This window comes from Roseinatronobacter bogoriensis DSM 18756 (assembly GCF_004366635.1).
Taxonomy (GTDB): domain Bacteria; phylum Pseudomonadota; class Alphaproteobacteria; order Rhodobacterales; family Rhodobacteraceae; genus Roseinatronobacter; species Roseinatronobacter bogoriensis.
On the sequence record NZ_SORN01000014.1, the window covers coordinates 1 to 45,156 of the forward strand.

Annotated in this window: 44 protein-coding genes and 1 tRNA gene; 18 read left to right on the forward strand and 27 right to left on the reverse strand. The window is 61.7% G+C overall.

Annotation, left to right across the window (positions count from 1 at the left end; translation table 11 throughout):
* Window positions 1–18: 18 nt before the first annotated feature.
* From EV660_RS17410 to EV660_RS17420, 3 genes are all read left to right on the forward strand, one after another.
* Window positions 19–95, forward strand: a tRNA-Met gene (locus EV660_RS17410).
* 253 nt (window positions 96–348) lie between these two features.
* Window positions 349–1,071: a hypothetical protein gene (locus EV660_RS17415; protein ID WP_071479551.1), complete on the forward strand. Its 723-nt coding sequence runs from the start codon at window positions 349–351 to the stop codon at window positions 1,069–1,071.
* 159 nt (window positions 1,072–1,230) lie between these two features.
* Window positions 1,231–2,392, forward strand: a protein-coding gene (locus EV660_RS17420) for an IS3 family transposase (RefSeq protein WP_100319111.1) whose coding sequence is annotated in 2 segments (ribosomal slippage) — window positions 1,231–1,479 and window positions 1,481–2,392 — 1,161 coding nt in all. Because the reading frame shifts where the segments join, the coding sequence is not laid out codon by codon here.
* A gap of 316 nt (window positions 2,393–2,708) precedes the next feature.
* Here EV660_RS17420 and EV660_RS17425 read toward each other — a convergent pair.
* The 3 genes from EV660_RS17425 to EV660_RS17435 are packed head-to-tail and all read right to left on the reverse strand — an operon-like array spanning window position 2,709 to window position 5,505.
* Entirely contained in the window at window positions 2,709–4,418 is a 1,710-nt protein-coding gene (locus tag EV660_RS17425; RefSeq protein WP_071479554.1) for a DUF2326 domain-containing protein, read from the reverse strand.
* A 56-nt stretch (window positions 4,419–4,474) separates the two neighbouring features.
* Complete coding sequence (locus EV660_RS17430; RefSeq protein ID WP_071479555.1) at window positions 4,475–4,717, reverse strand: hypothetical protein; 243 nt, start codon at window positions 4,715–4,717, stop codon at window positions 4,475–4,477.
* A complete protein-coding gene (locus EV660_RS17435) occupies window positions 4,714–5,505 on the reverse strand; it encodes an ABC-three component system protein (RefSeq protein ID WP_071479556.1) in 792 nt (263 codons plus the stop codon). Before EV660_RS17435 ends, EV660_RS17430 begins: the two co-directional genes overlap by 4 nt.
* A 528-nt stretch (window positions 5,506–6,033) precedes the next feature.
* Here EV660_RS17435 and EV660_RS17440 point away from each other — a divergent pair.
* The 11 genes from EV660_RS17440 to EV660_RS17490 all read left to right on the forward strand — a co-directional run bounded on the left by EV660_RS17440 (window position 6,034) and on the right by EV660_RS17490 (window position 20,563).
* Complete coding sequence (locus EV660_RS17440) at window positions 6,034–7,404, forward strand: exonuclease domain-containing protein (protein WP_071479557.1); 1,371 nt, start codon at window positions 6,034–6,036, stop codon at window positions 7,402–7,404.
* A gap of 166 nt (window positions 7,405–7,570) precedes the next feature.
* Entirely contained in the window at window positions 7,571–7,825 is a 255-nt protein-coding gene (locus tag EV660_RS17445) for a FitA-like ribbon-helix-helix domain-containing protein (RefSeq protein ID WP_071481862.1), read from the forward strand.
* The gene (locus tag EV660_RS17450) at window positions 7,822–8,244 is read left to right on the forward strand and encodes a type II toxin-antitoxin system VapC family toxin (RefSeq protein ID WP_071479558.1); all 423 of its coding nucleotides are present in this window, start codon (window positions 7,822–7,824) and stop codon (window positions 8,242–8,244) included. The genes EV660_RS17445 and EV660_RS17450 overlap by 4 nt, the downstream gene beginning before the upstream one ends.
* Window positions 8,241–10,991, forward strand: coding sequence for a class I SAM-dependent DNA methyltransferase (locus tag EV660_RS17455; protein ID WP_071479559.1), 2,751 nt, complete (start codon window positions 8,241–8,243; stop codon window positions 10,989–10,991). The genes EV660_RS17450 and EV660_RS17455 overlap by 4 nt, the downstream gene beginning before the upstream one ends.
* Window positions 10,988–11,473: a hypothetical protein gene (locus tag EV660_RS17460; protein WP_071479560.1), complete on the forward strand. Its 486-nt coding sequence runs from the start codon at window positions 10,988–10,990 to the stop codon at window positions 11,471–11,473. Before EV660_RS17455 ends, EV660_RS17460 begins: the two co-directional genes overlap by 4 nt.
* Window positions 11,463–11,903, forward strand: a complete 441-nt coding sequence (locus EV660_RS17465; protein ID WP_071479561.1) for a hypothetical protein — start codon at window positions 11,463–11,465, stop codon at window positions 11,901–11,903. Before EV660_RS17460 ends, EV660_RS17465 begins: the two co-directional genes overlap by 11 nt.
* Window positions 11,903–13,951: a DEAD/DEAH box helicase gene (locus EV660_RS17470; protein ID WP_071479562.1), complete on the forward strand. Its 2,049-nt coding sequence runs from the start codon at window positions 11,903–11,905 to the stop codon at window positions 13,949–13,951. Before EV660_RS17465 ends, EV660_RS17470 begins: the two co-directional genes overlap by 1 nt.
* Window positions 13,944–15,146, forward strand: coding sequence for a GIY-YIG nuclease family protein (locus EV660_RS17475; protein ID WP_071479563.1), 1,203 nt, complete (start codon window positions 13,944–13,946; stop codon window positions 15,144–15,146). The genes EV660_RS17470 and EV660_RS17475 overlap by 8 nt, the downstream gene beginning before the upstream one ends.
* Window positions 15,146–16,171 carry a DUF4236 domain-containing protein gene (locus EV660_RS17480; protein WP_071479564.1) on the forward strand — a complete coding sequence of 342 codons (1,026 nt, stop codon included), beginning with the start codon at window positions 15,146–15,148 and terminating at the stop codon, window positions 16,169–16,171. The genes EV660_RS17475 and EV660_RS17480 overlap by 1 nt, the downstream gene beginning before the upstream one ends.
* A 226-nt stretch (window positions 16,172–16,397) precedes the next feature.
* A complete protein-coding gene (locus EV660_RS18870; RefSeq protein ID WP_198510662.1) occupies window positions 16,398–19,262 on the forward strand; it encodes an AAA family ATPase in 2,865 nt (954 codons plus the stop codon).
* The gene (locus tag EV660_RS17490) at window positions 19,259–20,563 is read left to right on the forward strand and encodes an McrC family protein (protein WP_071479565.1); all 1,305 of its coding nucleotides are present in this window, start codon (window positions 19,259–19,261) and stop codon (window positions 20,561–20,563) included. Before EV660_RS18870 ends, EV660_RS17490 begins: the two co-directional genes overlap by 4 nt.
* Window positions 20,564–20,586: 23 nt before the next feature.
* Here EV660_RS17490 and EV660_RS17495 read toward each other — a convergent pair whose 3' ends face one another.
* The 10 genes from EV660_RS17495 to EV660_RS17540 all read right to left on the reverse strand — a co-directional run bounded on the left by EV660_RS17495 (window position 20,587) and on the right by EV660_RS17540 (window position 30,710).
* Window positions 20,587–20,988, reverse strand: a complete 402-nt coding sequence (locus tag EV660_RS17495; protein ID WP_071479566.1) for a hypothetical protein — start codon at window positions 20,986–20,988, stop codon at window positions 20,587–20,589.
* Window positions 20,989–21,048: 60 nt separating this feature from the next.
* Window positions 21,049–21,201, reverse strand: a complete 153-nt coding sequence (locus EV660_RS19075) for a hypothetical protein (protein WP_331250875.1) — start codon at window positions 21,199–21,201, stop codon at window positions 21,049–21,051.
* 4 nt (window positions 21,202–21,205) lie between these two features.
* Window positions 21,206–21,463 carry a hypothetical protein gene (locus EV660_RS17505; RefSeq protein ID WP_071479568.1) on the reverse strand — a complete coding sequence of 86 codons (258 nt, stop codon included), beginning with the start codon at window positions 21,461–21,463 and terminating at the stop codon, window positions 21,206–21,208.
* Window positions 21,463–22,143, reverse strand: a complete 681-nt coding sequence (locus EV660_RS17510) for a YcbK family protein (RefSeq protein ID WP_071479569.1) — start codon at window positions 22,141–22,143, stop codon at window positions 21,463–21,465. Before EV660_RS17510 ends, EV660_RS17505 begins: the two co-directional genes overlap by 1 nt.
* A 169-nt stretch (window positions 22,144–22,312) precedes the next feature.
* Entirely contained in the window at window positions 22,313–22,621 is a 309-nt protein-coding gene (locus tag EV660_RS17515; protein ID WP_071479570.1) for a hypothetical protein, read from the reverse strand.
* Between the two features lie 33 nt (window positions 22,622–22,654).
* Window positions 22,655–24,562, reverse strand: coding sequence for a DUF2793 domain-containing protein (locus tag EV660_RS17520; RefSeq protein WP_071479571.1), 1,908 nt, complete (start codon window positions 24,560–24,562; stop codon window positions 22,655–22,657).
* A gap of 31 nt (window positions 24,563–24,593) precedes the next feature.
* Entirely contained in the window at window positions 24,594–28,736 is a 4,143-nt protein-coding gene (locus tag EV660_RS17525; RefSeq protein ID WP_071479572.1) for a baseplate multidomain protein megatron, read from the reverse strand.
* Window positions 28,737–28,741: 5 nt separating this feature from the next.
* A complete protein-coding gene (locus EV660_RS17530; protein WP_071481863.1) occupies window positions 28,742–29,188 on the reverse strand; it encodes an NlpC/P60 family protein in 447 nt (148 codons plus the stop codon).
* Between the two features lie 14 nt (window positions 29,189–29,202).
* A complete protein-coding gene (locus EV660_RS17535) occupies window positions 29,203–30,087 on the reverse strand; it encodes a DUF2163 domain-containing protein (RefSeq protein WP_071479573.1) in 885 nt (294 codons plus the stop codon).
* Entirely contained in the window at window positions 30,084–30,710 is a 627-nt protein-coding gene (locus EV660_RS17540) for a DUF2460 domain-containing protein (protein WP_071479574.1), read from the reverse strand. Before EV660_RS17540 ends, EV660_RS17535 begins: the two co-directional genes overlap by 4 nt.
* Window positions 30,711–30,989: 279 nt before the next feature.
* On the opposite strand from EV660_RS17540, the gene EV660_RS17545 reads away from it, so the two are divergent.
* The gene (locus EV660_RS17545; RefSeq protein ID WP_134014116.1) at window positions 30,990–31,496 is read left to right on the forward strand and encodes a hypothetical protein; all 507 of its coding nucleotides are present in this window, start codon (window positions 30,990–30,992) and stop codon (window positions 31,494–31,496) included.
* A gap of 98 nt (window positions 31,497–31,594) precedes the next feature.
* Here EV660_RS17545 and EV660_RS17550 read toward each other — a convergent pair whose 3' ends face one another.
* Genes EV660_RS17550 through EV660_RS17570 form a run of 5 tightly spaced genes read right to left on the reverse strand, consistent with a single transcriptional unit; the run spans window position 31,595 to window position 35,825 of the window.
* Entirely contained in the window at window positions 31,595–33,775 is a 2,181-nt protein-coding gene (locus EV660_RS17550; RefSeq protein ID WP_071479576.1) for a phage tail tape measure C-terminal domain-containing protein, read from the reverse strand.
* Window positions 33,756–33,953: a DUF7697 family protein gene (locus EV660_RS17555; RefSeq protein ID WP_071479577.1), complete on the reverse strand. Its 198-nt coding sequence runs from the start codon at window positions 33,951–33,953 to the stop codon at window positions 33,756–33,758. Before EV660_RS17555 ends, EV660_RS17550 begins: the two co-directional genes overlap by 20 nt.
* A gap of 41 nt (window positions 33,954–33,994) precedes the next feature.
* Window positions 33,995–34,432 carry a hypothetical protein gene (locus EV660_RS17560; protein ID WP_071479578.1) on the reverse strand — a complete coding sequence of 146 codons (438 nt, stop codon included), beginning with the start codon at window positions 34,430–34,432 and terminating at the stop codon, window positions 33,995–33,997.
* Window positions 34,433–35,374 (reverse strand): phage tail tube protein, encoded by a 942-nt coding sequence (locus EV660_RS17565; protein ID WP_071479579.1) that lies wholly within the window; start codon window positions 35,372–35,374, stop codon window positions 34,433–34,435.
* 28 nt (window positions 35,375–35,402) lie between these two features.
* Window positions 35,403–35,825: an acyl-CoA transferase gene (locus EV660_RS17570; RefSeq protein ID WP_071479580.1), complete on the reverse strand. Its 423-nt coding sequence runs from the start codon at window positions 35,823–35,825 to the stop codon at window positions 35,403–35,405.
* A 111-nt stretch (window positions 35,826–35,936) separates the two neighbouring features.
* On the opposite strand from EV660_RS17570, the gene EV660_RS17575 reads away from it, so the two are divergent.
* Window positions 35,937–36,353 (forward strand): hypothetical protein, encoded by a 417-nt coding sequence (locus EV660_RS17575; RefSeq protein ID WP_071479581.1) that lies wholly within the window; start codon window positions 35,937–35,939, stop codon window positions 36,351–36,353.
* A gap of 30 nt (window positions 36,354–36,383) precedes the next feature.
* Here the strand turns inward: EV660_RS17575 and EV660_RS17580 are convergent, their stop codons facing one another.
* The 9 genes from EV660_RS17580 to EV660_RS17620 all read right to left on the reverse strand — a co-directional run bounded on the left by EV660_RS17580 (window position 36,384) and on the right by EV660_RS17620 (window position 44,624).
* Complete coding sequence (locus EV660_RS17580; protein WP_071479582.1) at window positions 36,384–37,016, reverse strand: DUF6441 family protein; 633 nt, start codon at window positions 37,014–37,016, stop codon at window positions 36,384–36,386.
* Complete coding sequence (locus EV660_RS17585) at window positions 37,013–37,324, reverse strand: head-tail joining protein (RefSeq protein ID WP_071479583.1); 312 nt, start codon at window positions 37,322–37,324, stop codon at window positions 37,013–37,015. Before EV660_RS17585 ends, EV660_RS17580 begins: the two co-directional genes overlap by 4 nt.
* Before the next feature lie 11 nt (window positions 37,325–37,335).
* The gene (locus EV660_RS17590; RefSeq protein WP_071479584.1) at window positions 37,336–38,358 is read right to left on the reverse strand and encodes a major capsid protein; all 1,023 of its coding nucleotides are present in this window, start codon (window positions 38,356–38,358) and stop codon (window positions 37,336–37,338) included.
* 62 nt (window positions 38,359–38,420) lie between these two features.
* Complete coding sequence (locus tag EV660_RS17595; RefSeq protein WP_071479585.1) at window positions 38,421–38,801, reverse strand: head decoration protein; 381 nt, start codon at window positions 38,799–38,801, stop codon at window positions 38,421–38,423.
* A gap of 110 nt (window positions 38,802–38,911) precedes the next feature.
* Window positions 38,912–40,342 (reverse strand): S49 family peptidase, encoded by a 1,431-nt coding sequence (locus EV660_RS17600; protein ID WP_071479586.1) that lies wholly within the window; start codon window positions 40,340–40,342, stop codon window positions 38,912–38,914.
* Window positions 40,342–41,838 (reverse strand): phage portal protein, encoded by a 1,497-nt coding sequence (locus EV660_RS17605; protein WP_071481865.1) that lies wholly within the window; start codon window positions 41,836–41,838, stop codon window positions 40,342–40,344. The genes EV660_RS17600 and EV660_RS17605 overlap by 1 nt, the downstream gene beginning before the upstream one ends.
* Window positions 41,839–41,849: 11 nt before the next feature.
* Window positions 41,850–42,059, reverse strand: a complete 210-nt coding sequence (locus EV660_RS17610) for a phage head-tail joining protein (RefSeq protein ID WP_071481864.1) — start codon at window positions 42,057–42,059, stop codon at window positions 41,850–41,852.
* Between the two features lie 11 nt (window positions 42,060–42,070).
* Window positions 42,071–44,101 carry a phage terminase large subunit family protein gene (locus tag EV660_RS17615; RefSeq protein ID WP_071479587.1) on the reverse strand — a complete coding sequence of 677 codons (2,031 nt, stop codon included), beginning with the start codon at window positions 44,099–44,101 and terminating at the stop codon, window positions 42,071–42,073.
* Entirely contained in the window at window positions 44,049–44,624 is a 576-nt protein-coding gene (locus EV660_RS17620) for a hypothetical protein (protein ID WP_071479588.1), read from the reverse strand. Before EV660_RS17620 ends, EV660_RS17615 begins: the two co-directional genes overlap by 53 nt.
* A 133-nt stretch (window positions 44,625–44,757) precedes the next feature.
* Between EV660_RS17620 and EV660_RS17625 the strand changes: the two genes are divergently transcribed.
* Window positions 44,758–44,970 (forward strand): hypothetical protein, encoded by a 213-nt coding sequence (locus EV660_RS17625; RefSeq protein WP_071479589.1) that lies wholly within the window; start codon window positions 44,758–44,760, stop codon window positions 44,968–44,970.
* Window positions 44,971–45,004: 34 nt separating this feature from the next.
* Window positions 45,005–45,156 (forward strand): DUF6900 domain-containing protein (locus EV660_RS19140; protein WP_168800679.1); only part of this gene is annotated, 152 nt, incomplete at its 3' end.

A 45,156-nucleotide genomic window follows, 5' to 3' on the forward strand; every position in this document is an offset into this window, starting at 1 on the left:
TATAAAACAAACAACCAACGCGGGGTGGAGCAGCCAGGTAGCTCGTCAGGCTCATAACCTGAAGGTCACAGGTTCAAATCCTGTCCCCGCAACCAAATCTGCAAAACATATCAATGGCTTAGAACCCGACGCAAACCGTCGGGTTTTGTGCGTTGCAATCCATGTCAACGCCATGTCAACGTTTTGAGAGTCGACCCCGACCCAAGGGCCGTAATCACCGACAATCACCCAAGCCCGGCAACACCCGATGACATGCGCAGGTATGGAGCCGGATTCTTGGGGGCAGGTCACCCTTGCCGACCATTCCCCTCGCTTGGCAACGCCGCTCTGCTTGTGGCATGAAGGGCCATGATCGAGTTCCGCCCACTCCCTGATGACCATCCCGATCTCGCGCATTCGCCCATGCTGCGCGCAGCGCTTTTGACCCTGCAATACGCGCAGGAACACGGCTCGATCGGCCTGACCAAAACCAAGGCATTTAAGCGGGTCTTCGTCCATTGGGCCGTCGAGCACTTCGGCTGGCCGGGCCAAAGCGCCGAGGAAATGTTCCGCTACAACAAGGTCATCAACGAATACGAATTCCCGCCGCTCGAGGTGCTGCATTATCTGCTGGTCTCTCTCCGCCTGGGGCGGCACTACAAGGGTGAATTCCGGCTAACCAAGCGGGGCGCCGAGCTGGCCCAGTCTCCAGGCCACCTGTTCGCCGAACTGATCCCCCACTTCGTCCTGCGCATCGAGCATTCCTCCTACCAGCGCTTCGATGACCGCCCCTTTGGGAAATGGGACGTCTGGATGAACGTCATCAATGTCGAGGCCGACCACGGCACGACCGAGGCTGCCTTGTTCCAGGCTTTCTACGGCGAGCCGAAGGATTGGCACACCGCGGGCTGGCGCGAGATGGGCGCATTCTCATGTTGTGTGCTCCAGCCCCTGGAATGGGCGGGCCTACTCGTGCAGACGAGTGAAAAAATCGATCACGTACCTGTGCGCCATGTCTTCAAGACCCCGCTCTGGCGCAGCGCGCTGAAACTTGATACCGATGACATGCTCCGGCCGATATCGGTACAATAGCGGCTTTGCACCGGCGCGAAGATGCTGATGTGTGTTGGCCGAGATCTGCGAATAAGCTAAGCACCATGATCCTGACAGAGTGACCTGCCCCCCAGAAACCGGACCATTTGAAAGGAGAGTTTGTTCTTGTAACGTTCGTCAGAACAAGGAGAACAGACGATGCGCAAATCACGTTTCACCGAAGAGCAGATTGTGGGGATCCTGCAAGAGTATGCGGCCGGGGCGAAGGTCTCGGAGCTGTGCCGCAAGCACGGCATGTCGGACAAGACCCTTTATAAGTGGAAGAGCAAGTATGGCGGGCTGCAAGTTTCAGAGTTGCGCCGCCTGAAGGACCTCGAAGCCGAGAATGCCGAGCTGAAGCGCCTTCTGGCTGATGCCATGCTCGACAATGCGGGTCTGAAAGGGCTGTGCTGGCAAAAAACTTCTGACGCCTGCGCACCGCCGCGACGCAGTGAAGAAACTGATGGATGACCATCAGTTCACGGAGCGGCGGGCGTGCAGGCTGGTCGGGATTTCGCGGTCGAGCCTGGCTTATCAAGCTCGGCCAGACCGCCACGCGCGGCTGAGAGAACGCCTGATCACCCTGTCAGGCAAACACAGGAGGTATGGCTATCGCATGCTGCACGCAAAGCTCGTTCGGGAGAACTTCCGCGTGAATGTGAAGGTGGTCGAACGCATCTACCGCGAAGAACGGCTGTGGCTGCGCCGCACCAAGCGCAAGAAGATCCCGCGCGAGGGGCGTGAAGGGGCCTGGTGCCCGATTGCGCCCAACCAGCGCTGGTCGCTCGACTTCACCAGCGACGCGCTGGCCAATGGCCGCAAGTTCCGCAGGGCCAATCTGAAAGACGACTGCACGCGCGAATGTCCGGCCATCGAGGTGGACTTCTCGTTGCCGGGAGAGCGGGTGGTCGAGATGTTGGAACGCGTGGCCCGCGAGAGGGGATACCCCGATATCCTGGTCGTCGATAACGGCCCGGAACTGCGCGGGCGGGCGCTGGATGGATGGGCCGATGATCACGGCGTCCAGCTTTATTTCATCGACCCCGGCAAACCGACCCAGAACGCCTACATCGAAAGCTTCAACGGGCGATACCGCGAGGAATGCCTGAACCAGCACTGGTTCACCAGCATCGGCGAAGCCCGCGAAATCATCGAGGAATGGAGGATCGACTACAACACAGAGCGCCCGCACAGCAGCCTGAAGTATCAAACACCGGAGGAATTCGCAGCCGCGAGACCCTTCTGCAAAACGCAATGGGCGCAGCCGCTTGAGCTACGTGATGGCTCCGCGCCTGCGCCCATTGCTCACGCCGCCGAATGATGGCACACAAAAGAAGAACAGACTCGACTTACGAGTGGCCCTGAAAACGGGGGCAGGTCAAGAGTTCTGGCCGAATCCCATAGCTGACCGTCATGCAGCGCGCAGCATTTGTTGCGCCATCGGCGTGGAGGGCGGCTTACTGACATTCTCTGCGTGTGCAAATTGATCGGACGCAGACCGTCAAAGCGGACCTTGATGAGAATTCTCCGGTGGCCCAAAATACCGGTACTTCCATCGGTCCAACGAAAGACTGGAGAGAATTCAGACTCGAACAAGCATCTGACAGATGTCTTCAAATTGTCGCGTCTACACTTAATTATCCGCTTTCTCTTGCAGAAAGACGTACCCCCAATAGACGGCTTTTCTCGCTATCATCGGTAAGCCGCAGCTTTGTATAGTCGTCGATCTGCATCGAGCCTAGATGGTTATGAGGCAAAGCACCTGAATTTAGGCAACAAATGTACTGAAAGCCTTCATTCTCCGCTTCTTCTCTCGCGAGTTGGAGCGCAAGACCGTATTGGCGCGGATCAACATCAGCGAACAAAGAGCTATCGTGAATGAGCGTTTTGAAAGGCGATCCCCGCTTAGCTCTGAGTGTTGCAATCATGAGATCAAAACAGAAAACGACCATCTGTTCGACACCGTCACTACCCTCACGTTCAATAGTGATGTGGAACCTATACCCATTCGTGGCAACATCGATGGCGAGCTTTGCCGCCGTGCCATATAGATGCTTTGTGTACCGCGCGAAGAGCGCACGAGCTTCATCAACCGCCTGCTGGCGGTCTTCTAGATCGCTCTTTAGAAGAGTCCGAAGATCTGAGATATTCCGTGTCTGCTCGTCCTTGCGGCGATCAAACTTCTTTCTTTCCTCAATCCTGCCCTTGAGAGCTTCTAGCTCTGCGGTGAGCTCAGTTTGCCCTGCCTGCAGCTGAATAAGGGTCTCAAGTGCACCTGACTTGTTAAGCAGCTGAAGTATTTCTGATTTTCGGCTTGTGAGACCACGGATTTCGGCGGTTCGGTCTCGTACTTCGCTCTTCAGTCGCGAGATTTCGCCATCAAGAAAGGCCTTTCGATTGCGGTAAACTTGCCCATGAAATTCCGAGACATCCTTAATCGTCCTAAGAGCGGACTCTTGGAACACCGCGCCAGCGTTCCGCAGGATTTCTAGTGGTCTGTTTGGATCGGCCTCTGGCGTCTCCTGCGCACTTTCAACGTAATGCCGCAAGAGCTGATTATCAGAATGGTTCTCGTTAATCAGATCGTGCAGCCGCGTATCGGTATCGTAGAGACTTTTTTCAAGATCGGCATAGTCATCTCTGACATTGAAGTTTTCCGCTTCTACCTGCTTTCTTTCAAGCTCTTGTTCTAAAACAACCCTTTGCGCCTCCATATCGCCAATGGTCTCGGCACCGATATCTTCAGCGTCTTTGATGACATTGATGGCCTTGGTGATTGAGGAGCGTTTGTCGATGCAATCTAGGAGCTGCCGCTGAACCTGCCAATTCAGCCCGAGCATATAGGAAATGCTTACCTGCTTCTGGCGTCCACTTTGTCCCTGGAACACCTGACGAGGATCGGTGAATGCCGCTTTGCCGACCCGCATATAGTAGTAGCTGAGCTCTCGAAAAGTTGGCGAGAGCAGGTCAACGCTCCCGTCTTCTAGTCTCTTTCTGGTAAGAAAACGCCTAGTAAGAGCGGCGGTCCAGTCGGCCAGGCTGACTGTCCATGCAGCGCCGTTTTTCTCAATTGGCTCGGTGCCAACGCCTTCGAAAAAGCTTGCTGATGCAATAACCTTTTCGCCCTTATCTGCTGTGCTACGTCTTACTTCAATTTCTTGGTCCCCGTACGCAAATCGCATCAAGAATTCTACATCCCGAAGGTCGGGATGGCTTAGAACCTTGTCGCGCGACAGATCGCTTCCAAGGCAGTAATGGATAATTCGGATGAGCGTGGTTTTACCAAGACCATTGGTGCTTTCAGTATCGGAAGCGTCCTCAGCCTGATCAGCTAGAACGATGTTCATCCCATGGGCAAACTGAACTGATCTGAAATCAGGTAAGCTGGAGCCAACGAAGGTAATCACGCCTCGCCTCGCTCGGACGTAAGAATGATAACGCCTTCCTCAAAATCCAGCAGGCCCGCAGCAAAGCCCAGAGCAAGGGCATCAGCAAACCGGTCAAAAGTCCGAATGCGCTGATCGCCAGAGAGTTTGTTCCATAGCGAAGATACCGTGTCATTTGCGCTAAGCTTGTCGATGACCAAAGCTGTCAGGCCAATCAGTGAATGATCAACGGGGACATATTTGTTTGGCAGCGTGCTCATCTTCCACTCTCAAACACTTCGCATAAAATAAATAGATGCGAGAGCAGACAAAGAGCTGCACCCTGTCGGACAGGATCGGAGTTAAATCCACCCGCCCAAACGTAAAGGGCGTCAAATAGATCATCACCGCGCATACCATCAGCGTAAAACTCGTCATACTTGGCGCGAAAACCTGCGCTCAGACGGTGAGGGAACAGATCGTCGAGCTGCGCCGCATTCCTGAGGGAAAGCTCCACATCATGAGATTTTGCAGCTCCCATCTTCAGCAGATGAGCGGTTCTGTTGCTCAGTTCGTTCTTTTGGATTTTTTGCGCAGGCGGTAGTGGGATGCTCGGACTACCGTTTGGGCTGGCGTCGGTAGCCATCACGGCCTTAGCCGCCACCTCAAGCTCGCTGTACCCGACATCAGAGACCTTGGCAGCCAAACCATCGCTGAACTTGCGCTCATGAGTTTGCTTCCAGCGCAGCAGGTCTTGCGCGGGGTACGTCTCATGCTGGGTGTCGACGACCGTGTGATGCGTGGGACAGAGTAAAAGCAGGTTAGAGTGATGGTTGCGCTCAGCCTCAGTGAGCCCCTTCTTCCCCCTCGGACCATCATCACTGAGGGCGTAGATATGCGAGATTTGCGCGATAACGGCCTCATCAGATTCAGCGGTCGATGCAGCGATAACCCGCTGGGAACAAGATGGTTCAGCGCACTCGTTACCTGACATGCCAAAGAGGATTTTCAGCGTTGTCTTCGAGTAGTTGCGCGAAAACTTTTTTGTGGCTGATCCTGCCCCTCCCATGCGCTACCCTCTACAATATCTTGTTGTTACCCGCAATGAATGGTTGGTATATTGTGCGCAAGCGCGACTGCTTCTAAAACGAATATCAACCAGCCACCGGGTTGGCAAGATGTACGCATCCAAGGACGTTTCGTTGGCCTCGTTCCACCTTTGACAAGGTGAAGTATCCAATTCGCGTAGGGTTGGTCGAAGAGATGATCCCAAGGCAAGGGCAGCTATGAAATCCTCAGCTTCTGGTCCCGATGAAGTCGTCTCCATGACTTGGTATTGGAGTAGCGGGACGCTCACCTGAGACACCCTGCTAGTGCTAGTCGAAGCCCTGGGAATTCGAACGGCAGCGTCGGCTGCGACCTGTGAGTTCTTCCGATCACTTAAATTGCTGCCGCAATGAATGTCCGGTCTCACTGGCCGCGCCGCGGCGACGATTGGGTAGGATGAATGGCAGCTCTGAGCCGGGTGCTTTGATTGTTGGGCCAATCCTTCCGTTTGCTAGATGACGGTCTGCATTCGTTGCGCTAGTTTGTCGTCATGCATTTCGCCTTCTATGACCTTGAAACCACCGGCATCTCGCCCGCCTTCGACCAGCCCCTGCAATTCGCGGCCATCCTGACAGATGCTGAATTCAGGGAGATTGAGCGGGTCAATCTGCGTTGCCGCATCGCGCCGCACATCATCCCGTCGCCTTGGGCACTGGCTGTCACCGGCGTGCGCCCCGTGCAGTTGGTGGATCCGGCGCTGCCAACGCTATTTGAGTTCACGCAGGAGATCAGCGCATTGATCGAGCGCTGGTCGCCAGCGATCTGGACCGGGTTCAACAGCATCCGATTCGACGAGGAGATTCTCCGCCAGGCATTCTACCAGAACCTGCAGCCTGACATTTTCGCCACCCAGTTCAACGGCACCACGCGCTTCGATGTGCTGACGGCGCTTTACGCCGTGTGGCACCGCCAGCCCGACCTGTTCGAGTGGCCTGTCGACGAAACCGGCCGGGTGCGCTTCAAGCTGGACCGCATTGCACCCCTGAATGGCTTTGTCGCGCATACTGCCCATGATGCGCTCGGCGACGTCGAGGCGACCATCCACATCGCGCGACAGATCGCCCAACGCGGACCAGAGCTCTGGTCAGAACTGCTCGCCAACCGTGACAAGGGTAATGTCCAGGCTAGCCTTGCGACCTTCCAGCCGATGGCGCTGGTCGAGCGGTTCGGGGGTGGCCCGCCGCGCGCGACAATCGGCTGTTTCTGCGGAAACTCGACAAGCAATCCCAATCAGGCGGCTTTCTTCGATCTGGATGCTGCTGATCCGGCAAATCTGTTGATGGCCGATGATGCGGCGGTCTTCGCGGCAGTCGATGCCACACCGAAGCTCATCCGCTCTGTGACGATTAACAAGTCGCCTGCATTGCTGTCCGTTGCCGCGCCCAGCGCCGCGCAGTTGCGCCGTGCCGAAATGATCGCAAATGCGCCTGAGTTCCGCGCGCGGGTGGGGCAGGCGCTGGCCGCGCGCTTCCCTGAAGATCCTGATGCACCCACGCCTCCGGTCGAAAAGCAGATATATGGCGACTTCTATAGCCATGCCGACAAGGCGCTGCTCGCGGAGTTCCAGCGGGTGGACTGGCCAAGGCGTCAGGAGATTGTTGCGTCGCTCTCTGATGCCCGTTTGCGCCAGCTCGGACGTCGCCTTGTGGCGTTCTACGCACCTGAGCTGCTCTCAGTCGAAGAAGGTAAACAATTCGAAGCATGGCTCCGGGAGCGCTGGTCGGTGCCTGCATCGGATACTGTCGAATGGACTGGCCTTGCCAAAGCTTATCAGGCTTTGGCTGATATGCGCATCAAGGAAGCTGCAAGCCCGGAAGCGATTGACGAGATCGCGGTCTATCTGAAACGTTTCGAAGCGTGAATGTGGCTTGAGCGGTGTGGCGGACCATGCCAGCCGCCGCAGAGAGCAACACATCAGAAGCGACATTGCGGGTAGTGCCCACCGCCTGAAGTTGTTGTATCGTCAGAGAGTTGACTTGATTGCAATGAAATCGCTGCTTACCATGTGCACAGTACAGGAGGGCGCCATGGCCAGCATCACCATCAGGAACCTTGACGATTCCATCAAGCGTCGGTTGCGCATTCGCGCGGCTGAGCATGGACGCTCCATGGAAGAGGAAGCACGCGATATCCTGCGCCAGGTGGTGGGGGAGGGGCGTCCGGCGCATAACCTTGCCGCTTCGATCCGCGCACGCGTCGCCCCCACCGGCGGGGCTGATCTGGACCTTCCGCCACGTGAACCGATGCGGGAGCCACCCGCGTTTGATCGCCCCTCGAAATGATCATCATTGATACAAATGTCATTTCCGAACTGTTGCGCCCAATCCCCGAAGCCGCAGTCGAGGCGTGGCTGGGCGAACAGGATGGCCTCAGCATCTATCTGACCGCGATTTCCGAGGCTGAGCTGCGCTATGGCGTTGCCATCATGACCAGTGGCAAACGCCGCGATGGCCTAGGCGTTGCGATTGACCGCATCCTGCGCGATGACATGGCCGGGCGCATTCTGCCCTTCGACAGCGCCGCCGCGCGGGCATATGCGGATATCGCGGCCAGCCGTCGTAGCGCTGGTAAGCCGATTTCACAGGCGGATTGTCAGATTGCCGCCATTGCCCGGGCCCATACCGCCCCGGTTGCCACCCGCAATACGCCCGATTTCGAGGGCTGCGGGATCGAACTGATCAACCCCTGGACTGCCGAATGAACGCCGTTGAAATTGAACAAGCCGTTTCCGAACTTGCCGAGCAGCCGTTTGACTCCGCCGAGTTTCCCTATGCCTTCCTGATCGCCTTCGGCAACAAGGAGACGACGATCAAGCGACTGCGCAGCGGCGCGTCGAACAAATCCGACATCGGCGGCATTCTGCAGACCAATAACATCCACCTCAAAACCTGCGCGCCCGGTGACGTTGCCGAAACACTCAGCGCACTGCGCAGCAGCCCTACCACCACCCGCGCCAAGGCAAAGTTCATCCTCGCCACCGATGGCATCGACCTCGAGGCCGAGGACATCACCAGCGGCGAAACCATAGCCTGCCGCTACACCGATTTCCCGGACCATTTCGGCTTCTTCCTGCCGCTCGCCGGTATCTCCACTGTCAAGCAGATCCGCGAAAGTGCATTTGACATCCGCGCGACCAGCCGCCTCAACCGGCTCTATGTCGAGCTGATCAAGGACAACCCCGACTGGGGCAGCGCCGAGAAGCGCCACGACATGAATCATTTCATGGCGCGGCTGATCTTTTGCTTCTTCGCCGAAGACACCGACATCTTCGTCAGCGACAACCTGTTCACCGCCACCATTGACCAGATGGCGAACCGCGACGGGTCGAACACGCACGAAGTGATCGGCGAGATTTTCCGCGCGATGAACACCCCCATCCCCAAACGCGCCGAGGCCAAGCTGCCCCGTTGGGCCGATGCCTTTCCCTATGTGAACGGCGGGCTCTTCTCGGGCAGCACCAATGTGCCGCGCTTTTCCAAGATCGCGCAGCGCTACCTGTCCCATATCGGCAGCCTCGACTGGACGCAGATCAACCCCGACATTTTCGGGTCAATGATTCAGGCCGTCGCGGATGAGGAGGAACGCTCGGTCCTCGGGATGCACTACACCTCGGTGCCGAACATCCTGAAGGTGCTGAATCCGCTCTTCCTCGATGATCTGCGGGCAGAGCTGGAGGCGGCTGGCGACAACGCGCGCAAGCTGGCCAATCTGCGCGCCCGCATGGCCAAGATCCGCGTGTTCGATCCCGCCTGCGGGTCGGGCAACTTCCTTGTCATCGCCTACAAGGAAATGCGCGCGCTGGAATATGAGATCAACAAGCGCCGGGGCGAGCCGCAGCGGCGCACCGACATTCCCCTGACCAACTATCGCGGGATCGAGCTGCGGGATTTCTCGGCCGAGATCGCGCGGCTGGCGCTGATCATCGCGGAATACCAATGCGACGTGACCTATCGCGGCCAGAAAGAGGCGCTGGCGGAATTCCTGCCGCTGGACGCGCAGAACTGGATCACTTGCGGCAACGCCCTGCGGCTGGACTGGCTGTCGGTCTGCCCGCCCACGGGGACGGGGGTGAAGTTTCAGGCCGATGACCTGTTCATGTCGCCGCTGGATCAGGCGCAGATCGACTTCGCGAATGAGGGGGGCGAGACGTATATCTGCGGGAACCCGCCTTATCTGGGCTCCAAATGGCAAAGCACGGAACAGAAAGAAGACCTCGGGCGCATCTTTGATGGGCGCATCAACGGCTGGAAATCGCTCGACTATGTCGCTGGCTGGTTCATGAAGGCTGCGGATTACGGGCTGCATACGCCCACGGTGTCGGCCTTTGTGTCCACAAATTCGATCTCTCAGGGAAGCCAAGTTCCAATCTTGTGGCCGCTGATTTTCAAAACAGGGCACGAGATCGCCTTTGCCCATACAAACTTCAAATGGGCAAATCTGGCCAGCCACAATGCCGGTGTGACAGTAGTAATTGTCGGCATCTCAAAAAAACCATCCCTACCAAAAAGGCTCTTCTCCGTCGGTTTGGGCGGTGAGACAATCGTCAAGGATACAGACGTCATTAATGCCTACCTCATTGGTGGTGCGGATGTAATTGTGCAGCCTTCCAATAAGCACATCTCGGGTCTACCCGAGATGGCGCGCGGCAACTCTCCAACCGATGGTGGGCACCTAATATTGGAACAAGCTGAGGTTTTTGGGAGTGACTTTGCGAAATCTGGTCACGATAAATTCATCAAGCCCTTCATCGGCTCACGTGAGTTGATCAACGGCCAAATGCGTTACTGCATATGGATCCCCGACGATGATGTTCGAGAAGCTGAGAGCCATCCAGAAATCGAACGACGCATTGAAAAAGTTCGGGAGTTCAGGCTGAATAGCCAGAAAGCGGCAACCGTAAAGGCAGCAAACTGGCCTCATCGTTTTGATGAGCGTAAGCCACTTCCAGAAACAAGCATTCTCTGCGTCCCTGTGATAAGCTCGGAAAATCGGCCATATTTGCCAGTAGGGTTGATGCCCGCAGGAACCGTAGTCTCGAATAAAGCCTTTACAATGTCGGCGTCCGATCTGTGGCTCTTTGCAGTCATCTGCTCTCGCTTGAACGTTACGTGGGTGGGTGCAGTTTGTGCGAGAATGCGAACCGACTTTTCCTACACAAACACCCTCGGCTGGAACACCTTCCCCGTCCCCAAGCTGACCGAAAAAAACCGCGCCGACCTGACAGCGGCGGCGGAAGGCATCCTTCTCGCCCGCGAGGCGCATTTCCCCGCCACCATCGCCGACCTCTACGACCCCGAGAAAATGCCCGCCAACCTCCGCGCCGCGCATGACCACAACGACGAAATTCTGGAACGCATCTACATCGGCCGCCGCTTCCGCAACGACACCGAACGGCTGGAAAAGCTGTTCGAGATGTATACGAAGATGACGACGAAGGTGAGCGCATGACCACCAATGACTTTATGCCAATCGAAAGGTTCTACGCGCTCAAATCGACGTTTGAGCGGATTTGGGGTAAAGATACCTACCTCGAGCTGAAGCATTGCTCCGATCTGAAGGTCTGGAAGAAATACTGTGAGAGAACCCTCCGGGTGACCGAAATGGCAGCGGCCGAGACTGTTCGCATAGCCGATGATGAATGGCACAAAGGTCTATCGGAGATCATCCAACATGGGATCAGGGGCGTGAAGGCCGCAAAGAGTTTTGACGAACTTTTCCAATATTTTGCTGCGGCCTATACAGAAGTTTCATTTCACCAAATGGGGTTTATGCCAAGCGTCCATCTTGCAACCCGTTCGCAGCTTCGGAAGGGTACTTGGTGCTTAGATCGATATCGGTCGGTCCAGTATGTCCAGAATGCAGATCAAAAGGCACATCTTGCAAAGCGGTTGCAAGGTCGCAAGAAGCAGGCCGATCCTGATGGGGCTTAAGAATTATCAGATTTTGTTGCAGATGGCGGTATGTGACATGGCTCGTTGCCCAGGAACCTTTCGCGAGCGGCTTCTGCTGGCTTGGGTCAACTACATATATAAATTTAATTGGGTAGAGCTGGAAGCAATGTTGATACCCGAAGACCTTCCTGTTTTCCAGGAATTCAAGAAACGTATGGTTGATGACTTGCACGCAGCAATTGATTCTAAACGCAAGCTGCTTCATGAGCAATTCAAGGATGATCCCAGCTCGCTTTCAGATGAACAGATCGCGAAATATGCGAATGCTGAGACAGTAATCCTCGCCATGAGCGGACAACGAGCAAAGCGCTCGGTTGACGCCATAGTTGAAATGTATGCCGCTGTTGTCGCCACAGTGGATTATGTAGCAGTATTCCCAGTTCAAGGTGCAAATGGAGGTGAGGCTTGATGATGCAGAATGTTCCCTCCGTCTCGGTCAAATACGCCGCCAATGGCAGCTCGACCAAGTCGAACGAGCTGGGCATGCGCGCGATGCAGGAACGCGCCTATGAGAAGCGGGGTGAGCAATACCTGCTGATCAAGTCGCCCCCGGCCTCGGGCAAGAGCCGCGCTCTGATGTTCATCGCGCTCGACAAGCTGCACAATCAGGGCCTGCGTCAGGCCATCGTGGTGGTGCCGGAAAAATCTATCGGGTCCAGCTTCAACGACGAGCCGCTGAGCAAACATGGCTTCTGGGCCGATTGGACCGTTCAGCCGCAGTGGAACCTGTGCAATGCGCCCGGTGGCGATGACGGCAAGGTCGGCGCCGTGGGCAAGTTCCTGGCCAGCGACGACAAGGTGCTGGTCTGTACCCACGCGACCTTTCGCTTCGCCGTCGACAAGCTCGGGATCGAGGCCTTTGATGATCGCCTGATCGCGGTGGACGAGTTCCACCATGTCTCGGCCAACCCCGACAACAAGCTGGGCGCGCATCTGGGCGCGCTGGTCGCCCGCGATAAGGTGCATCTGGTGGCGATGACCGGATCGTACTTTCGTGGTGACGCCGAGGCCGTTTTGTCGCCCGAGGATGAGGCAAAGTTCGACACGGTCACCTACACCTATTACGAGCAGCTGAACGGCTACAAATACCTCAAGTCGCTCGACATCGGGTATTTCTTTTATTCCGGGTCCTATGCGGACGACATCCTCAAGGTGCTGGACCCGACCGAGAAGACGATCCTGCACATCCCGAACGTGAATTCGCGCGAAAGCACCAAGGACAAGCATCGCGAGGTCGAGCACATCATTGATGCCTTGGGCGACTGGCAGGGCACCGACCCCGTCACCGGGTTTCAACTGGTCAAGACGCCCGAGGGGCGTGTGCTGCGCATCGCCGATCTGGTGGATGATGAACCGGCCAAGCGCGACAAGGTCTCCGCTGCGCTGAAAGATCCTGCGCAGAAGAACAACCGCGATCATGTCGACATCATCATTGCCTTGGGCATGGCGAAGGAAGGGTTCGACTGGATCTGGTGCGAACACGCCCTGACGGTCGGTTATCGCGCCAGCCTGACCGAGATCGTGCAGATCATCGGCCGCGCCACCCGCGACGCCGAGGGCAAGACGCGCGCGCGCTTCACGAACCTGATCGCCGAGCCTGACGCCGCAGCTGAAGCGGTGACCGAGGCCGTGAACGACACGCTGAAAGCGATCGCTGCGAGCCTGCTGATGGAGCAGGTGCTGGCCCCACGTTTCAACTTCACGCCCAAGACCGTCAAAAGCGGCCCCGTCGAGGGGTTCGATTATGGCGAGGGCGGCTATGATCCCAATAAGGAGAACGTCGGCTTCAACGAGGTCAGCGGTCAATTCCAGATCGAGATCAAGGGACTGGTCGAACCCAAGAGCAAAGAAGCCAAGCGCATTTGTCAGGAAGACCTGAACGAAGTCATCACAGCTTTCGTTCAGGACAAGACCACGATCGAGCGAGGGCTATTTGATGAGGAACTGGTCCCCGAAGAGCTGACCCAAGTGCGCATGGGCAAGATTGTCGGTGCCAGATTTCCAGAACTCGATGCGGAAGATCAGGAAGCCGTACGCCAGCATGCCGTCGCCGCGCTGAATCTGACACAGAAGGCCAAGCAAATCGCGCTGACAGGCGGTGATGACGGCGAAGTATCCGCCAATACAGCGCTGATCGATGGGGTGCGCAAATTCGCCATGGATGTGCGCGAGTTGGATATCGATCTGATCGACCGGATCAACCCGTTCGGGGAAGCCTATGCGATCCTGGCAAAAACCATGAGCGAGGAAAGCCTCAGGCAAGTGGCCGCAGTGATTTCTGCCAAGAAAGTGCAGCTCACGCCCGAAGAGGCGCGCGCGCTGGCGAAACGTGCCGCCGCCTTCAAGCTCGAACGGGGGCGCTTGCCGTCGATCACATCGGCTGATCCATGGGAGAAGAAAATGGCCGAAGGGGTGGCCTATCTTGTGCGCATGAAACAGGAGGCCGCCAATGGCTAACGGCTTCACCGATGAAGATGACGCATTGCTGGCCGAGCTGGGCGTCGAGGTTGAGACGAAAAAGCACGTTTCCCGCACTCCGCGTGAAGAGCGGATCATCGCGGGGTTTGAAGAGATCCAGCGTTTTGTCGATGAACACGGGCGCCGGCCGCAGCATGGTGAAGACAGAGATATCTTCGAGCGCCTGTATGCCGTGCGTCTCGACCGGATCAGCGAGTCAAATGAATGCCGTGATCTGATTGAGCCCATGGATCGTCAGGGACTGCTGAGTGGCGCAGCGCTCGCGGCGACAGATGATACGGATGAACTGGACGACGACGCGCTCCTGGACGCGCTCGGGATCGCGGTTGAAGCGCCCGCGATCACAGAACTGAAGCATGTCCGCTCAACGGCAGAAAAGAAGGCCGCGGAAGAGATCGCGAACCGCGACCGCTGTGAGGATTTCGCGCGTTTCAAGCCATTATTCGAGCAAGTGCAAAAGGAACTCGACACCGGTCTGCGCGAGGCACGGAAATTCGAGCTGAAATCGGAAATCGCACCGGGCCGTTTTTTCATCGTGGGTGGCCAGAAAGCCTATGTCGCCGAAATGGGAGAAGTGAAACTCACGGATCAGGGGCGCACAGATGCGCGGCTGCGGGTGATCTTCGACAACGGAACCGAAAGCAATATGCTGATGCGGTCCCTGCAGCGGGCACTGAACGCTGATGGCGATGCCGGGCGACGCATATCCGAGCCGCATGCAGGGCCGCTCTTCTCAGACCGGACGATAGACGGCGATGAGGCCAGCGGCACCATCTATGTCCTGCGCAGCAAATCCGATCATCCACTGGTGGCCGAGAACCGCGATCTGGTTCACAAGATCGGTGTAACCAATATGAGCGTGGAAAAGCGCATAGCGGGGGCGCATTTGCAGCCGACATTCCTGATGGCCAATGTCGAGATTGTCGCAACCTATGAGCTCTACAACATCAACCGCACCCGCCTGGAGAACCTGATCCATCGCATCTTTGAACCAGCGCGACTCGATATCGAAATCATGGACCGCTTTGGCCGGCCCTTCGTACCGAAGGAGTGGTTTCTGGTGCCGCTCTTCGCCATCAACGATGCTGTCGAAAAGATCAAGGACGGCACGATTGCCAGTTATGCCTACGATCCGGCTCAGGCGCAATTCATCCGCCGATCAGGGGGCGCATAATGGCTTTTCGTTTCTGGCGGCGCGTTCGCCTTGCCCCGGGTGTCACGCTGAACCTGTCGAAATCGAATGCATCGCTGTCGTTTGGGCCACGCGGCGCGAAATACACCATCAGTCCACGGGGCAATCGGGCGACAGCGGGCCTGCCTGGGACGGGTCTGTTCTACACAGTTCATGACCGCAACCGCGCCGGGCGGGGTGGGGCGGCACCAGCACCATCCGTGCCGCAGCGCGACCGGCTGAAGCTGGGGTTCTTCCAGCGGCTGATAACGCCTGCGGAAGAAAAGCGCTTCATTGACGGCATTCGCGCGCTGAATGAGGGTGATCAGGATGCCGCGCTGGCTGGCCTCGAAGAAGCCCGTGATCTGCCCGATGCCGCCTGGATGGCTGGCATGATCCGGCTCCGGCGCGAGGAACTCGACCACGCAAAAGCGCATTTCGAACACGCGCTGGACCGGTTGGGTGATCTCGGCGCGCTTTTCGGGAAATACGAGATCGCCGCGCAGGCCAGCCTGCCGATCACGTCCGACATCTTCGCCCATGTCTTCCCGCGTGAGCGTGGCACGCGTCTGGCACTGGTGGAGATCGCACAACTTCAGGGCCGCCACGCCGATGCCATGGCCCATGTTGAACGCCTGTTGCAGATCGATGCGACCGATCCGGTGGTGCTGTTGTCCTTTGCAGAACTGGCGCTGGACACCCCGGATGACAGAGCGCTGATGGACCGCGTGGTCCGCGCCACTGTGCATGTCGAGAACGAAACACCCGTTGATACGGCGATCCTGCTATATCGTGGCCGTGCGCTGGCCTCACTTGGCATGCCGGATGCGGCGATTGACGTGTTTACGTTGGCCAACCGCCGCCGCAAGGACCGGCCCGAGGGCTTGTTGCATCAGATCCGCTATGACCGGGCGGTGCTCTACGATCAGGTTGGCCGCAAGGCTCATGCGCGGCGCGAATTCGAGCGTCTATATGCCGAAGACCCTGAATTTGAGGATTTAAGTGCAAAGCTGACGATCAATGCGTGAATTTGCGACGGAGTACTTGTTGCGTGAGTGGTCAGAGTTGCGGCTGGGTCAAGCGCTCTGGACGCCCGAGAGCTTGGACGACCTTGATCGGTCCTTCGCGCAGAACCCAGATGAAGGGGAGGGTACATCTTATGTCAAACGGGGGCAGTAAGTCGTACAGCGCTCTCCCGGTTTCCATTATGGACAATAATTTCTTTGAAGTGCTTGCATTCGAGGAGTTTCTAAAATGAGAGACGAAAATCAATTCAAAACCTGGCTGGAAGAAGGTGGGGCACAGACCCAGAATGGACGAAACTCGCGTGCCTATGCGGTTCGAACGATTGAAAAGAACCTCACAGCGCTTGGGCTGCCATATGAAAGTCTCGACGACGCGTGGGCTGTTGATCAGTTCGCTGGCGTTCGCTTGCGCCTGAAAAAGATGCGTGACGATGCCCGTGCTGGCGGTGAAGATTATCGGATTCTCATGCCGGATTCAGAAAGGCCACACAATCGGCTCTCCAACTGGAGCAGCTGGCTGGCGCAATACGGGCGGTTCATTTCAGGTGAACCACCACGCGCTGCAAAGGATGCAGATCGCATTCGGCAACATGTTATGGAGCAGTATATCGAGCCTGCGCGCGAAGATGGTCTCGCTCAGGTTGATGTTCTGGTCCGAGACGTAAATGATGCGCTCAACCTCAATCAGGGCTGGCCAAATGTGTGCCAGGCACTTGCGGGTCGAATCTTCCAGGACTTTGCACAATTGCCGCCCCCAGAACGGATTGGGGCCGACCAGAGCCCAGCAACTGTATTCCGTTTCTATCTGGATGGCCGCAGTGTGGATCGGCTCGAATTGGAGAAACTACGGAAGCGTTTTCTGGCGCTCTGTCCGGACTTCAAGAGTTTTATCGAACCAGGAACAGGCTGGGCGCAACGCGAAAAGGCATACAAGATAGTCGCAATAGACAGGGTCCGCGAAGCGCTCAAAGAACAGCACGACAACGAGGCCCTCGGCAAATCGGTCTTCGAGATCCTGAAAACTGCGTCCCAGGATGGTCCATTCGTCAGATGGCAGACAGAAGATTCTATTGTGAATAAGGCACCGGAGCTGGCCGGGGAATTTTATGCGGTGATAGGCGGCCTGATCCAGTCTGATGAACCATCTGAAACCGCCGTGACCTCGGCATTCGATACGCTCGCCGATCTGCGTGAGCGCGGAGCAACTTCACTGACCTATGGCGAGCGTTTGAACATTGTCTTTTCAACATTGGCCATGGTTCGGCCGAACGAAGCAGCTCCCCTGAAGGTGACGCGGATTAATGAAGCATGGGAAATTCTTACAGGTGAGAAACTCTTCGTCGATTCAAAAGCCGACATTGGCAACGACTATCGCCGCTTTGCCACAGTGTTCTCTGAGTTGTTTGAAATTATGCGGGATGAGTGGCGGTGGCAGCCTCACGACTGGCTTGACCTCCAGGGTTTTCTTTGGATCGCCATCGACAAGACCACTCCCGTGCCCATCGACCCCAATCAAGACTTGGCGGTGGATTTACGTCACGAAGGAACTGTGCTCATGAAGCCTGTAAATCTCATACTTTATGGCCCGCCAGGCACCGGGAAGACCTATAGCTCAGCGGCAGAAGCCGTTCGACTCTGCGGCGAGGAAGTGCCGAATAATCGTGACGCGCTTATGGAGGTGTATGATCGGCTACTGGCTGAAGGCCGGATCGAATTCGTAACCTTCCACCAGTCCATGGCCTACGAGGACTTTGTCGAAGGGCGGCAACCCATGACTGGAACTGAAGACGATGAAAGCAGCGCTTCAACTGGGTTTAGACTGGAACCTGTGCTTGGGACTTTTCGGCGTATCGTCAAGCGCGCGGAGACCAGCAAAGGCCGCGCGTCGGCTGCAGACAGCCTGAAGCTGGCCGGACGGCAAGTGTTCAAGATGTCGATCGGTGAGGCCAATAATCCTGAAGACGCACATCTGTTCGAGGATGCGATCAAGGGCGGTTACGCGGTTCTTGGATTTGAAGACATCGACTGGAGCGACAAAAGGTTCGAGGCGCGAGAGGCCTTCATCGATGCCTGTAAAGCCAAGGGCGCACACAACGCGAATGTCGATGCCCGATCCGGTGTTGTCCAGATGCCGTTTATCTTCCGAAACTGGGTGCGAAAGGGCGATATTGTCGTCGTTTCAAAGGGCAACGCTCTGTTCAGGGCCATTGGCGTTTTCACGGGAGACTATGAATTCTGCCCAAGGCCGGAAGGGGACTATGGCCACAGGCGGGCCGTCCGGTGGATTTGGGTGGATCGGGAGGGGGCACCGGTCGAAGAAATCTATTCACGCCGGTTCATGCAGAAATCGATTTACATGCTCTTTGACAGCGAGCTGAACGTGCCAGCTCTCGAGCGCTATATGAACAGCCAGCAGGTAGAAGGCACGGCTGATCCCGAACCCTTCGTCCTGATCATCGATGAGATCAACCGCGCCAATATCTCGAAAGTGTTCGGGGAGTTGATCACGTTGCTGGAGCCAGACAAACGGCTCGGTCAGCGCAACCAGATCAAGGTGCGTCTGCCCTATTCCGGAGATGAATTCGGGGTGCCGTCGAACCTGCACATCCTCGGCACGATGAATACTGCCGACCGGTCTATCGCGCTGCTCGACACAGCATTGCGGCGGCGTTTCACCTTCCGCGAGTTGATGCCCGACCCGTCCGTTCTCGAAGATGCAGCGGAGCGTACCGGGATCGACCTGCCGCGCATATTGACCACGATCAATGATCGTATCGAGTACCTGTATGATCGCGAACATCAGATCGGGCATGCCTATTTCACGGGCTGCGAAACACGCGGTGATGTCGATGAAATCATGCGTCACAAAGTGATCCCGCTTCTGGCTGAGTATTTCTTCGAAGACTGGGCCAGGATCGCCGCAGTGCTGGGGGACTTGGAAACGCATGACCGCGACATCAGCGGTGGGTTTCTGAACCGCTCGGCGCTCAAGGCGCCGCCGGGACTCGATAACGGCGAGGCTCTGCCCCGGTTTCGTTGGTCGGTTCGCAGTGTGAAAGAGGGCTTCAGCTATACGCGGCTGCTGGAATCATGATCCGACGCACCCTGCGCGAATGGCAGCGCATCAGCTACGGCGATGATGAGGACTCGATCCCCGAGGCGCATGCTGACCGGATCGTGGCCATAGCGCAGCGGTCCAGCTTTGCGGGGCGAGGAGGTGAAGGGGTGCTCGAACATGGCCGCAAGAGCTTGCGCGCTCGGGGCGTAGTGGGTGTCATCGCAGCGCCTGGATGCCAACTCGAAATCCTGCCGAAGATCGAAGGGCTGGGTGAACGCGAACCCAATGAGGCCGACCTGCGCAGACGACTCATCCACATGCTGGGCGTCGTGCATGACCTGCCCATCGATGCGGGATCCATGGCGCAGCTGGGATGGCAGCGCGACACTGTGCTCGAATTGCTGATCCGGCTGTTCTGTGGGCGTCTTGCTGATGCGGTGCGCCAGGGGATGCCAAGGCGGTATCTCGAGCATGAAGATGACCTGCCTTCGCTGCGCGGGCGACTGGATGTCACACGGCAATTCTCACGCCACGCTGTGGCGCCCCAGAAGCTCGCTTGCCGTTTCGATGATCTTTCTCCTGACATCGCCCTGAACCGGGTGATGCGCGCGGCCATCACACGCTTGCAGCGACTGGCGCAGGCGCCCGACAATCAGCGGATGCTGCGAGAGCTTAGCTTCGCCTATGCCGATGTCACCGATGTGCCAGTCAAGGCGCTGCGCTGGGATATCATCACGCTTGATCGTACCAACCAACGCTGGCGGGAACTTCTCGCCTTCGCCCGGCTGTTCCTGTCAGACAGGCATCAGCAGACCAGCGCGGGAACGATCGACGGTCACGCCTTGCTCTTTGAGATGAATACCTTGTTCGAGAATTATGTCGCCCGTCTGCTGCCCCGTGCCCTGGCTGGCAGCGGTCTGAGGGTTGTGGCGCAAGGTGGTCATCGCGACTGCCTGTTTGACGGAGAAACGGGTCGCTTTCGGACGAAGCCAGACCTGATCATTCGGCAGGGGGAGCGAGTCGTGATGGTTATCGACACCAAATGGAAACGCATGACCCCACAGATTGACGATCCGAAACAGGGCGTCAGCCAAGGAGATGTCTATCAACTCATGGCCTATAGCCAGCTTTATAACTGCCCGAATGTCATGTTGCTCTATCCGCACCATGGTGCGCTTCCAGCCGATCCGATCTTCACAAGATATGCGATCGGCGCGAAAAACGCAGCTGTGACCCTGTCTGTCGCCACATTGGACGTCACCGGACCATCGCGTCGGCATATTGAAGAGCTACAGCGGCTGACTGATCTCTGCCATTCGGCGGCTATGCCAGCTTGAAACTGGTATGGCCGTTGTTCAGTCTAATCCTGTCTGGTCGGCTTTTGATCATTTCGGGCTTTCTCGAAACACGCGCCGATCATCTTGGGGTCGATTTCCGGCTCGTCCCATTTCATCGCCGCGCCCCTCCAGCGTTCGATGGTCGCCTGCAGTTTGGGATCGTCAGCTTCGAGATGGAAGGTGTAGAGGCGATTGACGATCTCCTGCATCAGCTGGCGCATCTCGGCGTCATCGATGCGCGAGACTTCCGACCACGGGATGCGCCGACCGTCCGCGTCCACGACGAAAACATCCGAGAAGTCGCCGATCCGGGTGACAGGGGTCAGTCCGGAATGCAGTGTTTCCAGCTGCGTATTGCGCACGCACAGCATCGCCATGATCTTTGCGAGATTCGCAGCGACGCGTTTTTCATCTTCGGGTTTCATGCGGTCAGATTAGCGGGGTTGCGGGGCGCGCGCCATCAATTTGGCGGATGATCTGTCCTTTCACTCGCAAGCTCGCGCCAGCTCTCTCAACACCGCATAATCCGCCAGCCATTCAGCAATCAAGGTGCCTCCCGGCAGCGCGGCAAGTTCGTCTGCCACGCGTGCCTGTTCGGCCCGGCTGTATTCCACCACCGGCGGACAGGCGCTGGGCACCGTGTCAAAACTGCCCTCCGCGCAGGCGGTCAAGAAGATCATCGCGGCTGCGAGGGCGGCGTGCGGCTGCGTCCAGCATCTGACGTTGAATCTCATTCGTGCGCTCCAGTTGCTCAAACCGCTCGGCGGCGCGACCTGCGCGTTCGCCTGATCGACGTAGGTTGATCAAAAACAACGCGATGGTGAGCACGACGAGGGCGAGTGCCGTCACCCGCCGCGCCCATGGCGGGGCGAGTAGCCCGACCACAAGGCTGGCCCACATCAGCGCAGGCCCTTCTTCCAGTCATCCATCCGCGCCCAGACGGCCACCGCGATCCCGCCCAGTGCCAGCGCGATGAATAGCCAGCGCAGGATGTCGAGATGCGGCACCAGCGGTAGAATGGCCCCTTGCGCCTCGGCCAGAACCTCCTGCGCCACCTCGACCCCAGCGGCGCCGACGGTCGCCACACCAGCCGCGCCAGTGCCTTTCAGTGTGCGGCTCTGCGCGATGGCCTCGCGCGCGGGCGGTGTTTCCGCCGCAAACGCTGTCGCCCGCACCGGGAACCGCTCGCCCCAGACACGTCCGGGCCCAAGGTCGAGATGGATGAAGCCCGAGCGCGGGTAGAAGCCAAAACCCAGAAACCCCACCTCGCGGGCAGCGGCCTCAAACGCCAGCGGATCATGGTTCGACATGGCGATATCGAAGGCCGTGCCGTCCATGTGTTTTGATCTCGGTGCGCCGCCGACATTGCGGTTATGCTCTGGCGAGCGATAGGCGGATCGGACGATCAGCGGCTTTCCCAGCCGGTCGCGCAGGGCTTGCAGCTTGTCCAGCGCCTCGGGGTGCAGCTTCAGCTGGCCCGTGCCGCGACAGGCGATCTCTGCAGGCGAGAAGTTCTTCCAGCGCCAGAGGCCGTCGGGGACATCGCGGAAATGGCGGAAACTGCGGATGGGGTCAGACATGGGGTCTCTCCTGTGGGTGATGGGCATGCGAAATGGGCCGCAGGCCCGAGAGGGCAGCGGTGGGGATGTGTTGGGCGTGCGGGGTCGTCAGTGTGCCAGCGAGGCATTGCGTGTCGGTATGGACAGCGCGCGCTGGGCGTTCCTGTCAGAGGGCAACAGCCAGTCGCTGTCAGTTGCCATCCCTGCGCTGGAAAGCAGCAAAGACCAGATTGCGCATGTCGTGGATATCGCGCTCGATCCGGGCGAGGCGGTCATGATCGACGCGCCGGTCCTCGTCGCGCCGCTTCTCGATGCGGGCGCGCTCCTCGGCCAGTTCCTGCTCCAGCTTGTGCAGCAGGGCCTCGTTGGTGAAGGCTTTGCGCGTGACAGCAGTTGCCAGCCCGGCAATGAAAGTGAACCAGACGCCAATGGCAGCGGCCACGCCATGATCGCGCAGGGCGCGCGTGATTTCTTCGATCAGGGAGGTGCGGTCAGTCATGCTGGCTCCTTTTGCGCGGGCAAGGCCAGCGGTTCAGTAATCGGTTTCGACATAGACACCGGAACAGTCATAGGCGACGGCGCCTGCGGTGCCGCCATTGTTCATGTAATTGCGGGGGCTCAGGAGTTGGTTGGCGGCAGGGAGGTTCGCAATGATCTCGACCTCGGCGATGGCGCCCGAGACTTCCTCCACGACGCGCAGCCAGACCGAGGCGGCATTCGGGGCGGCGTAGAGGAAGAGCGTCAGGACGTTTGTCGGCGCATCGACTGGGAAATCTGCCCCGAGATCGATCAGCGTGGGCGCGCCGGAGCCTGAGTTATGCACCATCTGCCAGTTGGCATGGGTGCCGCGCTGGAAGCCGATCCCGATGGCGTTGACGACGGCAGAGAGGGCCAGCGCGGTCGCAAGCGCCGAGGTCGAGCCGATCAGCCCGAAGAAGCCCATGCCAGTGGGCTGCAGCGTCGTCAGCGAGAGCCGGTTCACATAGGTGAAGCCGCCCAGCCCCTCGGCATTGCCGCGCCAGCAGACCCAGCCGGCCGAGCGTTCCTCGGCCGCGGCGTCCACTGTGGCCGCGCTGGTCATCCGCCAGCGGCGCATGGAGGTGGAGAGGTTCGTGGTGGCAAGGCCGGGCGTGGAGGCGGTGCCGACGCCCGTGCGCGGCATGCCGATCGCGTTGATCGTGGTACCCGAGGACGGGGCCCAGTACGCGATCCGGTTCACCCCGAAATGCGGCTGCAGCGGGAACAGCCGCCCCGAGGGGCGCATGACCTCGAGCCAGGCCGACCCCGCCCGGTCACGGGCGTAGAGATGGATGCGGCCTGCGGGCGGCGGATCGGGGGGCGTCGCGCGGCCGGGCAGGACCATGGGCTCGGGCAGTTCCACCCGGCCACTGGTGCGGTCGATGCGGATGGCGTCAAAGTAGGCCGATCCGTCCGGGCTGACCTTGAAGCTGAAGTCGTCGTTGCCGAGGAGACCGATCAGGGCGCGGGCCGAGAAGCCGGTCTTGAAGGCGAAGGCGGCATCGTCGCCCGGCGCGTTCTTGTTGAAGGTCGCCTCGATGCCGTTGCCCGCATGGTTGAAGAGCATCGCGGGGGTGTTGATCGAGAAGCGGTTGTAGCTGTCGGCCGTGGCCCAGCCGAGGCCGAGTTGCTGGGCGGTCAGGTTCGCCTGGGGCATGCCAACCTGTGTCACGCTGTTGGCGAAGGTCACGGTGGGCGTGTTGATCACCGTCGTACCGCCCGCACCTGCGGTGGCCGAGCCGATGTTGACCACGGTGTTCGACCCGGACGCGCCGCCGGTGCCGATGTTCACGGTCTTGGTGGTGCCGTTGGTGGTGGCGCCGGTTCCGACGCCATAGGTCGCAGTGCCGGTGGAGGTGCCGAGGGTCGCCGTGCCCCCGGAGGTGGTCAGGGTGCCGGAGAAGGTCTTGTTGCCCGAGAAGGTCTGCGTGCCCGCGAGGATCGCCAACTCGCTTGAGGTGTTGGGCAACGTGTAGGTCCGGGTCTGGCCAGTGGAGATGGAGGCGAGCGAGAAGACCGCCTTCTTCGTCGGATCGGCATTGTTCACCAGGCTGAAGACAGCATCAGACACATCTCGGGGTTCGCCGACGCTGGCCCAGCTGGAGCCGGACCAGACGAAGAACGCGCCTTCCTCCGCGACCCAGACCAGCCACCCGGGGCGCGGAACGAGCCGGATCCACGCGCCATCGACCCAGAAGGCGATGTTCAGGTCCCATCCTGCCCATAGATCAGTCGCGCCCGAGGCGACAAGATGGCGGTCGCCGTCGGCGGGGCTCGCGGGCGGGGCGGTGCGCATGCGGTCCAGCACCGCCAGCTGCACCATGGCGTCCAGCAGGCGCAGCGCCTCGTTGTGGGTGACATGCTTCTGGGCCTGCGCGGCCAGAATATAGGGCAGCAGCAGATTGCTGGTGGTGTCGGACATGGTGATTTCCGGTTGTGATTTGAAAGAAGGATCAGAAGAACAGCGTGACTGTCCGCGCTGCTCCGCGCCCGATCAGAGTGGAGAGCTGGGCGATGCGGATGGTCAGCGCGTTGCCGGGACCGAGCAGCGCGCCCCAGTCGGCGATCTGGTCAGCACTGGTGTAGATCGCACTGGTGGTGTTCGTGCTCAGCGTGCGTTTCACGGATGCGCCATCAAGGATATCGACCTCGTATGCCTCAAGCTCCTCGGCCAAGGCCACTTCACCCGCGTTCCAGTTGTCAGCGGCCAGCGCCCGCGATCGGCGCACCCAGCGGATTGTCAGATCGCCGGGGTTCCGCGCTCTGCGCCAAGGCTGGTCGATATGCGCGACCGAGAAAGGCCGCAGCCCGGCACCTTCGGGTGTGAATGTCTGCGCCACATAGCTGTCATCGCTGGGTGCTCGCGCGGCGGGGCCGATGCGCCAGTTCCATGGCAGGCCCAGATCGGCCTCGGAAATCGGCAGCGGGGTCAGGCTGTCGTCCAGCACCACGACGCGCGCGCCTTCCTGCGTGGGACTGCCCATCGCGCTTTCCGTGCCACGCTGACCGCGCAGCAGCCGCGTCAGGCGATAGCGCCCCGGAGCAATCAGCTCGGCCGCGCCAGCCTGCACGATCTCCCACTGCCCTGCATCCGTTTCCACCGCCAGCGCATTGGCCCCGCCAAAAAGCGCGATGTCGGCGACACTTTCCAGTGTGCCTGCGAACAGATCCACGATCAGCTCATTGCCCAGATCGAAGCGGGATGTCGGGCCAGCGTAGAAATCCGCGACCAGCAGGCCCATCCGCGCCCGCCTGCTGAATGTGGTCAGCTGCTCGAACCCGTCGCTGCCGGGGCTGCGATAGACGGCCATCTCGCCGGGCCATGGACGCGCATGGGCGGCGATCAGAGGGCGATGGGGCGCAATCTCCTCGCGCAGCTGGGGCAAATCGAGAAACAGCACATCGGGGGCACCAAACACCATCGGCGTGGCCAGTGTCGCGGGCCGGGGATTGCCGGGGGGCAGATCGTAGATCGCGCGGTCCTGTCGCAGGGCCTCAACGCTGCGAAATGTCGAGTCTGCCAGTGAGACCAGCCGCATATCGACTTGCCGCCCGTCATGGTCGAGCGCGATCACATCGCAGGGATCAAGCGCAAGGCGCGAGGGGGGCAGGCGAAACACGGCTGTTTCGCGCCCTGACCAGGCTTCCATCAGCGCGCGGCGACAGCGGCGCTCGGCCTCTTCGGGCGGGACAGCCATGGGGAAGCTTTCAAGCGCAATGCGCGTGGTGTCCACCGTGATGCGCTGCGCTTCGACTTGCGAGGCATCGTAATCCTCATCGGCCCGCGCGACCTGCCATTTGAGGGCCTGCGGCAGCTCGGTTTCCTGCGCGCGGGTGAGTTCCAGAACTTCGGCCCCGGACCCGCCATCACCGCCCGCGCCGGTTCCCGAAGCGACCATATCCTCAGCGCTGATCACAGTGACGGCAGCGCGCCCACGCATGACAAAGCGGATCACACCGCCCGTCTCGACGGCATCAAAGCCGAAATGCCGCGCGAGTGTGGCGATGGAACTGCGCGGGCTCTCCAGTGCTGCGATCACATAGCCCTCGACAGCGCCCCAAAGGCCCGAGACATCGATGCGGTCCTCGGGCAGCCCAGCGCGCAGGCAAAGCTGGCGGACGAGGGCTGCGAGCGACACAGCCCCCAGCCGCCCTGTCAGCCAATGGCCCAGCCGCCAGTTCGGGCCATCGGTCCAGACTTCGGTCAGCGCGGGGAAGAACGGATAGGGTCGCGCATCCCATGTCCAGGCCGCGCATTCGGGGACATGCACCATGCGGCCGCCATAGATCGAGGAAACCGGATTGTTGGCAGCCTCGCTCCACCAGAGATAGCTCGCCTCGAGATAGGCGCGCTGGATCGCATCATCCCGCCAGCCGCGCGAGAAATAGGGCACGAAGCTCTCGGAGGATTTGGGATCAAAGAAGACATTCGGCTGGTTGGTGCCGCGATCCACAGCGGGGCAACCCAGCTCAGTAAACCAGATCGGCTTTGATTGCGGCACCCATGCACTGGGTGTGCCGCTTTCGACCCCACCGGGGCGATCAAAGTGCGGTTCCGACCACCAGCTGCTCAGATCCTTGTAGCGGTAGACCCAAGGCTTGCCATGTGCGCCGTCAGCAATGGCCGTGCGCTGCTGTGCCACGCGATCACCGGCACTGGCATAGAACCAGTCAAACCCTTCGCCGCCTGCGATATTGGATTGCAGATAGGCGCGGTCATGGATGGCAGGCCAGCCGCCGTTCGGGGGCTCGCTTGAACCGATGGCGCTCGCCCCCTTACCATCAGCATGATCAAACCCGTCGCGCCAGTCCGAGAGCGGCATGTAGTTATCGATGCCGATGAAATCGATGTTCGGGTCGGCCCAGAGCGGGTCGAGGTGGAAGAGCACGTCTCCGCTGCCATCATCCGGCTGATGGCCGAAATACTCGGACCAGTCGGCGGCATAACTGATCTTCGTCCCGGACCCGAGAATGGCGCGCACATCCGCCGCCAGATCGCGAAATGCCTGCACCGCCGGATACGTGGACGCGCCCGAGCGGATTTGCGTCAACCCGCGCATCTCGGTGCCGATCAGGAAGGCATCGACGCCCCCAGCCACCGCGCAGAGACGAGCATAATGCAGGATCATCCGGCGCAGGCCCCAGTCATTGGCAGGGCCGGTCCAGATCACACTCTCGCCCAGAATGGCGAAACTGCCCGGTGACGCACCGCCAAAGAAGCTTGCCACCTGCGCGGCTGCACTCGCGGTCTGGTCGGCACTGCCTGCAAAACCTGCCGCTGGCGAACAGGTGATCCGCCCCCGCCATGGGAATTTGGGCTGGCCGATGTCGGCTGCGTTGTCGCTATAGGGATCGGGCAGCGTGTTCCCTGGTGGCACATCCATCATCAGGAAGGGATAGAAGGTCACGCGCAGCCCGCGCGCTTTCAGCTCCCGGATCGCCTGCACGACGGCGAAATCCGCAGGCGTGCCACCATAGACCGGACGATCTTCGGAATCACGGCTCACCAGCTGCGCCGTCAGCCGCGTCACGCCATTCACGGTCCAGCTTGCATTTGGCGTGGATTTGTCGATGAATTCGACCTTGGGCCGGATCGTGCAGTTGCCTGCGCGCAGATCATCGCCGAACCAGGACACCACGAGGCTGACGCTTTCGACGCTCGGCACCATGGCCTGCAAGCGGTCCAGCGCCACGACCATATCGGCGGTGTCGGCGACTGCATTGGAATTCTCTGCGCTGCTGATGCCGCCAAGCGTCATGCCAAACAGTCCAGCGCCAAGGCTGCGCCCGCCTTCAACCTTGCGCACGACATCTGTCGCATAGGTGAACTCACCCGCCGAAGGGATCAGCGTGACCGCGCGGATCAGCCCTTCGGCCGTGTCGGGATCTGCCAGCGGACGGAACACCTCGAAGGTCAGCTGCGGGATACGATTGCCGTAATCGCCCAGCGGCAGGTCTTCGAACATGACATAGGCCGTGCCGCGATAGGCGGGCGTGTTGGCGGCCCCCATCCGGGCCACAATAAAGGGATCGGGCTGCTGCGCGTCATCGCCCGGGTACCAGCGCCAGGTGATGCCAGAGAGATCGAGGGGTTTGCCATCGGCCCAGATGCGCCCGATGCCGGTGATCCCTCGCCCTGCCGGGCCTCCTCCACCTCCAATCTCTCCCCCGGAGAGATTGGTCCCTGCGGGACCGGCTTCGGAGCCTTCGCAGAGTGCGACCGCGAATGACGCATAATAGAGATACTCGGTCGTCCTGACCCTCGGCCCGCCGCCCTTGCCACCGCCGCGCTGGGTCGTGGTGCGCGTCTCCTCCCGAAAATCCGTGGCCCAGATGATATTGCCGCCGATCCGCATGCGTCCAAAAACGCGCGGGATGACCGCCCCCTCGGTCGAGGAGGTGATGCGCAGCGTATCGAGCCGCGCACCTTCGATGCGTTGGGCAGGTGCCAGCGAAGAGATCAGCCAGCTGTCGATGGCCGAGCCCACTGTCGCCCCGATCATCCCGCCAATGGCCGCACCCGACAGGCCAAGGAAAGCTCCGCCAAAGCCCAGCCCGATGCTGGAGCCAACAGCGCCAAGGACAAGGGTGGCCATCTACATCAATCTCTCAAGGGGAACAGGAAGGCAAAGGCGATGCGCCGTTGCCAGGCGGGACTGAGCGGCTGCTCGATCACGCCGAGCCGCTCATAGGCGTGGATGAAACTGTCAGGTCCGGTGAGGATGCCGACATGTTTGGCGATGGCACGCGGCATCATCCGGAATAGGAGCAGCGCGCCGGGTGGGGCCTGCGCCGGTTCGACCTCGATCATCATTCGCCGCGCGCCTTCCGCCATTACCTCGAGCGACCCGGTTTCGCCCCAGTCCCGGCTGTAGGGCGGGATCGGGAAGGGTTCGGGCCCCACAACCTCGCGCCAGACGCCACGCGCAAGGCCGAGGCAGTCACAGCCCACGCCGCACATGCTCGCCTGGTCGTGGTAGGGTGTGCCGAGCCATCTGCGCGCAGCGGCGATGACGATAGAAGGTTCGGCGCTCTTGCGCTGGCTCACTGTGATTGCATCCCTCACAGAACACCCCCTTCATGGCCACCATCGCGCGAGGCGTAGCGCAGAATGGTGTCCTGTCCGGGGATGTGGGGAAAGCCCCGGAAATTGACAGTGTTGGCGAACTTTGCGCTGCAGGTTTCGATCCGCTTGTCGCAACCAGCGTGGATGGTGAAACCGTCGCCCTCAGTGACAGCGCGCACGGGCGCTTCCAGCAGCGTAAGTACGGCCACGCCATCTACCAGATCATGCGCCAACACCTCCGCCCGCCCTCCGGCATTGGCACCAGAGGTCCAGTGGACGGTTCCAAAGGCAAACCAGCCGGAGGCAAAACCCGACAAGCCATAGGCGGTGAAAGCCCGGTCGCGCAGCAGGTCGATGACAGCACCGCTGCCCTTGTAAGCCGGGTTCTCCAGATCGACGCCGCAGCGCGCATCGCCCAAGCCCGCATCGCAGCCTGCCTGAAACGTCCGCCCGACAGTCTGGCCCAGCACATGCGCGAGGCTGCGCACCTCGGCGACAAAGGCCATGCGCCCGCGCCGGATTTGCCCCACAGCGCCCCAGCGCATCAGCACCCGCTGGCTGGTGTCCGCCCAGTTCACGCGCCAGAGCTCGACCTCGGCCGCATCCCAGCGCCCGTCGAGAATATCCGTCTCGGTGATCCGGTCCGAGGACAGCACGCCTTCCGCATCCTGCGCATCCACCGACAGGTCCGACCCGGCGCGGATTTCTGAGGCCGCAAAGCCGCTTTCGGGCTCGAATTCGGTGCCCTCGAACACCAGCGCGCAATCGTGATCGGTAAAACCGAAGCTGACCCCATCCGCGCGGGTGATGCGCCAGCACCATGCGAGTGTCGTGGTCCCTTCGTCGAGATGCGCCTGCAGTGCTGGGTCGATCTGTTTCATCGCCGGATCTCCAGCAGGGGAATGGAGGTGATCGAGCCCAGCCGCTCGATATCGAGGGTGACGTCCAGCGTGTCGCTGTCGAAACGGACAGGGACGTCGAATTCGAACCCGGCGGTTATGGCTATTCCCGCCGCCGGGGCTGTCCCGAATGTCACCACGCCAGTTGTCGTATCCACCGACCAACCGCTGACCTGTTCAACCCCACCCAGCGCAAGGCGGACGCTGCCGGCGACAGGCTTGGTGATGGCGCGGGTCCAGTTCTGGTCGCCGGACGTGTAGCGTTTCAACAGCGCGAAACTGGTCACGCTGCCATTCCCGGTGCCAATGGGCTGGTCCAGCGGCCCGGGCAACTGTGAGGGCGCGCAGGATTTGTAATCCGACCAGTCCTTGAAGCGAAACCCGTGCAACCGGCCATTCCGCGCTTCAAAGAAGGCGACGACAGCGGCCAGATCATCGGCGCGGCGAATGCCATAAGCGACATCATAGCGCCGTCGCGAGTTGGCCCAGCTGGCATTGCGCTCCTCAATGCCCGAGCCCAGCTCGACGATCTGCGTGCGCCGCTCGGGACCACCCCGCGCACCACGGCTGATCGCGTCCGGAAACCGGACCTCGTGAAAAGACATCTGATCCTCGTCTCAGGAAGTAGGGGTTTGCTCAGGAAGCGGGTCGACTGAGGAGCGGCTATCGGGACTATTTCTGCCGTTCGCTACTGGTGCTCTCATGAAAGTCAACTTAGGTGTTTCATCCCGGATGATCACATTTCTCCTCGGCGATCCGCCCGATTTAAGAGCCGAAGACGAAGTTTGAAGTTGAAATGACTTGTTTAGCAGGCAGGTTCAGGCGATCTTTACGATAGGCGAAATGCCACTTGCAGAGTGTGGGGTTAAGCATTGCGTGTTGTGGTGAAATTTATCTCTTATATCGTGATCACTCTCCTTGCGGTCCTCCCGTCACTATCAACGCCAACTTTTGCACAAGCATTGCGTCTTTTGGAAAACTGCACACCGCCGGTGGGTGTTGTGTTCGAGTTTGGAATACGCAACGATATTCACGGCAACCGCCTTCAATCTGAAGAAGATGGATTCGTTATGGCGGATGATGGGTTCGCCGGCATGTCACCCAGCTTTGCCTTCGACGGAACGCGTTTTTATGTTCGATGGGGCTCCTTGAAGGTGCCCGGCGTCAATGTGCCTGAGCCTGCTTGGGAAGAAGCTATCGTCGTTCAAGTAACTGCAAACAGAGTTACTGCGATTGAGCCCTATGGCGAGCGTGGAATTTGGATGCATACGGTCTTTTGGCGCAATGCTTCTGTTTTTTCTTCAAGGCATAGCGAGTTTATTTCTACACTCGACCCCACCGGCTATGTGACCGATGGCGCAATATACCATATGACTTGTGATCCCCGTTAGCATAGCCAAGTCGGAATGGGAGTCGTCGAGATATCTCAATCGAAGGACTGACTGGCCGCTAAGGGCTCATTGTGACCATGCGCCGCCTTCCACCGCACTCACATGCCCCGCCGCCCGAGATTGACCGCGCGCGCAATGTCTGCTGCCACCTGCGTGCGGGACTGCCGGAAGCTTTCCGCATCGCGCGCCATGATGGTGACATTCACGGTCGTGCTGCCATCGCCACCGCGACCCCCATAACCAGCAGCTTCCCGGCGCGAGAGCACGCGCTCCCCGCGCTGCAGGATCGCCGGCACTTCGTCGGGCTTGAGTCCGGCCCAGCCACCGGAATGCATGCGGGGCGCAGCTGCGAAGGCCATGGTAGGCACCATGCGCCCCGGAGCAGGACCGCCGACCACACCGCCTGCATGGAAGATATTGGCGAAGAGCCCGCCTGCGCCGCCCAGCACGCCAGAGAGCAGCCCTGCCAGTGGCCCAAGGATAAAGCGCCGCGCGGCGAGCCGGGCGAGATCAGCGATCATCGAGGTCACCAGATCGCGGAAGTCGAGCTTCCCCTTGCGCACGAAGTCCGCGACGGCGTTCTCGGCCGCCCCGAACGCGCCCACCAGCGCCTGACCGATATCCGCACCGATATCGCGCGCCTTGTCGGCATACTCGGACAGGGCTGCGGTGACTGCTTGCCAGCCGGTCAGCGCAACAGTTGCGCCACTGGCCGTGTCCGAGCCAGCCTGCCGCCCCGCAGCGCCTGCGCGTCCCGCTGCTGCTTCGGCCTGATCGAGCGCTTCCGACATACGCTGCGCCCCAGCTGTGGCGGCATCCAGCGCATCTGCGCTTTCCTCGCCCGACCCGCGCACTGCTGCCAGCAATGTGGCCATGGCCTCGCGTGCGCCGTCAAAGGCACTGGCCAGCGTCGCATCCGCCCGCGCGCGAAACGCCGTCGCAGATCGTTCGGCGCGCATTATCCCGGCGTCGAAGCTCGACACCCAAGCCTGTACGCCCAGCGCGTCGATCTGGAAACCCGCGCCGATCACATCGGCGATCTGGTTGAAGCCGGGCGCGATCCGGCTCAGGAAATCCGCCCATGTCTGGCCCAAAAACCGCATGAGCCGCAGCCAGAGGGCTTGGATATCTGCGCGCATGGCCCGAAACCGGTCGCCAAAGGCCGACATGGACGCGGCCATGCCATCCCAGACCGCGCGCGCGACATTGCCCATCAATTCCAGCGCGGCACCGAAGCCACCGGCGCCGGAAACAAGTCGGCCAAACTGATAGACCAACTCGCCCGCCCCCACGATCAGCGCGCCGATGCCCGTGCGGATCAGCGCCCCGCGCAGGACGACCAGCGCTGTGGCGAGCCCGCGCACGGACAGCGCCGCAGCGGCCAGCCCGGCCACCCAGCGCCCTGCCATGAAAGCGGCGAAGGTACCAGCGATGCTGACGAGCCGCCCGAGATTGTCAAAGAGGCCCCGGATCGCCATGCCGAGCGGGCCGGTCGTGCGGGCGACAGCGGCCATGGCATTGGCGACAGCTTCCAGCGCCGGGGCGGCAGCCACCGCCAGCTGGTTCGACAGCCCCCGCCAGATCAGGCCAAGGCGTGAGATGGCATCATTGGTGCGCTCGATCTGCGCTGCGTCCTGATCCGAGACCACCACGCCGAAATCGCGCACATCCTGCGTGGCTTGGCGCAGCGTCGCGCTGTCGATACGCCCGAACACGAGTGCGGCGCGATCCCCGAAGAGTTGCGAGGCAATGGCCGCGCGTTCAGCCTCGGGCACGAACTGGCTCAGTGCCTCCTGAATGGTGGCGATGCGGGCGTCCAGCGGCAGGCGTTGCAGAGCCTCAGCAGACAAGCGCAACCGACGCAGCGCCTCGACCGCAGGCCCAGTGCCCGACGCCGCCTGTGACAGGCGTCGCGTCAGCTGGATCGTGGCCTGCTCGACCTGACCCATCGACACGCCTGCCAGATCGCCTGCGCGTTCCAGCACCTGAATGCTGGCCACAGTGGTATCCAGCGAAGCCGCAAGCTTCGCCTGCGCGTCGACCGTTTGCAGGCCGGAGCGGATCATGGCCACACCTGCCGCTGTGGCCGCCGCAACAGCCGCTGCAGCCGCCAGTTTCACCCGACGCGCAAAGCCTGCCAGCCGCCGGTTCGCCGCCTCCATCTCCGCGCTCAGCCGCCCAAAGCCACGCTTGCCAGCCTCGCCCACGCCCTCCAGCTCAGAGCGCACCTGACGCCCACCCACAGCCGCAAGGCGGACGCTAACCCGTTTTTCCGCCATGATCTGCTTCCATCTGTTGGTTGAGTTTGGTGACCATCACGGCTTCGATGCCAGGCAGCAGTTCCGCCAGGACCAGAGGTGGCACGCCCAGCGCCTGGCCCAGCGCCAGTGCGGCGCTCATGTCCCAGCCGATCACCGCACCCGGCGCGATCCGCAGCTGACCACCAAGGCGGCCCACCAGATCCCGGACCTGCCAGCCTTCCTGCGAGAGCGGGCGGTTCAGCCGCGCGGGGCAGTCTTTGCACGTCCCTTCACAGGCGTCGCAGTAGCGCGCGCCCCCGCCGAACTCCCACTCGGCAAGGGCGCAGAGGCGTTTTTTTCCTGTTCCAGCAGCAGACCTTTGGAGACATAGGTCAGCTGGAAGGCTTCAAAGATCGGCCAGATGTCCAGAAGCGCATCAATGGCCTCGGGGCTGGGGTCGATGGGCACACCATCGGCATCACCGATGCCTTCCCAATCGAGCACGGCCCGCCGCGCGAGGGCTTTGGCGAAGGCCATGGCTCGGGTCTCATCCGTGGCCTCATCGGGCACGGCCTCGACCTCCGGGTCAGCGCGGGTGGCGACCATGAGCGCGGTGGTGAGGGGGCGCAGCTGCACCCGCACGCCGGGGGCGAGATCATGCCAGCGGGGCGCGTTGGTCAGATCGAGGGTCAGCATTCAATAAGTCTCCATGGCGTTGATCAGGGTTGCAGTGCACATCCGCCCGACAGTCGCATCCCGCGCAGCCTGCCAGTCGAATGTCGCCTGCACGCCCTGTGGTCCGGCAATCTCGATGCGCGGGCGTGGCAGATAGACGGCGTGCACGGTGAAGGTGAAGCTCTCGCCCGAGGGCAGGACATAAGCGAATTCCATGGCACAGGGATCGCCATTGATGGCCTGCGTGACCAGCGTCTGATCGGCGAAGCGCACCTCGATGCGACCGGTTAGCGCGGCGATGGATGGATCAGCGCCATCAATGCGCCCATCGGCGCGGATGGTTTCGATCCGGTCGAGATTGTTGGCATAGGTGATTTCGGCCGAGACGACATTGCCCAGATCGACGCCATTGCGCTTGATCGAGCCGTTGAAATGGCCGAAGCGCTGCAGGTCGAGCGTGGCGGGTGTGCCTGCGCTGGTCGCGGCACCCACTATTTCGCCCTGTGCCACCAGCCGCGCCGTCGCGGTCAGCAGGCCCGAGCGCTGCATCTGCCAGCTAAGCTGATCCAGCACGCAGCCCGAATACATCGCGTAGCGCGGGACCTCTGGCATGCCGGTCTCGATCGACATGCTGGGTAGCGCCCATGCGCCGGACTGGAATTGGTGGGTGTAGGGCGCTGATGACCCCGTTGTCGTCGGGTTGCCAAACGCGGCCTTCAGCCAGAAGCCAAAAGCCTGCGCATCAATCGGCACCACCACATCGCCATCCGAGGTCACCGCATCCTTGATCGGCGGTAGCGGATCGCGGCCATAGCCCAGAAGCTCGCTGTTCAGGAGCGGCTGCTCGGCGCCAAGTGTGGCGCTGGCGAACGGCATCCGCACAAAACCGCTCGCGGGCGGCGTGCCATAGGTCGTCTCGAACGCCAGCGCCATCTGCGCCCGCGCCCCCTGGGCTCGTGCCATGGTGTTTCTCCTCGGGTTGTCGGGTGGGTCAGGCCAGCGGGTCGGCTGTGCTGTAGTGCAGGATAGCGGGTATGACCGCGGCTTTCAGGCTGGCCGCGCCCTCAATGGGTAGATCGACGGGGCGAGGGGCCTCGGCTTCGATCCAGTCGCAGTGTCCGCCCAGCGTGCGGTCGGCGGAGAGTGCCGCGCCGATGCTGGCGCAGAGCGCGGCGAAGGTCGCGTCGCGATCGGCCCCTTGCACGACCGCCTCGATCTCGGCGCGGTGCTGGTAATGGTAGCGCAGTGGCGACAGCGTGACGCCGGGCTCGCCTGGCTCGCCATCGCGCAGGATCATCAGACCGGCGGTGGAAACGCGCTCGGGCAGAACCTCGCCGCGCAATACCGGTACATGCGGCACCGTGCGTAACAGGTCCGCCAGGGCGGTGAGGATGGTTTCGCGCGGGGTGGTCACTATGGTTTTGTCCTATGCTGAAGAGCTGCAGGAGGCGTCCTCATGTGCATCCGATCCGGGAAGGTGATAGACGGTCATCGTCACAGGAACATTCGGAGTCGGAGCCAGCGAATGAAACATCAACTGACTGGAAATTCGGGCTTGTATCGTATCGCATGGGAGTTGTCGCGGCGTGGATGGAATGTCCTGCCAACCGTCCGCAACGCCAGAGGTGCCGACCTGTATGCGGTATGTGAGGATGAGACCCGGATTATTGCGGTTCAGTCAAAAGCACTTTCAAAGCGGGCTGATGTGCCGCTGGGTGGATCGCTCGCGGCACTTCGTTCCATGTGGTGGATCGTAACTCTCAACGCGAATTCGGATGAGCCGAGTTGTTTCATTCTCAATCTGGATGAGGTCAAAGCCAATGCGGTCTCTAACACGAACAAGGAAGGGAAGGTCTCATACTGGCTGCCATCGAGATTCTTCATGAACGACATCTACAAGGATGCATGGCACAGGCTTGATGCGGAAACATCCGCGCACTAGGCAGGTCTGCCTTTATCCTCTACCCGTTGCTTACCTTATGTGCCCTTCCACCCATTTCGTGACAATCGCGCCAGGCAATGCGTCCTGCGCCCGGGCGGCATCGCGGGCGAGGTCCAGTCGCTTGCGCAGTTGGACCTGCGGCACCAGCAGGAAGATCGGCACGGTCGTCACACCACGCCCGGTCTTTGATCGAGATGCCACAGCGCGGCCGCGTGCGTTCAGCCGCCCCTCGGCCACCAGCAGGCTCGGACCAGTGCGCCTGTAGACGAAGCGCAGGCGCAGGCCCGAGCGGCGTTCCCATTCGCCGGGGGCGATCCGGCCACCACGCGCGGATTTCCCAGCAGCGGGAGTGGGGATCGCCAGCCAGAACCCGTTTTTTGACCGGATCAGCGGCCCTGTATCATGCGCACCGATGATCACAGGCGCTTTCGACCAGACAATCGCTGCCGCATTCAGGCTGGTTTTGCCCTTTGGGAACTGCTCCGACCTGATAGTGCGCGCCAGCCGCTGACCCAGCCCGGCGCCGGTGATCTGCGCGCGCCAGGCGGACTTCAGGCTGTTGCCAGCCTCGCGTGTGGCGGTGCTGACGGCCCGCTCGCCTGCCTTGATCTCAGCGGCCATCATGGCGACGAGGTCAGGGGTGATCTCCAGCTTCAGTTTCATGCAGGCCTCAGATTGACGGTCCAGACCAGCCTTTCGCGGTCGCGCACCGGTTCGCCCTGGATGAGGAATGCCTCGCCGTCGATCTCGATCCGGTCGCCGGGGCGTGGGTTCAGGACCTCGGCCACGCGCAGGTCGATGCGCGTGGTCTCGGACCAAAGCCTTGCGTCACCGAAGCTGGTGACCTCATCCGCGCGGCGGGTGACCACGCAGACGAGTTTCGGTGCGCCACCATCCGCGATCCAGGTTGCATCGCGGGCGATGTTGGGATCGGCGAAGAGGTTGTCGATGGCCGCAGTGAAGACCGACATGCGCGCGCCCGTCAGTTCGAGCTGTGCAGGCGGATCGCGAGGCGCGGGCGCTTGTTGACCGGCAGAATCGAGGCTTCCGTCATCAGGTCGATCCAGCGCCCCTTCGCGTCCATCATCTGCCGCGCATAGAGCGGCAGACCGATCGTGTTCGCGGTCTCCAGCAGGTTCGCCGGACCGCCATAGGTGGTGAAGGTGTCAAACGTGCCCAGCGGGAAGGCGATGCCCTCGCCCGTGGGGATCAACCGCTCAGATGTGCCGTTCGAAAGCGTGACCGAGCCGTTGTATTCCTCGAACAGGATCCCCGCGAAGGGGAAGGCGCGGCGCATGTCCTCGCGCAGGGGCTGGCCGCCGGTGGCCGAGAAGAACTTGTAGGCGTCCTCGGTCTTGGGGTGGCTGATCAGCTTGTCGAAGAATTCGGAGCTCACCAGCGCATGCGCGGTGGTCATGGTCTCGCCGAGCAGATTGTCCTCGATTGCGCGCAGGGTCGTGCGGACCTTGCCCTGGACGTTGGTGCCGGCGGTGCCAAAGACATAGTCGACCGAGATCTGTTCGAGCCCGAATTCGGTGAAGTAGTTGTAGAGGGTCGTGCCCGCGCCGTCCTTCACGATGCCGCGCAGCGCATTCATCTCCATGTATTCGCGGGTCTGGGCATGCTTGCGGCGCATCAGCGTGAGCTTGCGGTTCATCACCTCGACCAGCGGATCGGCCGCATCCGAGACGCCCAGCGCGGGCATGCCCTGAATGTCGGCGGGCAGGATCACGTCGTCATGCGGGATCCACGGCAGCGCGAAGCTGCGCATCGAGCGCGCCTCGCGGTTGCCGACAGTGGCGGGGGCGCCGAGCGGGACGGAGGGCAGGAGGCTGAGGACGCCTTCGCGCTGTTCGATCACGATGGAGCGCTGGGTGACGCCCTCAAAGCGGAAGAGGCCGATCTGGCCGAGGCGGGTATAGAGGTTGGGCAGGATGTTGATGGCCTGCGTCATCTCGGCGAGCGAATAGCCGCCCGCGTCGAACGGGTTGCGGGTGATGGTCATGGGGAACTCCGGGGAAAGAGGGGGTGCGACAGCACGATGGGGAGAAAGGGCGATCTGCCCGATCAGGCGGTGTCGCGGGGCACGATGCCGAGCGCGGCCAGCTGGCCGTGCTTGGTGGCGGTCTTGGGCGCGTCATCGACGGTGGGATCAAAAACGAGTGCGGCCTTCGAGACGATGGCGGGGCCCCGCGCGACCACCACGCCGATGGCGTCCGTGGCGCTGGCATCGACCGCGTAGAGCAGCACGGCGGCGGCGGTCTGCGCGCCGTCCGAGCCGCCCGAGGTGGCGAGCTTGTACTTGCCGCTGGCGGTAATCCGCCCCAGCACGGCGCCGACGGGATAGTTGGTGCCCTCGAGCAGCGTGACGGTCTCGCGGGTGTAGTTCGGGTTCACCTCGTACTTGAGGACATCACCCGTCGTGGCGGGCTGGTGAAGGACGGTCATGGCAGGGTGCCTTTCTCAGGGATGCAAGGGACCAAACCCCCGCCGCCGGGATGCGGCGGGGGCGAAGGACGGGCGGTTTCAGGGGGTGGGCTGTGTGTCGCTGCCGGTCGTCAGACCCGGTGGCCCGACGCCGCGGCGCGTTTCGCGGCGGCGACGATGGGGCTTTCCTTGGCGATCGGCAGGACTGGCGAGCGCGGGGCCGCCACAATGTCGCGCGCGTCAGCTGCGGCACTGGCGCGTTCCAGCACGAGGCGGCGCAGGGCCTCGGGGGTGGTGCCTTCGCGGAGCGCCTTCGCCGCGTCGATGGCGATGCCGAGGCGGCCCGCCTGCGCCGCAATCTCGGCGATCTCCGCCGCTGCCTCGCGTAGCTGCGCCGAGAGCTCGGCCAGATTGCCCGCCTGCGGGGCGGTCGGGGCGGGGGCAGCGACCGCAGCAGCGGGCAGTTGAGTTTCAGCGGGGGTCTGCGCGACATCAGGTTGATCATCGGGTGCATCGGTTTCACCGTCCCCGATGTCCGTCACATCGATTCCGGTGTCCTGCGGGCTGTCGTCGGGGTCGTTCTGGGTGGCCATGAGTGCCTCCTGTCTGGGGTGGGGAAGGGATGCGCGCGTGGTGCGCATGGGAGAGAGTGTCGGGGTGCGGGACAGCATCTGCCGGAACGCCGCGAAGCCGCGCGTCAGATCGGTGACCTCGTCGGCGAGGCCAGCGGCGAGAGCATCCGCGCCACGGTAGGTCGCGGCTTCGGTCGCCAGCGCGGCCTCATGACTGATCTTTCCAGAACGCCCGGCGGCCACGGTCTCCGCGAACAGAAACCGCAGCACATCGATCTCGCGCTGAATGTCACCGCGCACGCCCTCGGGCAGGGGCTGATACGGATTGCCATCGACCTTGTGCAGGCCGGAATGAATCAGCGTGACACGCACCCCGTCCTGATCGAGCTGCCCGCTGAGGTCGGCATGGAGCACCACAACCCCGATGCTGCCCAGCGCGCCGGTGCGTGGCAGCAGGATACGGTCGGCTTGGGAGGCGAGCGCATAGCCCGCCGAGAAGGCATGTTCGGCGACAAAGGCCCAGACCGGCTTGGCTCCTCGGATGGCACGAATGCGATCTGCGAGGTCGAATGCCCCGGCAACCTCGCCCCCGAAACTGTCGATTTCCAACGCGAGGCCGCGCACGGCCGGATCGCTGGCCGCCGCCTCGATCTGGGCTGCGATCCCCTCATAGCTGGTCTGGCCCGAGGACTGCCCGATCCAGCCGCCGCGATGGATCAGCACGCCCGCGATCTCGATCACGGCAATGCCGTCCACGACCGGATAGGGCGCATCGCCATGCTGGCGATAGCTGTCTGCCAGACCGCCAACCAGCAAGCTGGCGCGAGCGGGCAGGGTGGCCGCCCCAACCGGTGCCTCGACGTCGTTTGCCAGTTCGACCCGCCGCCCCAGGATGCGCGGACCAAGGCCAGACAGGAACGCCATGGCCTTGGAGGGTTCGACCAGCAGTGGCGTGTTGAAGGCGCGCGCGGCAATGCGGGCATGGAGCATCAGGTCTGGTCCTCGTCTGGGCGCGGGCGATCCTCCGCGTCGTCGGTTTCGTCATCACGGTCAGCTTGTTCTGCCTCGACCGGTACGGCCTGCACGCCCTGTGCGGGCGAGCCGGGGCGACGGAAATCGAGACCCAGCGCCCGTTCGCGCGCCCGCTCGGCGGCGATTTCGCGATCGACCTGTTCGGCGTCGTAGCCGCGTTCAGCGATAGCCTGCGTCCGGGATTTCAGGCCCGCCTCGATCTGGGCGATTTCGGCATTGGCGTCCTTCAGCGGATCGACCCAGTCCCATTTGGTGGGAAGCCAGTCGGCGGTCAGCAGCCGCGCGCGGTTCGCCTCGTAGCCGGGCAGGGTGAGCGCACCCGACAGCACGGCCGCATCCATCCAGCGGGCATACACGGGTCGGCAGAGCTGCCAGACCATCACCGAATGCTGCCAGGCTGAGACACGGCGCCGGAATTCGATCAGGGCGAGCCGCGAGTTCGAGAAGTTCCCCTTCACCATGTCGTTGGCGAGGTACGGGTAGGGGATGCCAAGTGCTGCCGAGATCTGCAGCAGCGTGCGGTACTGGAACGGCTCATAGGTTGCTCCGCTGTCGGCAGGCTGGCCCACAGTCACATCCTCGCCCGGATCGAGGCGGACGATCTGGCCGGGGCTGATTTCCACCCCATCTGGCACTTCGTCATCTTCGGCCGGCGCGAGCGGGTTCTCCGGTGCGGGGGAGGTCACGAACATCGCATACATTGCCGCGACCTTTTTGCGGTCGAGCTCGGCGTCGTCATACTGATCAAGCAGAAACAGCTTCACGATGGCCGGGGCCAGTTTCGACACCCCGCGCAGTTGGCCGCCCTCGACCGGGTCGATCACATGGATGACTTCGGCGGCGGGGACGCGCACCACCTCGCCCGCCAGCCCCGGATCAGTGCTGTCGCCAGGGTGGCGGCGCAGGAAATGATAGGCCACGCGCCGCCCGATGCGGTCGAACTCGATCCCCTGCCGGATGGCGTTGCCGTTGGCCGCCGTCCCGGTCTGCTCGAGCGGCAGCATTTCCGCAGGCAGCATCTGCAGCTGCAGCGGCACCGTGAGCCCGTCACCGGCGCGGCGCATGCGGATCCGGAAGAAGACCTCACCCGCGATGAACACCTCGCGGGCGGCGCGGCGCTGGAGCCCATAGAAATCCGTCAACCCCTCGGCATCGGCCTCGTCGGTCCAGGCGAGCCACAGGCGCTGCAGCTCTTCCTTGCGTGCGGCGTCGCCGATCTTCGAGATCGGCTTGATCCCGTCGCCCACAGTGTTGGCGGCCCAGCTTTCCACCGCATTCACCGCATAGCCGTTGTTGCGCACGAGCCAGCGCGCGCGGGCGGTGATGTCGGGTCCGGCGGCCGCGATCAGCGCGTTGACATGGGCGCGGGTCGCGCGGAAGCCGCGTAGGCGCCGATGATGCTGGCCGGCATCAAATCCGCCGATGAAGGCCCCGAGGCGCTGACGCCAGTTCATCGCGCTGGCCATCACAGGTCCTTCACGGCGAAGGGGCGCAACACGCGCCGGCTGGTCCGTTCCAGCGCCGCGATCCGCCGCTCGAGATCGGCAATGGCGGTGGCCAGCTCAGCGTCCGAGCCGTAATTGATGCTCTTGCCGTCATAGCTGACCGAGCGCGTGCCGCTGTAGCGCGCGGCCAGCAGCGCGCTGTGGCGGGCCTTGAGATCATCGAGGGTCATCGGGGTTCCGGTCATTCCATGTATCGCGGCGTGCTGATCTTCCAGCCGCGCCGCCTTGGCGTTGTCACTTTCCCGGCTTGCGGGGCTGTCGGTTTCTCGGGTGCGGCATCCATCGCGGCAGCGGCAGTCTCGACCCCTGCCTGTTTCTCCAGCTGCCGCCACATGCGCTCGTCGAAGCGGTCGGCGCCGAGGATCCATGCCGCGGCGCGTGCATAGACGCGGGCGTCGAGCGCCTCGTTGCGCTCGCGCAGCTTCTGCCATTCCTGTCGGGCATAGCCGCGCCGGTCGCGGATCGTGACCAGCTGCTCGGCCACCAGCTGTTTCAGCCATTCGCTGTCGACCCAGTCGGGCAGGTGGATCGTCCCTGCCGGGTTCGGCATGCCCAGCGCGATGTCTTCATCGCTGGGCCGCTCGATGCGCAGGTACCGATAGGTCTCGGCCTTGAAGGTGGCCGTGGCCACAGTCCAGAGCCGGGCCCCGCGCTTCAGCTTGCGGCCATTCACGGTGGCATCGACGTAGGTGGGCCCGGACACCGGAGTGGCCCTGTTGAAGCCTTCGAGCCCCTTCACGGGCGCAACCTGCGCGATGCCCTGCTTGCGCGCCCACGCATAGACGGCCGCCGACTCGTAGCCGGTGTCGATGGCGAGCTTCGCAAGCGTCATGACCGCGCCATTCTCATGGACCCATGTCTGGCTGAGCAGTGCAGTCAGCTTCTCCCAGCAGGCCGGATCATCCGGCCCGCCTGGAATGACGATGTGATCGACCAGCCAGCTTTCCAGACCGCGGCCCCAGGCCCAGACATCAACCTCGATCCGGTCCTTCTGAACATCGGCGCCGGCGGTCAGGAACAGACCGCCTGCGGGGATCTGCGCCGGGAAGGCCTCACGCCGATCCGCCAGCCGCTGCCACTCCGGCGCCTCGCCGCTTTCGATCCAGGTCTCGCCCAGCAGCGTGTTGCGCGCGGCGCGCAGCATCTCGTCCGAGCCCTGCGCCGCCAGCCAGTCCCGGGCGATCTGCTCCCAGCTCTTCCAGCCGATCGGCGAATAGAGCGCCGAGAGGTGGAAGCCGATGGCTGTCGGGTCCGCGCTGATTGCAGTTGCCCGCCACTCCCCCTGTGCCAGCATCTCCGTCTTGTGGTGCTCGGCGATGGAGCGCTCGCAGCCCTCGCAATGATAGGTGGCCGTCTCGGGCTTCCCCTTCGCCCAGCGCAGCCGCTCGAACTGCAGCCATTGCCTGTGGCCGCAATGCGGGCAGGGCACGAAATAGCGCCGCTGGTCACTGGCCTCGAACTCCCGCTCGATGCGCGACAGCCCCCGGATTGTCGGCGTCGAGACCATGAACACCTTGCGCCTGTGCGCGAAGGTAGTGGTCCGCGCTTCGGCGAGCGTGACTGGATCGCCTTCCTCATCGGCCGAGGCGGGGTAGGCATCAACCTCATCGAGAAACACATAGCGCGCGGGCATCGACCGCAGGCCCGTCGCGCTGTTCGCCCCGGTCAGCACCAGGATGCCGCCCGGGAATTCTTTTGAGAGCATCGAGTTGCCGGCATCACGCGAGCGGGCAGGACTGACACGTTCCTTCAGGGCCGGGCTGTCCTCAATCAGCGGGTCGATCCGACCGCGCGAGGTCCGCTTGGCCATCTCGACCGTGGGCAGCACCGCCAGCATCGGCCCCGGCGCGTGGTGGATCACGAAGCCGATCCAGTTGTTCCCCGCCTCGGTCGCGCCGACCTGCGCGGCCTTCATGAAGCTGATGCGCTGTGCCGGGTGGCTGGGCGAGAGCGCATCCATGATGGCGCGCAGATAGGGCGTACGCGCAGTCCGGTACCGCCCGGGTTCGGCCGAGGCGCGCGAAGACAGCCAGCGATGCGCATCGGCCCATTCCGACACCGTCAGATCGGCATCGGGCCGCATGCCCCGCCGCCAGGCGCGCAGGATGTCCTCGGCTCCGTCGAAGCCGAGGTCCAGATCGGCGCTCAGATCCTCATGATCAACTGAGGCTGACCCGGAGGTCTGCAAGGGCGTCGAGCTGCTCTCGGACATGGGTTTCCAGCACCCTTTGCAGGATCGCAGTCTCGATTGTCACGGGCACCCCCGATGCCTTCTCCATCTCTGCGGATAATTGCGCTGCCATCAGTGCCGCCACGCGGGTGGGCCAGGTGACCCATGTGTCGCGCTCCTGGCGCGCGAGGCGAAACACCAGTGTCTCGGCGCGCGCCCGGTCGACCAGCACGCCCTTCTTCTTCTGGATCGACAGCTGCCGTTCCTGCGCCTGGTAGACCGTAAGCGCCGTGCGCGCCTTCAGATAGGAGGTGCTGTCGCCGGGACCGGAAACGCCGCTGGTGCCACCGCTAATCCCACCACCATCACCGCCGACGCCAAATCCACCCCGCGAGCGCATCTGCTGGTCCGGATCGGTCACCGCGCCCCGACGCGCATCGGACGCCGTCGCGTTGATCGAGCCGTCCGCAAAGAGCACCAGCCGACCGGTCTTGCGCGCCTTTTGAACCGCCCCGCGCGAGAGGCCGGAATGGGCGGCATAGGCGCGCTCAGAGATACCTTCCATGGCGCTGCGATGATCCTCAAGATATTGGAATTAAACGGAAATAATCTTCTTATTCAGTTGATTACACTCCCGAATAGAGCGACTCTGTCATCAAGGAAGAAGTGCATCGCGCATAACGCAAGGAGCCAGAACCATGACCATCGCCATCCCCTCCGACACGACACGCATCTTCATCGACCGCACCCGCTTTGTGCAGGCCATGACCACTGCCACACTGCAGCGCCACCTCAATGACCAGAGCCTCAACGCCGAGGTCTTCGAGATGGCGGGCCGGGTCGGGATCGACTGCCTGACCATCGAGCTGGCGGATGTTGTTCCGGTCCTGAAACAGCACGGGCTGATCTGAGCCTGCGCGCCCCTGAACCACCCGGAGCAAAGCCATGCCATGCCGCACCAAAACCGATCCTACTACCCAGCGCGATGCCGTCATCCTCGAGATCGCCCAGCGCCAGTTCCGCCTCGAGACGCTGGAAACCCGCAACCGGGATCGTCTCGATTTCCATGATGTGGCGGTCTGGGCCCTGCGCGCCGC

What these genes read in the sequence shown, in the direction of transcription:
- EV660_RS17415 (WP_071479551.1), top strand. Translation starts at nt 349, where the DNA reads ATGATCGAGTTCCGCCCACTCCCTGATGACCATCCCGATCTCGCGCAT.
- EV660_RS17425 (WP_071479554.1), bottom strand. Translation starts at nt 4,418, where the DNA reads ATGAACATCGTTCTAGCTGATCAGGCTGAGGACGCTTCCGATACTGAA.
- EV660_RS17430 (WP_071479555.1), bottom strand. Translation starts at nt 4,717, where the DNA reads ATGAGCACGCTGCCAAACAAATATGTCCCCGTTGATCATTCACTGATT.
- EV660_RS17435 (WP_071479556.1), bottom strand. Translation starts at nt 5,505, where the DNA reads ATGGGAGGGGCAGGATCAGCCACAAAAAAGTTTTCGCGCAACTACTCG.
- EV660_RS17440 (WP_071479557.1), top strand. Translation starts at nt 6,034, where the DNA reads ATGCATTTCGCCTTCTATGACCTTGAAACCACCGGCATCTCGCCCGCC.
- EV660_RS17445 (WP_071481862.1), top strand. Translation starts at nt 7,571, where the DNA reads ATGGCCAGCATCACCATCAGGAACCTTGACGATTCCATCAAGCGTCGG.
- EV660_RS17450 (WP_071479558.1), top strand. Translation starts at nt 7,822, where the DNA reads ATGATCATCATTGATACAAATGTCATTTCCGAACTGTTGCGCCCAATC.
- EV660_RS17455 (WP_071479559.1), top strand. Translation starts at nt 8,241, where the DNA reads ATGAACGCCGTTGAAATTGAACAAGCCGTTTCCGAACTTGCCGAGCAG.
- EV660_RS17460 (WP_071479560.1), top strand. Translation starts at nt 10,988, where the DNA reads ATGACCACCAATGACTTTATGCCAATCGAAAGGTTCTACGCGCTCAAA.
- EV660_RS17465 (WP_071479561.1), top strand. Translation starts at nt 11,463, where the DNA reads ATGGGGCTTAAGAATTATCAGATTTTGTTGCAGATGGCGGTATGTGAC.
- EV660_RS17470 (WP_071479562.1), top strand. Translation starts at nt 11,903, where the DNA reads ATGATGCAGAATGTTCCCTCCGTCTCGGTCAAATACGCCGCCAATGGC.
- EV660_RS17475 (WP_071479563.1), top strand. Translation starts at nt 13,944, where the DNA reads ATGGCTAACGGCTTCACCGATGAAGATGACGCATTGCTGGCCGAGCTG.
- EV660_RS17480 (WP_071479564.1), top strand. Translation starts at nt 15,146, where the DNA reads ATGGCTTTTCGTTTCTGGCGGCGCGTTCGCCTTGCCCCGGGTGTCACG.
- EV660_RS18870 (WP_198510662.1), top strand. Translation starts at nt 16,398, where the DNA reads ATGAGAGACGAAAATCAATTCAAAACCTGGCTGGAAGAAGGTGGGGCA.
- EV660_RS17490 (WP_071479565.1), top strand. Translation starts at nt 19,259, where the DNA reads ATGATCCGACGCACCCTGCGCGAATGGCAGCGCATCAGCTACGGCGAT.
- EV660_RS17495 (WP_071479566.1), bottom strand. Translation starts at nt 20,988, where the DNA reads ATGAAACCCGAAGATGAAAAACGCGTCGCTGCGAATCTCGCAAAGATC.
- EV660_RS17505 (WP_071479568.1), bottom strand. Translation starts at nt 21,463, where the DNA reads ATGTGGGCCAGCCTTGTGGTCGGGCTACTCGCCCCGCCATGGGCGCGG.
- EV660_RS17510 (WP_071479569.1), bottom strand. Translation starts at nt 22,143, where the DNA reads ATGTCTGACCCCATCCGCAGTTTCCGCCATTTCCGCGATGTCCCCGAC.
- EV660_RS17515 (WP_071479570.1), bottom strand. Translation starts at nt 22,621, where the DNA reads ATGACTGACCGCACCTCCCTGATCGAAGAAATCACGCGCGCCCTGCGC.
- EV660_RS17520 (WP_071479571.1), bottom strand. Translation starts at nt 24,562, where the DNA reads ATGTCCGACACCACCAGCAATCTGCTGCTGCCCTATATTCTGGCCGCG.
- EV660_RS17525 (WP_071479572.1), bottom strand. Translation starts at nt 28,736, where the DNA reads ATGGCCACCCTTGTCCTTGGCGCTGTTGGCTCCAGCATCGGGCTGGGC.
- EV660_RS17535 (WP_071479573.1), bottom strand. Translation starts at nt 30,087, where the DNA reads ATGAAACAGATCGACCCAGCACTGCAGGCGCATCTCGACGAAGGGACC.
- EV660_RS17540 (WP_071479574.1), bottom strand. Translation starts at nt 30,710, where the DNA reads ATGTCTTTTCACGAGGTCCGGTTTCCGGACGCGATCAGCCGTGGTGCG.
- EV660_RS17550 (WP_071479576.1), bottom strand. Translation starts at nt 33,775, where the DNA reads ATGGCGGAAAAACGGGTTAGCGTCCGCCTTGCGGCTGTGGGTGGGCGT.
- EV660_RS17560 (WP_071479578.1), bottom strand. Translation starts at nt 34,432, where the DNA reads ATGCTGACCCTCGATCTGACCAACGCGCCCCGCTGGCATGATCTCGCC.
- EV660_RS17565 (WP_071479579.1), bottom strand. Translation starts at nt 35,374, where the DNA reads ATGGCACGAGCCCAGGGGGCGCGGGCGCAGATGGCGCTGGCGTTCGAG.
- EV660_RS17575 (WP_071479581.1), top strand. Translation starts at nt 35,937, where the DNA reads ATGAAACATCAACTGACTGGAAATTCGGGCTTGTATCGTATCGCATGG.
- EV660_RS17580 (WP_071479582.1), bottom strand. Translation starts at nt 37,016, where the DNA reads ATGAAACTGAAGCTGGAGATCACCCCTGACCTCGTCGCCATGATGGCC.
- EV660_RS17585 (WP_071479583.1), bottom strand. Translation starts at nt 37,324, where the DNA reads ATGTCGGTCTTCACTGCGGCCATCGACAACCTCTTCGCCGATCCCAAC.
- EV660_RS17590 (WP_071479584.1), bottom strand. Translation starts at nt 38,358, where the DNA reads ATGACCATCACCCGCAACCCGTTCGACGCGGGCGGCTATTCGCTCGCC.
- EV660_RS17595 (WP_071479585.1), bottom strand. Translation starts at nt 38,801, where the DNA reads ATGACCGTCCTTCACCAGCCCGCCACGACGGGTGATGTCCTCAAGTAC.
- EV660_RS17600 (WP_071479586.1), bottom strand. Translation starts at nt 40,342, where the DNA reads ATGCTCCATGCCCGCATTGCCGCGCGCGCCTTCAACACGCCACTGCTG.
- EV660_RS17605 (WP_071481865.1), bottom strand. Translation starts at nt 41,838, where the DNA reads ATGAACTGGCGTCAGCGCCTCGGGGCCTTCATCGGCGGATTTGATGCC.
- EV660_RS17610 (WP_071481864.1), bottom strand. Translation starts at nt 42,059, where the DNA reads ATGACCCTCGATGATCTCAAGGCCCGCCACAGCGCGCTGCTGGCCGCG.
- EV660_RS17615 (WP_071479587.1), bottom strand. Translation starts at nt 44,101, where the DNA reads ATGTCCGAGAGCAGCTCGACGCCCTTGCAGACCTCCGGGTCAGCCTCA.
- EV660_RS17620 (WP_071479588.1), bottom strand. Translation starts at nt 44,624, where the DNA reads ATGGAAGGTATCTCTGAGCGCGCCTATGCCGCCCATTCCGGCCTCTCG.
- EV660_RS17625 (WP_071479589.1), top strand. Translation starts at nt 44,758, where the DNA reads ATGACCATCGCCATCCCCTCCGACACGACACGCATCTTCATCGACCGC.